Source organism: Streptomyces sp. NPDC015661 (genome assembly GCF_043077765.1).
Classification (GTDB): Bacteria; Actinomycetota; Actinomycetes; order Streptomycetales; family Streptomycetaceae; genus Streptomyces.
The window spans coordinates 340,623-398,293 of sequence record NZ_JBIBST010000004.1; the positions used below are offsets into that span (position 1 = coordinate 340,623).

A 57,671-nucleotide genomic window follows, 5' to 3' on the forward strand; every position below is an offset into this window, starting at 1 on the left:
GAGAGGCGAGCGCGAACTCGGGCGGAAGCCCGTCGGGCCGGGGCAGCCACGGGTCGGTTCCGGTGACCCGCTTGACCGTGCGGACGCCGTGGACGGTCTGCTCCGGGTCGGTCAGGATCGGCGCCGGGAACAGGGACCGCACCGCGTCGCGCTTTCCCTGGAGGACGGCGGGGGTCAGTCCGGCACCTCGCTCGGACACGGGGATCGGGTAGGTCAGTTCGAGGACGGAGCTGCGGGGTGCGGCGGTCCGGATGTCGTGCCGCAGACCCTCCGTCTCGTACCGGTCGACGGCGCGCGGCAGCGCCGCCGCCAGGTACGCGGTGACCAGGACGAGTAGGGCGAGGGCGGCGGCGGCCCAGGGCGCGGTCCGCAGCCGGGTCCGCACCCAGGGCGCCACCGCGCGGGCGGGCTTGTCGGACCGGGACCGGGGCATGTCGGGGGCCTTCCTGCGTACGGCGTGCGGGTCGGTTCCGCCGTCGTGGCTGTCGCTGTACGGGGCCGTCGGCGGCATCAGTTGTCCCCCTGGTGGCGCAGGGTCACGGCCGGGTCGGCGCGGCGCAGGGCGATCGCGGCGACGATGGCGAGCGGCAGGGCGGCGACGCCGGCGAGCAGCAGCGCCACCTGGCCGAGGGGCAGTTCGACGAGGACCGGCGGGACGGGCCGGGCGGCCTGGCCGGTGAGGACGACGAGCGGGACGACGGCCCGGGCCAGGACGGTGCCGAGGCCGATGCCGACGAGCAGGCCGATGCCGATGAGCAGCCCCTGTTCGGCGGCGACGAGCCGGGCGAGCTTGCGGCGCGGCGCGCCGAGCGCCCGCAGCACGCCGAACTCGGCGGACCGTTCCCGCATGGCGCCGGCCGAGCCGACCGCGAAGCCGACGGCGGCGAGCGCGGCGGCGGCCGCGGCGACCGCCATCAGGGCGGCGTTGGGGCCGGCGCCGAGCGGGTCGCCGAGGAGTTCGGCGGCGACCTCGTCCCGTACGAGGACCTGGGCCGGGTCGGTGTCGGCGCGGGAGCGCAGGGCCGCGGCGACCTCGTCCGCCTTCCCGGGGGCGGTGGTCAGCCACCACTCGCTGGGCGGCAGGGTCGCGAGCCCGTCGGAGTCGGCGGCCAGGAACCTGTTGACCGAGGCCAGGTCGAGGAGGATCGTGCCGCCGTTCTCGGGGGTGGCGACGGCGGAGGCGAGGGAGGCGGTCCCCGCGCCCGATCCGGTGGTCGGCAGCTCCTTGACCACCTGGTCGACGGTGACGTCGATCTGCCGGCCGGCGATGCCGACCTGGATCAGGTCGCCGGCCTTGGCGCCCGCCGCCGTCATGAAGGTCTCGGTGGCCACGGCCGTGAGCTGCTTGGGGGCCTTCGGGGCGGGGGAGTTCATCCGCAGCGTGAACTCCGGAGTCTCCGAGAAGCCGCCGATCCTCGCGCCGATGACGGGGAAGGAGAGGGAGTACGGGGCCGGGCGGCCGCCGGGACCGGCGGCCCCGGCGCGGGCGATCGCGCTGCCGTCGGTCGTGCCGCCCCCGGGCATGGTCTGCTCGAACGCGGAGGCCCAGCGGCCGAGGACCTGCGCGGGGGAGTGCGTCTTGGTGCCGCTCGTTCCGGCGGTCGTGAAGGCCTCGACGTGGAGGGTCTGCGTGCCCTTCGCGCCGTCGACGATCGAGCCGGTGAGCTCCAGGCCGGTGAGGGTGAGGAGACCGCCGGTGCCGGCGCCCTCGGCACCGGGCACGGTGGCCTCGGCGCCCAGGTCGAGGCTCAGCCGGTGCGTGCGGCCGTCGGAGGGCAGCCGTCCCAGGTCCCGGCGGTACGGGACGCCGTCCGGGTCCTCCAGGACGGCGCCGACCCGGGTCTCGGGCGTGCCGGGGGGCGTGGAGGTCCGCAGGTCGACCGTGAGCGTGCGGGTTCCGCCGGGCAGCGGGAGACCCGGCCGGGTGGCGCCCGTGGGGGTCAGCGGGGCGAGCAGGGCCGGGGCCGGGACGTCGGCGAGGTCGGAGCGGAGGAGGAGCCCGCCCGCGTTGCGGGTGTCCACCGCGAGGACGGTGGCGTTCTTCCCGGCCACGTCCAGGGAGGTGCGGTGCACCGGGGTCACGGTCCTGACGCCCGGCACGGTGGCGAGGCGCTGGGTCTGCGTCGGCTCGCCGGGGCCGGCGCCGAGGACACGGACGTCCGTGCCGACCCGGAAGTCGGCCTGGTCGCGCTGCGAGCGCTCCCAGGAGCCGCTCTGCCCGATGGCCAGCATGCCCATCGCCACGGCGAGGACGAGGAGGAGGACGGGACCCGCGCCGCGCAGCGGACGGCGGCTGAACTGCCAGCCCGCGAGGGCGGCGGAGAGCCCGCGCCCGCCGGCCGCGCGCCGCTCGGCCAGCTTGGCGGCGGGCGGCAGCAGACGCAGCGTCAGGACGGTGCCGGCGAGCAGGGCGAGGGCCGGCGCGGCGACGAGCACCGGGTCGACGGAGCCGCCGCCGGCCTCGTCCGCGCCGAGGGTGCCGCCCGCGGCGGCCGGCCGCTGGAGCTGCCAGTACGCGACGGCGGCGATCGCGAGGAGGCCGAGGTCGGCCCCGGCCCGTACCGGAGCGGGCAGCGCCGCCGAGCGGGCCTTGCGCAGCGAGACGACGGAGCCGTCCCCGGCGGCGAGCGCGGGGGCCACGACGGCCGCCGCGCAGCACAGCGCGACCGCGGCGGCGACCAGCCACACCTGCGGCGAGGGCGAGGTGTCGAGGTGCACCCCGAGCTCGGAGAGCGCGGACCGCTCGGCGAAGAGCCGGGTCAGCGGGCCGGAGAGCAGCGGGGCGACGAGCGCGGCGGGCAGGGCGAGCAGCAGGGCCTCGGCGGCGGCGAGCCCCGCGATCCGGCGCCGCGAACCGCCGCGGGCCCGCAGCAGGGCGGTCTCGCCGGACCGCTCGGTGCTGAGCAGCCGGGCGACGAGCAGCAGGGCGTACGCGGCGAGCAGCACCAGCTGGACGGCGACGATCAGCAGGGTGGAGCGGGAGACGAGCAGGGCCCGCTCGGTCTGGTCCAGGGCGGTGGGGAGCGCGGTCGACACGGAGACCGTCGTCCCGAAGGCGTCCGTGGACGCGGCCAGCTTCTTGGGGCCCTCGGTCGCCGTGGCGTGCAGGGCGTCCATCCGGTCCGTGGTGAAGCCGGTGAAGTCGGCGGTGCCGAGCCAGGAGACGTCGCCGGTGCTCAGCGCCCCGGAGCCGAGGACGGCCGGGTCGACGAGCAGCGGCCCGTACGTCGTGAACGCGACGGTCCGCACGCCGCGCCCGCCCGCCGGGTCCAGCTGCCAGTACAGGTCGGCGGTGTCGACGGGCTTGTAGACGCCGGTGATCCGGGCCTTCACCTTGCGGTTCACGAGCCGGTCGGTGAGGTCGAGCACGGTGCCGGGGCCGACCTTGAGCCGCCGGGCGGCCTCCTCGGGCAGTGCCGTCTCCACCACGCCCCCGGCCCGGGCGGGCGAGGGCCAGGAGCCCTTGACGAGCGAGAGCCGCGAGCGGTCGAGGGCGGCGAACTGTGTCAGGTCGGGGTCGCCCTTGCGGGCGGCGGGCGGCTGGAGGCTCCGGGGCAGCGCGTACGGCCCCGAGCGTTCGAGCCGCCGTACGGTCACCGGCAGCCCGTCGTAGGTCCTCCGCATGCCGTCCTCGACGGCGGCCTCGGCACTGGCCCGCTTCCCGGCCGGTACCTGGCCGCTGACGAGCAGCGAGGCGGCGGCCGCGGACCGGCCCCGCAGCCCCGCCTGGAGCGCGGCGTCGCCGATCGCGCTCGAGAAGGCGGAGAGGGTGGCGAGCACCGAGGTCGTCAGGAGCACGGCGAGCAGTGCCGCGGCGAGCAGCAGCCGGTGTGCCCTGACGCGCAGAAATACGAACCCCGTCACCCATCCCCCTGGATCCGCTGAAGTTTCCTCGGATGCTTTCAGAGGGCACACGTCGCTGGTAACCGCTTGCACACGGACCTTGATGCGATCGTGACCGTTATTCGGCGTTCCGTGTCCGGAACGTTTCAATCCGTGGAGGTGGGGCCTTCGCTAGCCGGCGCTGTTCACCATCGAGGCCGCCGCGTAGGTCAGATAGCGCCACAGCTCCTTCTCGTGCTCCTCGGCGAGACCGAGGGAGTCGAGGGCGTCGCGCATGTGACGGAGCCAGGCGTCGTGGGCCGCCTGGTCCACGGTGAACGGGGCGTGGCGCATCCGGAGGCGGGGGTGGCCACGGTGGTCGCTGTACGTGCGGGGGCCGCCCCAGTACTGCATCAGGAAGAGGGCGAGGCGCTCCTCGGCCGGGCCGAGGTCCTCCTCGGGGTACATCGGGCGCAGCAGCGGGTCCGCCGCGACGCCCTCGTAGAAGCGGTGGACCAGGCGGCGGAACGTCTCCTCGCCGCCGACCTGCTCGTAGAAGGTCTGCTCCTGCACTGTTTCCCCGGGAATCTCGTTCACCGTTCCATCGTCTCAGATGCCCCGACGGAGGACCGGAGGCTTAGGACCACCCGCCAACCACCCGCCAAGCACCTGCGGACCACCCGCGGACCACCCGCACGGGCGGTCGCCCGCGGCCCGGCGGGGCGGGAGAGTGGGGGCATGGGTGCGCTGCGGGACGAGTTCGCCGAGGCCGGGGCGTGGCACCGGCACGCGCTCGTGCGGGAGCTGGAGGCGGACGGCCTGCTGACCGACCCCGCCTGGCGGGCCGCCTTCGCCGAGGTGCCGCGCCATCTCTTCGTCCCCTACTACTTCGTCTCCGGACGCGGCGGTTACGAGCGGCTCTGGGCCGGCGACCCCGAGCCGGAGCGGCGGGACCGGTGGCTGCGCGGGGCCTACGCCGACACGGCGATCGCCACCCGGGTACGGGACGGGGACCTGGTCTCCTCCGCCAGCCAGCCCTCCCTGATGGCGCTGATGCTCGACGCCCTGGACGTCCGCGACGGGAACGACGTCCTGGAGATCGGCGCGGGCAGCGGCTACCACGCGGCCCTGCTCTGCCACCGGCTCGGCGAGGAGCACGTCACCACCGTCGACCTCGACGAGGAGATCGCCGAGTCCGCCCGCACCCATCTCGCCACCGCCGGATACCGGCCCGCGGTGCTCGCCGCCGACGGCGCCCGGGGCTGCCCCGAGCACGCCCCGTACGACCGGATCGTGGCGACCTGCGAGGTGCCCGCCGTCCCGTATCCGTGGCTCGCCCAGTGCCGGCCCGGCGCGCTCGTCCTCGCCCCGCTCTCCACCGGGCTGATCCTGCTGCGGGTGCGCGACGCCACGCACGCCGAGGGACGCTTCCTCGAGACCTCCGCGTACTTCGTGGCGCTGCGGGGCGTCGCCGCCGAGGCCGCGGCGCCGGCCGTCCCGCGCCACGGACCCGCCGGGGACGAGCGTTTCCTCTTCCTGTGGGGTCTGGTCGGCGGAAGGCTCGACAGACGCGAAGCGCTCTCGCTCTGGCTGCGCGAGCGGCGGCCGGAGCGGGAGCGCTTCGGGGTGACGGTCAGCGGCGACCGGCAGTGGGCCTGGCTGGACGACCCGGCGGGGCCGTACGCCTGGCCCCTGCGCTGAGGCCTCCGGTCAGACGCAGCGGATGGTGATCGTGGTCCAGGCGCCGACGTGCACCCGGTCGCCGTCCTGGAGCTGGACGGGGACGTAGGGCTGGATCGGCTCCTCGCCGCCGTTGACCGTGGTGCCGTTGGTGGAGTTCTGGTCCACCACCGCCCACGAGCCGTCCGGCTGCTGCACCAGCACGGCGTGCTGGTGCGAGACGCCCGGGTCCTCCGGCGGCACCGACAGGTCGATGTCGGGGGACTCCCCGGTGGAGTGCCGGCGGCGGCCGATGGACACCTGGTTGCCCTGGAGCGGCAGGTGCTTGTCCGGCGAGTACGCGGGCAGGTTCAGACCCGTGGCCTCCGGGCCGCTGCGCTGCATCATCGCCATGAAGTACTCGCGGTCGGGACCGATGACCGCGGTCCAGACGAGCGGCTGCTGCGGCGGCTGGGGCGGCTGGGGCTGCTGGGGCTGGAACTTCTGCGGAGGAGGCCCCTGGTGCTGCGGAGGCTGCGGGGCCTGGTACTGCTGCGGGGGCGGCGGGGGCGCCTGATGCGGCGGTCCCTGCGGTGCCTGGTGCTGCTGCGGGGCCTGCGGGGGCTGGTGCTGCGACGGTCCCTGCGGCGGCTGGTGCTGCGGCGGGGCCTGCGGCGGCTGGTGCTGCGGCGGGGCCTGCGGGGGCTGGTGCTGCGACGGCGGCGACAGGACCCAGTCGTCGTCCGCGCGCGGCTGCGGCGGCGCGGGCGGGGCCGGGGCCTGGAGGTACGCGGGCGGGGCCGGCGGCTGCTGCTGCACCGGCGGGCGCTGCGGCGGGGCCTGGTGGTGCGTGGGCTCGGCGCCCAGCGGCTCGGCCGGCCGGTTCACCTGCGAGGGCCGCGAGCCCTGGTAGCCGAACGGGTCCGGCTGCTGCGGGGGCTGCTGCTGCGGCGGCGCGGGCGGCGGGGACTGGAAGCCCGGCGGCAGGTTGAGGCCGGGCGGCGGCCCGGGCTGCTGCGGCGGGGGGCCCGGCGGAGCGCTTCGCGGGGCACCCTGCGGGGCGTTGTGGGGGGCCAGCGGCGTGTACGAGGTCGCCGTGTTCGTGAGGAAGTTCCAGCGGCACTCCTCGCAGAACGGCGCCATGTGCTCGCGCGGCGTACGGCACTGCGGGCACAGCTCCGCCTGGGCCGTCGCGTTCGGGTCGCCGCCGGGGCCGAAGCCGCCGGGAGCGGCGGGGGCACCGTGTCCGCCCGGGCCGAAGCCGCCCTGAGCACCGGGAGCACCCTGAGGAGCACCCGGGCCGCCCGGGCCACCGGGGGCGCCCGGTGGCGGGCCCATCGGGGCCTGGCCGGGGCCGGCGGGGCCGGGGTATCCGTACGCGGGGGGCGGCGGCGGGGGAGGCGGCGGTACGGCACCCGTCGGCGCACCCGCCCCGGCCATGCGATGGCCGCAGACCTCGCACCAGTCGTCGGAGACCGACTGGTGTCCGTTCGGGCAGGTCGGCATGTCGGTGCTTCCCCCTCTCGTCGTCCGGCCCGGTGGCCGGGCTACCTCTTGACGCGAACGGTCTTGGTGGAGCGGGTCTCGAGTGTCATCTCGTCCGCTTCCGCGACCTTCGCCTTCAAACGCACAGTACCTGTCGCCGCGTCGACGACGTCGACCACCTTCGAAAGCAGTTTCGCCGTATCCGCGTTGCCGGAGGCCGCCGCGAGCTGCACGGCACGGCCCAGTTTGGCCGTCGCACCGTCGTGATCGCCCGATTTGCGGGCATCGAGACCCTGCTGGATGGCGTCCGCGAGCTCGGCCTGGCCCGTGTAGTGCGCGACCTGCGGGTTGATCGACGTCGACATCGCGAGGTCGTCCGTCCACACCGCCCGTACCAGTCCTTGAGACAGCGGGCGCGGATCGCCGCCCGCCGGGTCCGGGGCGAGCAGGGAGACCCGGGCGGCGAGCATCTCCTGGCCGACCGCCGCGAGGGGGACCCGCACGCTCACGTGGTAGTCGCGGGACTCGTCGCCCCACGAGCCCGTCGGGTAGTCGCCGGCGCGCGGTCCGGCCTCGGTGCGCCGCCCGGTCAGGTCCTCGACGGCGGGCGCCACCTGCTTCACGAACATGATCTCGACCCCGACCGGGGTCCACAGGCGCAGGGCGACGTCCGCGACGCCCTTGCCCATCGCGTGCCCCATCATCGCCGTGAAGTCGGCGGCGAGCCCGGCCGGGTCGGCGACGATGTCGGCGGTGCCGAGGAGCGCCGAGGCGATCCCGGTGACCTCCTTGACCTCCCAGTCCGTTCCGACCCCGCGCGCGTCGCAGGTGAACCGGCCCGCGCAGGCGTCGAGCGCGGCCCGCAGCTCCTCCGGCGACTCGTGCTCGTTGCGGCCGTCGGTGAGCAGGATGCCGTGCCGGATGGTGAGCTCGGCGGAGGAGAGCAGCCGGTCCGCGAGGCGCAGCCAGGTGCCGATCGCCGTGCCGCCGCCGGCGGAGAGCCCGCGCAGCGCCTGCTTGGCCTCGGCGCGGGTCCGGGCGTCGGCGACGGCGAGGCCGCCGTTCCCCGGGTAGACCTCCTTGGCCACGTGCGTCCCGGCGACGAGCGCGAAGTGCGTGCCGTCGCGCAGGGTGTCGACGGCGGCGGCGGTCGCCTCGCGGGCGCCGCGCATCTTGGTGGCGGGGTAGTCCATGGAGCCGGAGCAGTCGACCATGATCACGACGCCGGCCGCGGCCGGGCCGCCGCTCGCGAAGCCTCCGGTGGTGCCGCCGCCGGTCGAGGTGACGGTGACGATCGCGCTGACGTCCCGGCCGCCCTCGGGCAGGAACTCGTTCTGGTAGACGTCCACCGAGAACTGGGGCGCGGTCGGCTTGGAGAAGTTCGCCATCTGTTTCGGCTCCTCGGGCAACAACGGTGAAGGGGACGGGGATCGGCGACCGCTCTCAGGCGGATCCTGCCCCTTGGGGTGCGACGGTGAACGGGACGAGCGCGACCGTGATGTTGTCGTGGCCTCCGCCGTCCAGGGCGTGGCCGACGAGGACCTGGGCGCCGTGCAGCAGCCGGTCCGCCGCGTCCGCGGGGACGATCCGGGCCATCTCCTCGGCGGCCTCCGCGTAGTTCCACAGGCCGTCCGTGCAGACCACCACCACGCCGGAACGATCCGGCTTGAACGCGGCCGTGTGCGGGTCGAGTTCGTACGAGTCGGCGCCGAGCCAGCCGGTGATCGCGTGGGCGCGCTCGTCCGCGTACGCCTCGGCCTCGTTCATCAGGCCCGCCGCGACCATCTGCGCGGCCCACGAGTCGTCCTCGGTGAGCCGGGCGGGCGGGGCGCTGCGGTCGTCCGGCACCCAGTAGGCGCGGCTGTCGCCGACCCAGCCCACGACGAGCAGGCCCGCGGCGACGACGGAGCCGACGATGGTGCAGGCCGGGGCGTTGCGGTGGCGGTGCGGATCGTGTTCCGAGCCGCCCTGACCGGGCTCCTCCGCAAGGGAGTTGACGGCCTCGGCTGCGGCCACGATCGCCTCGTGCATCGCCTGCTGCGGGTGCGTGCCCCGGGGGAGCGCGGCGAGCAGCGAGGCGCCGGCCGCCTCCGCGGCGGCGGCGGAGGCCTCGTCGGGGCGGGTCGCCGAGGAGACGCCGTCGCAGACGATCGCGAGGGTGGCGGGGGAGCCGTCGGGAAGGGTGGTCGCCGAGACGGCGAACGCGTCCTCGTTGCGGTGGTGGCGCAGCCCGCGGTCGCTGACGGCGGCGACGCCGGCGAGCTCCCGCTCCATGTGGTCGCGCTCGCGCGGCTGGGCGTGCCCGCAGTTCTCGCAGTACCCGTCGGTGTCCACCCGCCCGGCCCGGCAGGCCACGCAGAGGCCGGCGGCGGGCGCGGCGGCGGGCGCCGGATTCACCTGTACGGCCGTACGGGGGTCGGGCGCGGCCAGCTCGAAGTCACCGTCGGACGTGGGGGATCCGACGGTACGGGACGCGGACGCCGAGGCCCCGCCGGGTGCCGGCGCACCGCCGTGCGCGGCGGCGGGCGCGGGGGCACCGGGGACCGCCGCACCGGGCACGGGGGCACCGGGTGTGGCGGTACCGGGCGCGGCGGCACCGGCCGCGGGGGGTCCCGCCGGCGGTCCGTCCGTGCGGACCTCCATCGTCGGGAGGTCACGGCCGCCGGAGTCGGTGCCCGGGAGGTCGCCCGGGTGCTGGGTCGCGGTCGAGAGTGAACCGGGGTCGCGCGGCGGGGCGTCCGGCCAGGTCACGGGGGTGCCGATCGCCACGGTCGGGCGGTCCGGCTCGGCCTCGGCGGCCGGCGCGGCCGACAGGTCGTAGCCGCACGCCCCGCAGAACCGGTCACCCGAGTCCAGCGGCTCCGCGCAGCCCAGGCAGGCGGCGAGTCCGTGCGACGGCTTCGGCTTCTGGGACATCTTCACACCCACGTCCGGGGGCGGAAGCGGTTGGCCCGCTCCACCAGTTCGATCCTCTCCTCGCCCCGCTGGGCGAGCCGGGCCAGCACCCGGTACGAGCGTTCGAGGCCGAAGCGCAGTCCGCGCTCGTCCAGTTCACTGCCGAGCAGCAGCGCGCCGCCGCCCGGTGCCGCACCGGGACTCCCGGAGAGTACCCAGTCGAGGGCCGTCCCGAGGACCTCCGTCGACAGGCGCTCGCGGCGCACCGCGTCCAGACCGAAGCCCTGGAGCGCGGAGACCTGCGCCGCGGCCGCCGTCAGATCGGCGCCGAGCGGCTCGTGCGCCGGGCGTCGCCGCAGCCGCGCCCGCACGGCCGCGACCCGCGCCGCCGTGTAGTGGATCGACGCCTCCGGTACGGACTCCAGGGCCTGTACGGCTCCGGTGCGGTCGCCCGCCGCGAGCCGCACCCGGGCGAGCCCGAAGGCCGCGCTGACGAAGCTCGGGTCCGTGACCCACACCAGGCGGTAGTACTCGGCGGCGTTGTCCAGCTGGCCGAGGACCTCGGCGCAGATCGCCAGGGCCAGCTTCGGCGCGGGCTCGCCGGGGAAGGCGTCGTACACCGCGTCGAAGGCCAGCGCCGCGTGCTCGTGGTCCCCGGTCACCAGGGAGGCGACGCCCCGGTACCAGACGACCTGCCAGTCGTCCGGGTCCCGCTCCTCCAGGCCGGCGAGGGTCCGCGCGGCGGCGGGCAGGTCGCCCAGCTCCAGCTGGGCCCGCAGGGTGCGGAGCCGCAGCTCGGCGGAGGGCGCGGGCGCGCCCTGGAGCGCCCCGAGGAGCTCGGCCGGCGCGGCGGCCGCGAGACCGGCGAGGAATCCGGCGTTGGGATCGCTCGTGTCGACGCGCGGCACGGGCAGCGCGAGCGCGGTGGCGGGCGCGTCGAGCGCCGCGAGCAGCCCGGCGAGCCCGGGGCCCGCGCCGGAGCCGGGAAGCCCGGGCCCGCCGAGTCCGGGCCCGCCGATTCCGGGCCCGCCGACGGGCGGCGTCTGGCCCGGAACCGGTACCGGCGCCTGACCCGGCACCGCACCGGGCGGCAGCGCGCGCTGCTTGCGGCCCCGGCGGGCCCCGAGCAGCGACACGTCCTCCGTGAGCTCGGCGAACAGCGCCGTGTCCGTGACCCGCACCTCCGTGCCGAACAGCGTCGAGAGCGCCGGCCGCGGCCGTCCCGACTGGAGCGCCACGACCTCGCGCAGCACGCCCGTCAGCTGCTCCGCCATCTCCTGCGCGGAGGCGAACCGGCGGGCCGGGTCCGGGTCGGTGGCGCGGACCAGGAAGCGGTAGTACGACTCGTACGTCCGGAAGACCTCGATGTGCTCCGGGTCGGGCAGCGAGTCCACGAAGACGTTCGTGTAGCCCTGGAAGTCGAAGGTCATCACGGCGAGCGTGCGCGCCACCGTGTAGAGGTCGCTGGCCACCGAGGGGCCGACCTCGGCCACCTCCGGCGCCTGGTAGCCGACCGTGCCGTAGATCGCGGACTCGTCGTCGTCCATCCGCCGGACCGCGCCCATGTCGATGAGCTTCAGCTGGTCCTCGGTCTGGATGGCGTTGTCGACCTTGAAGTCGCAGTACAGCAGGTTGCGGCTGTGCAGGTGCCCGAGCGCCTCCAGCGCCTCGATGCCGTACGCGCAGGCCTGCTCCACCGGCAGCGGGTCCCGCCGGCCGTCGGGGGTGCGGCGGTCGTTGGCGATCTCCTTGAGCGACTTGCCGCCGACGTACTCCATGACGATGTAGCCGTCCATGGAGCCGGTGCGCGGGTCGAGGTGCTCGACGAAGTTGTAGATGCGGACGATGTTGGAGTGCTCGATCTCGGCGAGGAAGCGGCGCTCGGAGATCGCGGCGGCCATGGCGTCCTGGTCGCCGGTGTCGAGGAGGCCCTTGAGGACCACCCACCGGTCGGAGACGGCCCGGTCGACGGCGAGGTAGATCCAGCCGAGCCCGCCGTGCGCGAGGCAGCCCGCGACCTCGTACTGGCCGTGGACGATGTCCCCGGCGCGCAGCTTCGGCACGAAGGAGTACGGGTGCCCGCACTTGGTGCAGAAGCCCTCGGTGCGGCCCGGCCGGTCGCCGCGCGCGCGGCCCACCGGAGCCCCGCAGTCCGAACGGGAGCAGAAACGCTTCCGCTCCGGAACCTCGGCGTTCTCCATCACCGCGGCCCGCGGGTCAGGACGCGGCACCTCGGGGATCGTCACCAGGCCCGCGCCCAGCCGGTTCCGGGCGGACTGCCCGGTCGACGAGCCCGAGCTGCGCACCGACACCGAGCGGCCCGTCGAGGCGCCGGAGTCCCCGGAGAGCGAGCGGGAGAGCCGGCCGGAGACCGAGCGGCGCGAGGTCGAGGAGCGGGACGAGGCGCGCGAACTGCTCCGCGAGGAGCTCGAATCCGGCCCGCCGACCCCGCTCGTCCCCTTCCCGGGCACGGCCATGCCGGTCGGCGTCGACCCGATCAGACCCCCGGGCGCGACGACCGGCGCGAGCCCGCAGGTGCCGCAGTACAGCTCGCCGCCCCCCATGTCCTCGTACGAACCCTCGCACGAGGGACGCTGACAGCTCCCCACGCCCGTCTCCCCGCTCACCACTGTCGTCCTCCGGCGTCCCTCGTGTCCCGCGGACCGGACAGCACGTCCGCCACCGCCTGCTGATAGCGCAGCACCGCCTGCTCCGCGACCCGGAGGTCGCAGGGCGCGCTCCACAGCATCCGGCGCGCCGCGTCGTACCGCTCGATGAGCAGCGGGTCCTCCGCCGCGCCGAGCCGCGCCACCTTCGCCTTGTACGCGTCGAGCCGGCCGCGCAGCTCGGCCCGTACCGCCAGCGGCGCGGTGACCGCCGTCAACGACTCGCGGGCCCGCAGCAGTTCGTCCTCCGCCTCCCGCTCCAGGGACTCCAGGAGCGGGGAGAGCCGGTGCCACTGGGCGTGTCTGCGGTACTCGGCGGCCGCCGCGAGCCGCTCCTGCAGCACGATCGGCGGCCCGCTGACCGCCGGCACCTCGGAGGCGGCGATCTTCGCGAGGACCTCGCCGCGCGCCGACCGCGCCTCGGCGAGCGTCCGGTCCGCCCGCGAGAGGACGTCCCGCAGCCGAAGCAGCCGGTCCTCGGAGTCCTGCCGGACCGCGAGGACCGCCTCGATCTCCCGCCGCACGTCCTCCAGGGCCAGGGCCGCCCGGTCGTACCGCTCGGTGTCGGGACGGCCACCGCCCGGCGCCGAACTCCCCGCCGCCGGCCGCCAGAACGTCAGCGGGTCGGTCACCACCTGGGAGCGCAGCGCGGTCAGCTCGGCCGTGATCGCCTCCAGCTCGTCCCCCGCCGGGTGCTCCCCGGGCCGCACGCCGACCGAGTGCGCCAGCGAACGCGTCCGGCCCAGCTCGGCCGCGAGCAGGTCTATCCGGGCGGGCAGCGCCGACCAGACCGCGTCGGCGGTGACCACCAGGTCGAGCGAGGAGGCGTACAGCTCGTTCATCCGCCGGACCAGCCCCTCCAGGCTGAACCGCTCGGTGAGCAGGGCGCCCTCGGCGGCCCCGCCCGGGACGACGACGGTGTCGCCGCGCAGCCGGTCGGTCAGCTCCACGAGCTCCTCCCGGCCGGGCCAGCGGCGCCGCGCCCGCAGCTCACGGACCTCCCGCAGGGCGCCGGTGTACACGTCGAAGCAGGTCCAGAGCAGGGTGATGGTCCGCTCGGCGGCCGTCCACCGCTCCCGGGTCGTGCCGGTCAGCTCGGCCCCTTCGAGCAGCCTGCGGCCCGCGTGGTCCTGGAGCGCGAGGAGCGAGTCCTCGATCGCCTTGTGCTCGGCGCCGAGACGCGCCAGCGCACGGTCCACCTCGTCCCGGTCCATCACCGGCCCGGGGGGTCCCGTGACGCCCATCGGTCACCTCTTCCGCTTCGTGTACAGGGTTACTCCTTCGGGGGGGCGCACCGGGCTACTTGTACAGGGGGGCGGGCGGCCCCGATATCCCCGGCAGGTCCTTCGCCAGCCACTCCTGGTACGCCTGCTGCCAGGGGCCCTGCCGGTAGCCCACCAGGACCTGGTTGACCCGGCGCACCAGGTCGTCGTTGCCCAGCCTGGCCGCCACCCCGTAGTACTCCTTGGTGAACGGGCGGCCCTTGAGCTCGACGGCCGGGTCCTGCGCGGCCTGGCCGGCCGCCAGGGCGTTGTCCGTGACGACGGCGTCGACCTCGCCCATCTGGAGCCGGGCCAGGCAGTCCAGCTGGTTGGGGACGGTCAGCAGGTCCTTGTCGTCCTTGGTGCCGTCGGCCTCGTCCTTGAAGACCGCGCCGAAGGAGTTCTCCTCCAGGGCGTCGTAGGCCGTGGAGCCCTCGGCGGTGCAGACCCGCTTGCCGCGCAGCGAGGAGTCGTAGCCGGTGATGCCCTTGTCGAGCTTGGGCGCCAGGACCTGCTGTCCGGCCTGGAAGTAGGCGGTGGAGAAGGCGACCTGCCCGATCCGCTTGCAGTTGATCGTCATGGTGCGCACGACGAGGTCGACCTTGCCGCTGTTCAGCGCGGCGATCCGCTGGTTGGTCGGGATCGTCCGGAAGATGATCGCCTGCGGGTCGCCGAGGATGTCCTTGGCGACGGCCTTGGCGAGGTCGATGTCGAAGCCCTCCAGGACGCCCTTCTCCGGGTTCCGGTAGCCCCAGCGGTAGCTGGACTGGTCGACGCCGACGATCAGCTTCCCGCGGTCCTTGATCGCCCGGATCGACGGTCCGTCCGCCGTGGAGGGCGTGAGGGAGGCCTCGGGGTGCTCGCAGGTGTCGGCCTTGATCTGGACGCCGGTGCCCACGCCGGGGCCCGTCGTCAGGGGTGCGGCCGCCGCGCCGCTCCCGTCCTGCGCCGCCGGCAGCAGGGTGAGGAGGGAGCCGGTGAGCCCGCAGGCCACGGCCATGGCGGCCACTCCGCCCCAGCCGCGCAGCCGCTTCGCCGTCCGCCGCACCAGCGGGTCCGTGCCGTTCGGCATCCCGCCCCCTCTCACCGGTACTCCGACAGTCTGCGGTTGATGCCGAGCACGGCGCCCGCCGCACCCAGGATCCCGAGGGCCGCCGCGCCGAGGGGAAGCGCCGTCAGCGCGTCCCTGGCGTCCCCGGCGGAGCGGGTGAACTCGGTCTGCTCGTGCGCGAGGGCCCGCTCCAGGGCCGCGTCGACCTGGTCGAAGGACTGGCCCGTGGACCCCTTGGCGCCGACGACCCGGTCGAGGGCGCCCTCGTAGTCGCCGGCCTCGTCCTTGGCGCGGGCCTCCTTGTGGCGCTCGCGCCACTCGGCCGCGCGGCCGGCGGAATCGGCGACCGGGTCGCGCCCGGCGTCGTCGTCGGCGAGCTCCCGCGCCTGGGCGAGCGCCGTCGTCAGGGCGCTCATGCTCGCCGTGTAGTCCGCCTCGTACTTGTCGTGCTTGCCGTCCTCGGTGAGGACGGCGCCCCGGGCGACCAGGGTGAGGTTCTCGTTGGCGCGGGCCGTGAGCGAGCTGATCCGGGCCGTGTTGAGGACCTGGAGGGACTCCTGTCCGTGCGCCCGCGCGCTGTTCAGCTCGGTCCGGGTGAGGGTGTGCGCGGCGAGCAGCCAGAGCAGGACGGCCACGGTGGCGGCGGTGGCGGCGAGCAGCCCGTGGTTGAAGACCCGGTTGGTCCGGGCGTAGTTGCGGCGCTGGGCCCAGAGGAGGACGCCGAGGGCGAGCAGGCCGAGCGCGAGCGACAGGTAGGGCCAGGCGCGGGCCGAGTCGTCGTCCTGGTGCAGCCGCTCCGTCTCCGCCGCGTACAGCCGCTCGGCGGCCGGCAGCAGCGCGGTGGACATCTGCTGGTTGGCGTACCGCAGATAGGCGCCGCCGAGCGGCAGGCCCTGCCGGTTGGCGGCCCGGGCGCGCTCGATCAGGCCCGTGTAGCGCGGGAGCTGTTCGTTGAGGGTGGCGATCTCGCGGGCCGAGGCCGGCGAACCGTTCGTGTTCGCCGCGGCCTTGACGAGCAGTCGGGAGGCGGTGGTGATGTCCCGGGTGTACCGCGCGCGGGACTCCGCCGGCTCCAGGGTGCCCGCCAGGAACCCGCTCGCGGCGGTGGTGTCGGCGTCCGCGAGGGAGCGGTAGATGGCGGCGGCGTCGGCGCTCAGCGGCTGGCTGCGGCTGACGACGTCGTCGGCGGCGGAGGACCGGTCGGTGACCTCCAGGGCGGTGACGGCCCCGAACGCGACGACGAGCAGCGCCAGTACGGCCCCGAGGATCTGGAGCCGGCCGGGCTCGGTGGTCGCGGCCTCGCGCAGCCGCTCCTTGCCCACGGCCCAGGCGCCGCGCCCCGCGGGCGGACCGGCGGCGGGCACGGGCGACGGCTGCGCGGGTACGGTGCCCGGGCGCGCGGGCGCCTGAGCCGTACCCCGCGCCGCCGAGGCGGCGGGCGCGTTCGGCGGGTGTGTCACTTGACCTCCCCCTCGGTCGCTGACGTCGGCCCGTCCGGCCGGGTCCCGGTGGTACCGGTTCCGGTGGCGGACCACCCGGCCAGCAGTATGGCCTCAGGGGGCCCTCCGCACACCGGGATTGACTGGATCTTGTGCCTATCGTGCCCCATGCCTCCCACGCGTCCGCAGGTGAACCCCCTCACCTTGAATACGCCGCTCGGCCGGAATCGGTTCCGTATCGGCCATCGCTCGAACAGGTGAACATGCGTGCGGGGCGCCCCGTCGTCACGACGGGACGCCCCGCGTCCACCCCCCTCAGGCCTCGTACCGCTCCCGCAGCCGGGCCGCGGCCTGCGGACCCGCGGCCACCGCGTCCAGGGCGAGCAGCCCCGCCCCGAGGACCGGCGGCGCGGTCACGAAGCCGATCACGGCCTTCGGCGCCCGCGCGGCCAGGAGTTCACGGATCCGCGCCTCAAGGCGCGGGTGGCGGGCGGCGAGCACGCTGCCGCCCAGCATCACCGGGGCCTCCTCGCGGTGGAGGCCGAGGCGCCGGAGCGCGACCGCCGCCATGGCGACGACCTCGTCGGCGAGCCGGTCCACGAGCGACTCCGCCATCGGGTCCCCCTGGGACGCGACGCGGAAGAGCACCGGCGTCAGTTCGAGCCGCCGCCCCATCGGGATCCGGCCCAGGTGCAGCGCCTCGATCAGCGCGGACATCGAGTCCAGGCCGAAGTGCGCGGGCAGCGCGTCGGCGAGGGCGGTGGGCAGGCCCCGCCCGTCCTCGGCGCGCGCCGCGAACCACAGCGCCTCGTCGGCGAGCCCGCCGCCCCCGCCCCAGTCCCCGGAGATCTTCCCGATCGCAGGGAAGCGCGCGGTCCGCCCGTCCGGGGTCATCCCGACGCAGTTGATCCCCGCCCCGCACACCACGGCCACGCCCCGCGGCTCGTCGACCCCGGCCCGCAGGATCGCGAAGGTGTCGTTGTGGACCCGTACGGACGGGCTCCAGCCCCGGCCGAGCAGCTCGGCCCAGAGGGCCTCCTCCTCCACCGGCAGGTCGGCATTGGCGAGACAGGCCGTGACATGCGCGAACTCGACCGGGACACCGGCCTCGGCGCACGCCCGCCCCACGATCTCCGCGAGCCCGTCGACCGCCGTCTCCACCCCCACCACCGGCGGCTGGAACCCGCCGCCGCGCGCCGACCCGAGGACGGTCCCGTCCGGGGAGAGCACCGCGACGTCGGTCTTGCTGTTCCCCGCGTCGATCGCGAGGAGCCCCCCACTCAGCTTCACGCCCACGCGAGGTGCTCCCGGTTGTGCGCGATCAGCCGGTCGGTGAGCCCGTCGGCGTAGGCGTACTGCCCGACCAGCGGGTGCGCGAGCAGGGCCTTGAACACCCGGTCGCGGCCGCCGCGCAGCGCCGCCTCCAGGGCCAGGTCCTCGTAGGCCGTGACGTTCGCGATCAGTCCGGCGTACAGCGGGTCCACCGGCGCGACCGGCAGCGGCGTGGCGCCGTGGGCGCCGACCGCCGCCTGCGTCTCGATGACGGCGTCGTCCGGCAGGAACGGCAGCGTGCCGTTGTTGTACGTGTTCACCACCTGGTACGGCGACCCCCCGCCGCCCAGGAGGGAGGCCGCCAGGTCCACGGCCGCCTCCGAGTAGAAGGCGCCGCCCCGCTTGGCGAGAAGCTCCGGCTTCTCGTCGAGCGCCGGGTCCCCGTACATCTCCAGGAGCTCCCGCTCCATCGCCGCGACCTCGGCGGCCCGCGAGGGCTTCGTGCCGAGCTCCCGCACCACCTCGTCGTGCGCGTAGAAGTACCGCAGGTAGTACGAGGGGACGACGCCGAGCCGGTCCAGGACCGGGCGCGGCAGCCGGAGGTCGCCGGCGATCGCGTCGCCGTGCTCGGCGAGCAGCCGGGGCAGCACGTCCTCGCCCTCGGGGCCCCCGATCCGTACGGCCCGCTCCCAGGTCAGGTGGTTGAGGCCGACGTGGTCGAGGTGCACCTCGGACGGGGTCACGTCGAGGAGCTTCGCGAACTTCCGCTGGAAGCCGATGGCGACGTTGCAGAGGCCGACGGCCTTGTGCCCGGCCTGCAGCAGCGCGCGCGTGACGATGCCGACGGGGTTGGTGAAGTCGATGATCCAGGCGTCCGGGTTGGTGCGCCGGACCCGCTCGGCGATGTCCAGGACGACCGGGACCGTGCGCAGCGCCTTGGCGAGGCCGCCGGCGCCGGTGGTCTCCTGGCCGACGCAGCCGCACTCCAGCGGCCAGGTCTCGTCCTGCTCGCGGGCGGCCTGCCCGCCGACCCGCAGCTGGAGCAGGACGGCGTCGGCGCCCTCGACCCCGGCGTCGAGGTCGGTGGTGGTGACGACCTTCCCGTCGTGGTCCTGCTTGGCGAAGATCCGCCGGGCCAGACCGCCGACGAGCTCCAGGCGCTCGGCGGCCGGGTCGACGAGGACGAGTTCGGTGATGGGCAGGGTGTCGCGCAGCCGCGCGAATCCGTCGATCAGTTCGGGGGTGTAGGTGGACCCGCCCCCCACGACAGCGAGTTTCATCTCTCTCAGCCCTTCACTCCGGTCAGTGTGACTCCCTCGACGAACGCCTTCTGCGCGAAGAAGAACACGAGGATCACGGGGGCCATGACCAGCACGGTCGCGGCCATGGTCAGATTCCAGTCGGTGTGGTGCGCGCCCTTGAAGGACTCCAGGCCGTAACTGAGCGTCCAGGCGGCCGGGTTCTCCGAGGCGTAGATCTGCGGCCCGAAGTAGTCGTTCCAGCAGTAGAAGAACTGGAAGAGGGCCACGGCGGCGATGCCGGGCTTCGCCATCGGGAGCACGACCCGGATCAGGGTGCGGAATTCGCCGCAGCCGTCGATCCGCGCGGCCTCGACGTACTCGTTCGGGATGGTCAGCAGGAACTGGCGCAGCAGGAAGACGGCGAAGGCGTCGCCGAACGCCATCGGGATGATCAGCGGCCACAGCGAGCCGGAGAGGTCCATCTGCTTGGCCCAGAACAGGTACATGGGGATGATCACGACCTGCGGCGGCAGCATCATCATCGAGATGACGAGCAGCAGCGACAGATGCCGGCCGCGGAAGCGGAACTTCGCGAGCGCGTACGCCACGGGGATCGAGGACACCACGACGAGGACGGTGCCGAGCCCCGCGTACAGCAGGGAGTTCTTCCACCAGGTGAGGAAGCCGTCCGTCTGCAGGACCTTGAGGTAGTTGTCCCAGTGCCAGGAGTTCGGCGTCAGGTCCCGGGTGAGCGCCTGCTCGTCGCTCATCAGGGAGGTGAGGAAGACGAAGACGAACGGGAGGACGAAGAACAGGGCGGCGGCGACGCCGAGCGAGTGCACGGCGATCCAGTGCAGCAGCGCCTTGCGGCGGGCCCGCTTCGCGGCGGGGCTCGCCACGGTCCGGGCGGGAGAGGGAGCGGGGGCGGTTGCGGTCGTCATGTGTCAGTCACCCGAGCCGATCAGGCCGCCGCGCCTGCGCATGAGCAGGGCGGTGAAGGCCATGGAGAGTGCGAAGAGCACCAGCGCCACGACACAGGCGGCGCCGTAGTTGAACTGGCTGAAGCCGAGGCTGTAGACGAGCTGCGGCAGGGTGAGCGTGGAGTCGTCCGGGTAGCCGGGGACGAAGGTGACGCCGGAGCCGCCCATCACGCCCGAGGCGACCTTGGAGGCCACGATCGGCTGCGTGTAGTACTGCATCGCGCCGATGATCCCGGTGACGACCGCGAAGAGCACGATCGGCGAGATGTTCGGCAGGGTGATGTAGCGGAAGCGCTGCCACGGGGAGGCGCCGTCGAGTTCGGCGGCCTCGTACTGCTCCTTCGGCACGTCGAGCAGGGCGGCCATGAAGATGACCATGAGGTCGCCGACGCCCCACACGGCGAGGACCGTCAGGGCCGGCTTGGACCAGTCCGCGTCGTTGAACCAGGAGGGGCCGGGGACGCCGACCGCCTCCAGGAGCGAGTTGACCGGCCCGGTGCCCGGGTTGAGCAGGAAGACGAAGGCGAGCGTGGCCGCCACCGGCGGGGCCAGGTACGGCAGGTAGAAGAGGGTGCGGAAGAGGCCGGCCCCCGTCTTGATCCTGGTGATGAGCATCCCGATGCCGAGGCCGAAGAGCACCCGGCAGGAGACCATCACGACGGCCAGCCAGAGGGTGTTCTGCAGGGCCGGCCAGAACTGCGGGAACTCCGAGAAGACGTACGACCAGTTGTCCAGGCCCCGCCAGGTCGGCGGGTTGAGGCCGTCGTACCGCATGAAGGAGAAGTACAGGGTGGAGACGAGCGGGTAGGCGAAGAAGACGCCGAAGCCGATCAGCCAGGGCGACATGAACGCCAGGGTGCGCAGCGCGTTGCGCCTGCGCTTGTGCCGCAGGGTGTTGCGTCCTCCGGGAGAGGAGGCGGCCGGGGCGGCCGCCTCCTTCGCGGGCAGGGTGTCCGTGCTCATGGGCGGGTTCCGGCCGTCACTTCGCCGCGGCGATGTCGCGGTCGATCTGGGCCGCGGTGTCCGCGAGGCCCTTCTTCAGGTCGGTGACCTGGCCCTTCTCGTACTGCTGGGCGAACTTCTGGAGGGTGTCCTGGTAGGCGGAGCCGTTGACCGCGCCGTCCGAGGTGGTGGAGGCGGGGTGGCGGGCGATGTCCAGGAAGGTCTTGAAGCGGTCGTCGAACTTCAGGTTCGGGGACTTCAGGGCCTCGAAGGTGGACGGGACGTTCCCGATGGCGTTCGCGAAGTTCACCACGGCCTCGGTGTCCGTGGTCATGTACTTGACCAGCTCCCAGGCCGCGTTCTGCTTCTTGCTCTGCGGGGCGATGCCCATGATCGTGCCGGAGAGGTAGCCCTTGCCGTACTCGCCGATCTCGTCGTCGGCGACGGGCAGCGGCGCGACGCCGACCTCGAAGCCGACCTTGGCGTCCTTGATGAAGTTCAGCCGCCACTCGCCGTCCAGCTGCATGGCGACCTGACCGGTCTGGAAGGGGTGCTTGGCGCCCCACTCGTCACCGAAGGTGGTGCGGTACTTGTCGAGCTTCTCGAAGCCGCCGAGGGCGTCCACCAGGGACTTCTGGTACGTCATCATCTCGGCGAACGCCGGGTCCTTCGCGACCGTCGACTTCCCGTCCGCGCCGAAGTACCCGCCGTGCTTCCACTGCGACATGTAGTGCGAGACGACGGTCTCGTAGCCGAGGTAGTTCGGCATGAAGCCGACCCGCTCGTACGAGTCGCCCTTGGCCTTCGTCAGCTTCTTGGCGGCCTCGGTGAACTGGGACCAGGTCTTCGGCGGGGCCTCGGGGTCGAGGCCGGCCTTCCTGAACGCGTCCTTGTTGTAGTAGAGCCCGTACGCGTCGGAGAGCAGCGGCAGGGAGCAGCGCTTTCCCTCGAACCGGGTGTACTCCTGGAGGACCTTCGGGAAGGTCTTGTCCAGGTCCAGCTTGTCCTTCTCGATGAAGGGCTTGAGGTCCGCGAGCGCGCCCGAGGCGCAGAACTTGCCGACGTTGGCCGTCGTGAACGAGGAGACGACGTCCGGGCCGTTCGACCCGCCCGCGCGCAGCGCCTGGCCCAGCTTGTCGTCGTTGATGTTGCCGACGACCTTCACCTTGATGTTCGGGTGGGCCTTCTCGAAGCGGGCGACGTTGTCCTCGATCGCCTTGACCTCGGCGGGCGCCGACCAGCCGTGCCAGAAGGTGATGGTGGTCTCGGCCTTGGGGTCGTCGGTGGCCGTGTTGTTCGCGGAGCCGGTACAGGCGGAGGCGAAGAGGGCTATCGAGGCGGTGGCGGCGAGCGCGGCGGCGGTTCTGCGCGGACGTACGGGCATGGCGGGGTCTCCCTGGGGCGGGTTCGGGGGCTGGCGAGGGGTGGGGACGGTCAGCGCGAGGTGTCGAAGACCTCGTCGCGCGTGGTGGCGAGGGCGCTTTCGAGGGCCCCGCGCAGGACGGGGCTGCGGCGCACGGCGGAGAGGACGAGCCGTGGCCTGGAGGGGGCGAGGTCGGCGAGTTCGGACTGCACGCGCGCGCGGAGGGGTTCGCCGCCGGTGACGAGGGCGTCTCCGGAGAGCACGATCAGTTCGGGGTCGAGGACGGTCACGAGGGAGGCGAGTCCGACGGCGAGGCGCTCGGCGTACCGGTCGAGCAGCTCCGCGTACCGGGGGTCGTCGGCGTGCGCCTCGGCGGCGTGCGCGAGAAGGCCGCTCACCACCGGGACGTACGGGTGGTCGGGGGTGTCGATCCCGGCCTCGCGGGCGATCCGGGGCACGGCCTGGATGCCCGCGAGCTCCTGGAAGCCGCCGGAGTTGGCCTTGGTGACCTGCCGTACGAGCGGGGTGCCGGGCACCGGCAGGAAACCGAGCTCGCCGGCGCCGCCGGTGAAGCCGCGGTGCAGCCGCCCGCCGAGGACGAGGGCGGCGCCGAGGCCCCCCTCGTTCCACAGGAGGGCGAAGTCGGAGTGGCCCCGCGCGGCGCCCAGGCGCTGTTCGGCGACGGCGACGAGGTTGACGTCGTTCTCGTACTCGAACGGCATGGGCAGGGCGGCGGCCAGCTCCTCCAGGAGGGTGGGGGAGTGCCAGCCGGGCAGGTGGGAGGCGTACCGCAGGCGTCCGGTGGCCGGGTCGAAGGCGCCGGGCGTGCCGATGACCAGGCGCCGCACCTCCTCGTGGGTGATGCCGGCCGCCTTGACGGCCCCGTCGAGGGCGTCGGTGACCTGGCGGACGACGCCGGAGGCGGAGCGGCCGGGGGTGCGGAGCTCGAACTCGCCGATGATCTCGCCCGTGATGTCGGCGACGGCGGCGTGGATGCGGTGCTGGTCGACGTCGAGTCCGGCGGCGTACGCGGCCCGGGCGTTGACCGCGTACAGCTGGGCGTTCGGTCCGGGCAGGCCCGCGGTGGTGCCGGTGGCGACGACGAGCCCGGCCGCTTCGAGGCGGGCGAGCAGCTGGGAGGCGGTCGGCTTGGACAGGCCGGTGAGGTTGCCGATCCGGGTCCGCGAGAGGGGGCCGTGCTCCAGGAGCAGGTCCAGGGCGGCGCGGTCGTTCATGGCCCGCAGGACACGCGGGGTGCCGGGGGTTCCCGGAGTCGTACCGGCCATGGAACTCGCACCTGCCCTCGTACGGTGGCTGCAGTACCGCCCACGGCACTGTTAGGAAAGTTTCCTATTTGGTTGGGAGGAAGGTAAGGCGGCCGTCACCGGGGCGTCAATACCCGGGAACGCGACACACCCCCGAAGGCAACCAAAGAGTTACCCGCGGGGGCGTGCGGACGTGAAGAGCTACTTGGAGAGGTCCGGCCTCGGCAGCGGGGTCGCCGCCGCCGACTGCGGCGAGGTCGTCGACGCGAACGCCGACGGGGCCGCCATGCCGGCCGTGGGGTCGGCCGCCGCCGCCTCCTCCGCCTGCGGCGGAATCCCGCCCACGATCCGGATCCCGGCCTCGTCCAGACCCCGCTTGATGCGCCAGCGCAGCTCGCGCTCCACGCCCAGCTTCTTGCCCGGCATCGTCTTCACCGAGACCCGGACCGTCATCGAGTCCAGCAGCACCTCGCTCAGACCGAGCACCTCCACCGGCCCCCAGAGGCGCTCGTTCCAGGGCTCCTCCTTCGCCATGGCGTCGCCCGCCTCGACGATCACGGCCCGCACCGTCTCCAGGTCCTCCGTCGGCCGGACGGTGACGTCCACCCCGGCCGTCGCCCAGCCCTGGCTGAGGTTCCCTATCCGCTTGATCTCGCCGTTGCGCACGTACCAGATCTCGCCGTCCACCCCGCGCAGCTTGGTCACCCGCAGACCCACCTCGACGACCTCGCCGGAGGCCACGCCCGCGTCGACCGAGTCGCCCACGCCGTACTGGTCCTCCAGGATCATGAAGACCCCGGAGAGGAAGTCCGTCACCAGGTTCCGCGCGCCGAAACCGATCGCCACACCGGCCACACCGGCCGAGGCGAGCAGCGGCGCCAGGTCGATCTTGAAGGCGCCGAGGATCATCAGCCCGGCCGTGCCCAGGATCAGGAAGGACGCCACCGAGCGGAGCACCGACCCGATCGCCTCCGAGCGCTGCCGCCGCCGCTCGGTGTTCACCAGGAGACCGCCGAGCGCCGTCCCCTCCACCGCCTGCGCCGAGCGGTTCATCCGCTCGATCAGCTTCGTCAGGGCCCGGCGCACGGCCATCCGGAGCAGCAGCGCGACGACCAGGATGAGCAGGATCCGCAGGCCGGTGTTCAGCCAGGTGGACCAGTTCTCCTCCACCCAGCTCGCCGCGTTCGTGGCCTTCTCCGCGGCCTCGTCCAGAGTCACCGGCATCGGTTCGGGTTCGGTGGCAGCCGCCAGGGCGGACCAGGACACGGGACAACCTCCAGGCATCGCGTACGCAGGCCATCCACACTAACGGGGCGTCGGACATGCTTCCGCAGCCCTGTTCGAGGGAGAGACGGACCTCACCTGGGCACATACCGAGGAGAGATGCCGATGTGGTCGAGAACACCTCGGGCCTGTCACCCCGATCCCGATACGTGGTGGCGCCGCGACCAGGCATGAGGAGAGACTGAGAGCAGTTCGTCCCGGCGCGAGCCACGCGCCGCCGGCGTCATAGGAGGCATCCGTGCCGCATGTCCTGGTCCTCAACGCGTCGTACGAGCCGCTCGGCGTCGTACCGCTCCGCCGCGCACTCGTCCTCGTACTGGAGAACAAGGCTCTCTGCCTCGAGGAATCCGGCGCCTTCCTGCACAGCGAGACCCAAGTCCTCCCCGCTCCCAGTGTGGTGCGACTGAAGCGCTTCGTGCGGGTCCCCTACCGGGGGCCCGTTCCCTTGACCCGCAGGGCGCTCTTCGCGCGCGACGGCGGGCGCTGCGCGTACTGCGGGGCCGTCGCGACCAGCGTCGACCACGTCATCCCGCGCAGCCGCGGGGGAACCCACGCCTGGGAGAACGTGGTGGCGGCCTGCCGCCGCTGCAACCACGTCAAGGCCGACCGGCACCTGCGCGAGCTGGGCTGGCGGCTGCGGCACCAACCCGCCCCGCCGACCGGCCTGGCCTGGCGGATCATCGGGACCGGACATCGGGACCCCCGCTGGCTGCCGTACTTGGAGCCGTACGGCGCCGAGGACGCCATGGCCCGGATCGACTCCGTCGCAGACACCCCCGTGAGGGCGCTGACGACGGGTTGAGCCGGGCCTTTCGCGTACGCGGAGGCTTCCGGCACGGAGCGGTTCAGCCCTCGGGGGCGGGCCGCTCCGTCGGCGTGCCCTCGGGGGCCTTCGCCGGATCCTGCGCCACCGCGTAGGTCTCCACGGACCAGAGCGAGTAGCCGAAGCGGGTCGCCCGCGTCTCCCCCTGGACCCGCAGGAAACGGGTGTCCGCCGCGTCCATCCGGACCGACTCCCGGCCGCCCCTGCCGTCCGCGACGGTCGCCGCCGTCCGCCAGACCCGCCCGTCGGCGGAGACCTGCACCCGGTAGCGGGAGGCGTACGCGTCCTGCCAGTGCAGCACCACCTGCCCTATCCGGGCCGGCTCGGGCAGCTCGACCTGCAGCCAGGCGCCGTCCTCCGCCGGGGAGGACCAGCGGGTCGCCGGATCGCCGTCCACCGCCGAGGCGGCCGGGAAGTCCGGCGTCTCGTCGCCCGAGGAGGAGGCCGTCGCCGTCCGCGCCAGGTCCGGGCCCGCCGTCCGGGGGAAGGCCCGCACCGTCAGGACCCGCTCCTCGCCCGCGAAGGACACCGGCACCCGGTACGAACCGGCCGGCACGCCCGCCGCCACCGACACCTCCAGCGGGACACGGGTCCGCGCACCGCGCTCCACCACGGCCTGCTCCGGCAGCCGCACGGTGATGCCCTTCGGGGCCTTCGCCGTCAGCGCCCCGCGCACCCCGCCCGCGCGCCGGCCCGTCAACTCCACGTCCACCCGCTGCGCCGGGCCGCCGATCTCCGCGTCCGTCTCGGTCCGGGCGAGGTCGAGACCGGCGCGCGGACCGTCCGCGAACCACGGCACGAGCGAACGCACCTCGGGCGCCGGACCGTCGCCGCTCCACACGACCCGCAGCGCGTCGGCCCTCAGCCCCTTCAGCTCCGTCTGCGTCCACCCGGACGCCGACAGCGGGCCGAGCGGCCGCCAGCCCTCGCCGGGGACGTACGCCTCCACGCGCGCGCGGGGGTCCTGCGCGCCCGGCTCGGCGAGCACGGTCAGCGCCTCCACGGGCCGCGCCCGGTCGAGCCGCACGGTGTACGAGCCGGGGGCGCGGTCCGCCCGCGCCGCCGGGGTCCGGTCGGCGCCCGTCCAGGCCGACGACTCCGTCACCGCGCGCGTGAGGAACGGATCGAGGACCCCCGAGCCGACCGTCACCCGGCTCGCCTCCAGGGTCTGCCGCTGCCGTTCCAGGTCCAGCTGGGCCCGCCAGGCCCCAGCGCCGTCGCCGCGCGCCTGGGCGAGGAGCATGTCGACCGCCGTCTCGCCCGCCCGCCCGTACTGGGAGAGCTGCTCCAGCCAGGGGCCCGTCTCGTCGTCGAAGGTGCCGTCGGCGGTGGCCGTGAGCCGCTCGGGGGCCCGGCGCATCACGGTGAACGCGGCCCGCAGCTCGCGCGCCGCCTTCTCCCGCGCCGCCGCGCCGGTGCCCGTGCGGGACGCCCAGAACGCCGTCAGGAGCGGCTTCAGATAGGCCGATTCGGCCGCCGGGTCCAGGATCGACGAGGAGCCGTTCCCGGCGAGCGCCCGCAGCGCCTCGCGGGCGGCGGGGTCCGGGCCCGCGAGGTCGTCCACGGCCGCCTGCCAGGACTCGCGCGGCCGGTAGCCCCTCGGGTTCCAGGCGTAGTCGGCGGTGGTGAAGAGCGGGACCCGGGAGGCCGCGGGCTGCTCCATGGCGTGCGCGAGGAAGGCGGCGGAACCGGCGGCCACGGCCGGCTCACGGCCGGTGGCGGGGCCGAGGAACAGCCGGTCCTGCGCGTAGTCGTTGACCGGGTAGTTGTCCATGGTGACCAGCGGGTGGCCGCCCAGCGCCCGGCGCGCCCCCGCCAGTTCGCCGCCGGTGATCGTGCGCGGCACGACGCCGACGCCCGTCCACGCCACCCGCACGTCCGTGTCGAGTTCCGCGGCGAGCTTCGTGCGGTACGCCGTCGCACCGTCCTGGTAGTACTCCGTCGGCATCACCGTCAGCGGCTCGGCGTCCGGGTGCCGCTCGGCGAGGTGCCCGGCGACGGCGTTCGCCACGCGCGCGTGGGCGGTGGCCGCGGCCTCGGGGCCGCGCCCGAAGGCGTCGGCGTCCTTGTCGCAGTGCCACTCGTCGTAGGACGAGTCCTGGAACTGGAGCTGGAAGGAGCGCACCCCCAGCTCCCACATCGCGTCCAGCTTCCGCGTCAGCGCCGTCACGTCGCCGGCCGAGGCCAGGCACATGGACTGGGCGGGCGCCACGGCCCAGCCGAGCGTCACGTGGTTGGCGCGGGCCCGCCCGGCGAGCGCCCGGAACTCGTCCTGCTGCGCGGCCGGGTAGGGCTCGCGCCACTGCGCCCGGCGGTACGGATCGTCCCCGGGCGCGTACAGATAGCGGTTCTGCTTGGTCCGGCCCAGGAAGTCCAGCTGGGCGAGCCGCTGCTCCAGGGTCCAGGGGCGGCCGTAGAAGCCCTCCGTGATGCCGCGCTCGGCCGTGCCGGGCCAGTCGCGGACGACGACGCCGGGGATCTCCCGGCCTGCGCCGAGGAGCTGACGCAGCGTCTGGACCGCGTGGAACAGGCCGTCCTCGCCGACCCCGTCCAGGACGACGGTGTCCCGCCCCTGGAAGCGGCCCGTCGCGAGCCGGTAGCCGCCGCGCGGCAGATCGAGGCGCTCCGGCACCCGCAGGGCGGCCAGCGCCTCCTCGGAGCCGGAGCCGGAGCCGGAGCCGTCGCCCTCGCCGGAGGGCCCGGCGACCCGCAGGACCGGGCCCCGGCCCGGCAGGCCGGTGTGGACGGTCCGTACCCCGGCGGCCCGCAGCAGCTCGCGCAGGGCGGCGAGGGCGTACGGATCGGCGTCGGCGTCCGCGAGCAGGGTGACCTCGTCCCCGAGGCGCACGGCGGAGCCGGTGGCGGTCAGCGACTGGGGGCGCGGCCAGACGGCGGGCACGCGCGCGGTGGAGGACTTCGTGGTCGCGGCGCCCGTGGTGTCCGCCGGCGGCGCGGCGGGGGCCGTGGGGGAGGGCGGGAGCGGGGTCACCGGTGCCGTCGGGGACGGGGAGAGCGGCGTCGGGGCCGCCTGTGCCGAGCCCGGCACCGCGCCGCCGAGGAGGCCGCCGATGACGGCGGCGGCGACGGCCGTCGCGGTGCGCTTCCTGCGCCCGAGGTGCACGCGGGTCTCCCTTCGGCATGCCCCGGCGGCTCTGCCGGTTGGTCACGAGTGGGTCACGAGCCCACCACCCGTCGCACGGGGGTGTCAATGCGCGTGGCCGATGTGTCGGCTTTGCCCGGCGAGCCGTCGGCGAGGTGACGTCACTTCGCCACGATCCGCCGGTAAAACGAGGTGCGGTGGGTAGGGCTCTGTCGTTGCCCAGGTCCCACCTGTCGAGACGAATCGGGAGACCCCCGTGACCACGACCGCCCGCCACCTCGGACGGATACACATCCCACAGCAGTCGGCACCGGCCGGCGAACCGCTGACCAGCGAGCCGCCGCTGCCCGACGCGTCACCCCTCACCAGTGAGCCGCCGCTGGCCGTGGCGGCCCCCCTGACCAGCGAACCCACCGCCCCCGGCAGCGCGGGCGGCCCGGAGTCCCCCGGAGTGTGAAGTGACCCTGGCCCGTCTCGCCGCCCGTCACGGCGTCGCCACCGCCCACAGCCCCTCGGAAGGCGTCACCGTGCCCGTGCCGGACGCCACCGTGGTGGCCGTCCTCGCCGCCCTGGGGGTCGACGCGGCCACCCCGGAGGCCGCCGCCGCCGCCCTCGACGCGGCCGAACGGGCCGACCGGGAGCGCCTGCTGCACCCGACCCTGGTCCACCACCACGGCGACGGACCGGCCCGCCCGCCGGAGGACCTCCCGCCCGGCACCCGCCTGCGGGTCACCACCGAGGACGGTGCCGTCGTCACCGGCCGGGACTGGTCCGGACTTCCGCTCGGCGTCCACACGGTCGAGGCGCAGGCCCCCGACGGGCGCGCCGCCACCGGCACCCTGATCGTGAGCCCCGCGCGCGTGCCCGGCCCCGGGCGGCGCGCGTACGGACTTCTCGTCCAGCTGTACTCGCTGCTCTCCACCCGCTCCTGGGGCATGGGCGACCTCGGCGACCTGCGGGAACTCGCCACCTGGGCCGGCCGCACGCACGGCGCAGGGTTCGTCCAGGTCAACCCGCTCCACGCGGGCGTGCCCGGGGCCCCCAGCGACCCCTCCCCGTATCGCCCGTCCTCGCGCCGCTTCCCGGACCCCGTCCATCTGCGGATCGAGGAGATCCCCGAGTACGCCCTGGTGGGCCCGGAGCGCCGCGAGGAGCTCGACCGGATCCTCGCCGACGCCGCCGAGCTGCGCGAGCAGGTCCTCGGCAAGGGCGCCCTGATCGACCGGGACGCCGTCTGGGAGCTCAAGCGGCGGGCCCTGGAGCTGGTGCTCGGCTCCGTGGAGCCCGGCCCGGGCCGCGCCGCCGACTTCCACGACTTCCTCGCCGAGCGGGGCCGGGCCCTGGAGGACCACGCCACCTACCAGGCCCTCGCCGAGCGCCACGGCCACCACTGGCGGAGCTGGCCCGAGGAGCTGCGGACCCCGCGCGCGGCGGAGACCGCCGTGCGCGCCGATCCCGCCCTGGCCGCCCGGGTCGACTTCCACTGCCGGCTCGCCTGGCTGACGGACCGGCAGCTCGCCGGCGCCGCCGCGGCCGCCCGCGAGGCCGGCATGGGGATCGGGATCGTCCACGACCTGGCGGTCGGCGTCCACCCCGAGGGCTCGGACGCCTGGGCCCAGCAGGAGGCCTTCGCGGCCGGGATGTCGGTCGGCGCGCCGCCCGACGCCTTCAACTCCCGGGGCCAGGACTGGGGTCTGCCGCCCTGGCGGCCCGACGCCCTCGCCGCCGCGGGCTACGCCCCGTACCGCGGACTCCTGCGCGAACTCCTCCGCCACGCGGGCGCGCTGCGCATCGACCATGTGATGGGCCTGTTCCGGCTGTGGTGGGTGCCGGAGGGCCGCGAGCCCACCGAGGGCACCTACGTCCGGTACGACGCCGAGGCGATGCTCGCGGTCCTCGTCCTGGAGGCCCACCGCGCGGGCGCCCTCGTCATCGGCGAGGACCTCGGCACGGTCGAGCCGGGCGTACGGGAGGAGCTGGCCCGGCGCGGGGTGTTCGGGACCTCCGTGCTCTGGTTCGAGCGGGACTGGGAGGGGACCGGCCGCCCGCTGCCGGCGGGGGAGTGGCGCGCGGAGTGCGTCGCCACCGCCACCACCCACGACCTGCCCTCCACCGCGGCCCGGCTCTCCGGGGAGCACGTCGGCCTGCGGCACCGGCTCGGGTTGCTCTCCGGCGACCTGGAGCGCGAGCGGGCGGCGGACGCGGCGGAGACCGCCGAGTGGCTGGACGTGTTCGAGCGGACGGGGCTGCTCCCGGAGGGTCCCGGCGACGAGGAGGCCGAGATCAGGGCCGTCCACCGGTTCCTGCTCGCCACCCCGGCCCGGATGGTGGGCGTGTGGCTGCCGGACACGGTGGGGGACCGCAGACCGCAGAACCTGCCGGGCACCTGGGACGAGTACCCGAACTGGCGGCTGCCGCTCGCCGGTCCCGACGGGCGGCCGCTCACCCTGGAGGAGCTCGCCGGCTCGCCCCGGGCGCACGCCCTGCTGCGCGAGCTGCACGCCCGTACCGCAGGGGAGAACGCCCGTACCGCAGGGGAGAACGCCCGTACGGCACCCCCGGGCGCGCGGCCCGTTTAGGTGTTCGCTACTTTTGGGCTGTGGACAAGAAGAACGCTCTGCGCGCCGGCTCGCTCGCGGCCGGTACGACGCTGATGATGCTGCTCATGTCGTCCCCCGCGCTCGCGCTCACCCGCGACGACGGTGACGACCCGGCCCCCAAGCTGAGTGTCGCCGAGACCCTCGGCCTGTACGTGGCGGCGCCGCTGGTGCTGTTCCTGGTGATCGCCGGCCTGGTGATGGTGCTCGACAAGTCCAAGAAGGCGTAACCCCCCCAGAGGTCTTCGCCGAGGGCGCCGCACGGTACGAGGTACCGCGCGGCGCCCTCGCGCGTCTTCACACGGTCGTGGCGAGCAGCTTCCTGAGCAGCCCGGCCAGCTGGTCCGCCTCCTCCGCGGTGAGCGCGGACCGCAGGGCGGCCCGCTGCTCCCCGAGACCGGCCCCGACGGCCTGGTCCACCAGTTCCTTGCCGCGCTCGCTGAGGGTGACCCGCAGTCCGCGCCGGTCGTTCGGGTCGGGGCTGCGGGTGAGCAGCCCGGCCTTCTCCAGCTTGTCCAGCCGGCCGGTCATGCCGCCGGTGGTGATCATCAGCGTGGCGGTCAGCTCGCGCGGCGAGAGCGTGTACGGCGCTCCTGACCTGCGCAGGGTCGCGAGCACGTCGAACTCCCCGAGCGCCATGCCGTAGGGCGCGTACGCCTTGTCCACCTTGCCCCGCATGGCGTTGGCCAGCCGGTAGATGCGGCCGAAGACGGCCATCGGCACCGTGTCCAGGTCGGGGCGGACGGCCGCCCACTGGTCGGTGATGGCGTCGACGGCGTCGTGGGCGGGGCCGGGGTTCTTCGTCTCCATGGCGCCAGTCTCCTCTTCCACATGACTCGATCGCAAGAAAGCCTCTTGCAAGTAAGTAGCTTAGTGGTAAGTTAATTACCGCCAAGCCAGTCCGGCACTCCACCGCAGGACTCCACAGCAGGGGGAACCGTCATGTCCCGCAAGGCCGCCGTCGTCGCACTGACCGCCCTCGCCCCGATCTCCTGGGGCTCCACCTACTTCGTCACCACCGAGTTCCTGCCGCCCGACCGGCCGCTCCTCACCGGCCTCCTGCGGGCCCTGCCCGCCGGCCTCCTGCTCCTCGCGATCACCCGCAAGCTCCCGCAGGGCGCCTGGTGGTGGAAGTCCGCGGTCCTCGGAGCGCTCAACATCGGCGCCTTCTTCCCGCTGCTCTTCCTCGCGGCCTACCGGCTGCCCGGCGGCGTCGCCGCGGTCGTCGGCTCCGTCGGCCCGCTCTTCGTCGTCGGCCTCGCCGCCCTCTTCCTCGGCGAGAAGCCCACGGTGAAGACCCTCCTCACCGCCGTCGCCGCCGCCTTCGGCGTCAGCCTCGTGGTCCTCAAGGCCGGAGCCGCGTTCGACCTGGTCGGCATCCTTGCCGGACTGCTCTCCTCGCTCTCGATGTCCGCCGGCATCGTCTTCACCAAGCGCTGGGGCCGCCCCGAGGGCGTCGGCGCCCTCGCGCTCACCGGCTGGCAGCTCACCGCGGGCGGCCTGGTCATCGCGCCCATCGCCTTCCTGATCGAGGGCGCCCCGCCGGCCCTGACCGGCGCCAACCTGGCCGGCTACGCCTACCTCGCCTTCGGCAACACCGCGATCTCGTACTTCCTCTGGTTCCGCGGCATCGAGCGGCTGAGCGCCTCCTCGGCCACCCTCCTCGGCCCGCTCTCGCCGATCACCGCCGCCGTCATCGGCTGGGTGGCGCTCGGTCAGGCCCTCGGCCCGGTGCAGGTGCTCGGCATGCTGATCGCCTTCGGCGCCACCCTGGCCGGCCAGCTCGGCCCCCGTACCGCGAAGGCCGCCAAGAAGGCACCCGAGGCCGCCGAGGCCCCCGAGGCCCCCAAGGCCCTCAGGACCCCCGAGGTTGAATCGTTCAGTGCAGCTGAAAAGAACGGTCAGGAAGTTTCGATGGACCTGGAGGGTTCGGGGGTGCGACGGTAACGGGCATGAGCCTGATCACCGCCCGTAACCCGACCGCCGCCACCTCCACCGCCACCTCCACCTCCACCGACAGCACCACCGCAGCCACCGAGAGGCCGACGCCCGCCAAGGGCGCCGGCCTCGGCGTGCTCCTCGCCCTCCTCGCCACCGTCGTCTGGTCCGGCAGCTTCGTCGTCGCCCGCGCCCTCCACGACACCGTCCCCCCGGTGCAGGCCGCCTTCTGGCGCTGGATCGTCGCCCTCGTCGCCGTCGCCCCGCTCGCCGCCCGCGAGACCTGGCGGCAGCGGCACCTGATCCGCCGCCACCTCCGCTTCCTCGCCCTCGCCTCGCTGCTCGGCATCACCGTCTACAACACCCTGGTCAACCAGGCCGGCACCGCCACCTCCGCCGGCAACATGGGCATGATCATGGCCGCCTCCCCGGTCCTCATGGCCGTCTTCGCCCGGCTCGGCGGCAACCGCCTCGGCCCGCGCCGCACCACCGGCATGCTGATCGCCTGCGCCGGCGTCCTCCTGCTCGTCAGCAAGGGCTCGCTCGCCCCGGACTTCGCCACCGGAGACCTCTGGGTCATGGCCGCCGCCGTCTGCTTCGCCTCCTACAGCGCCCTGCTCAAGCGCCGCCCCGCCGAACTCGGCGGCCTCGCCTTCCTCTTCACCACCTTCGCCCTCGGTGCCCTCATGCTCCTCCCGGCGTACGGGATCAGCCTCGCCGTCCAGGGCGGCTTCGAGCCCACCACCGGCACCGTCGGCCCCCTCGTCTACGTCGGCGTGCTCTCCTCCGCCGTCGCCTTCTTCGCCTGGAACAAGGCCGTCACCCTGATCGGCGCCGCCCGCTCCGGGATCGTCTACTACCTCCAGCCCGTCTGCGTCGCCCTCCTCTCGTACGCCCTGCTCGGCGAACGGCTCGGCCTCCTCGGCGGCGCCAGCATGGTCCTCATCCTCGGCGGGGTCGCCATGAGCTCCGCCTCCTAGCACTCGGCTTCCCTCGAACAGGGGGACCGCCGGATAAGTTGCCCCCCATGACCGAGTGGGACATCAAGAAGCTCCAGATCCTCCGCACCCTCCGCGACCGCGGCACCGTCACCGCGACCGCGGAGGCGCTGCTCATGACCCCCTCGGCCGTCTCGCAGCAGCTCACCAACCTCGCCAAACAGGTCGGGGTGCGCCTCCTGGAGGCCCAGGGCCGCCGGGTCCGCCTCACCGACGCCGCCCATCTGGTGCTCCGCCACGCCGAGGTGGTCTTCGCCCAGCTCGAGCGCGCCGACGCCGAACTCGACGGGTATCTGCGGGGCGAGGCCGGACAGGTGCGGGTGGCGGCCTTCTCGACCTCCGTGCCCGCGCTCGTCGTGCCCGCCGTACGACAGCTGCGGACCGCCCACCCCGGGCTCGACGTCCGGATCCGGGAGGCCGAGGCGGCGGAGGCGTACGAGCTGCTCACCGCCGGCGAGGTCGACCTCGCGCTCTCGCTCGCCGCCCACGCGCCCTCCGCGCGCGACCCCAAGTACAGCCGGGTCCCGCTGCTCGCCGACCCCCTCGACGTCGCCCTGCCCGCTGGCCATCCGCTCGCCGACGCGCCCGGGCTGCGGCTCGCCGACCTCGCCGCCGAGCCCTGGATCTTCGGCGGCTCGGGGCCCTGGTCCGAGATCACCACCGCCGCCTGCGAGGCCGCCGGCTTCGTGCCCGAGCAGGCCCACAGCGCCTCCGGCTGGACCGCGATCCTCGCCATGGTCGAGGCCGGCATGGGGATCGCGCTGGTGCCCCGGATGGCCTTCGCGGACCGCCGGGGCGGCACCGGGGTCGTCATGCGCGTCCTCTCCGCCGACCAGCCGCGCCGCCACGTCGTCGCGGCCGTGCGGAGCGGGGCGGAGGAGGGCCCGGCGGTGGCCCGGGTGCTCGCCGCGCTCCGGCAGGCGGCGGCGGCCCGCGAGACCGTTCAGCAGAACTGACCCCGCGACCGTTCAGCGGAACCACTCCCGCGATTGTTCAGCTGAACTGAATGGCATCGTCGAAAACATTCGATGGACCGGGGTGCTCGGGCGGAGGGAAGCTCGTCCCATGAGCAGCCTCGACGCGCACCAGGACCCGCACGCCAACGACGCCGCCCCCTACTCCGGCGGGGACCCCTACGCCGACTACCGCACCGGTGACTTCCCCTTCACCGAGCTCGTCGACCTCGCCGACCGCCGCCTCGGCGCCGGCGTCGTCGCCGCCAACGACGAGTTCTTCGCCGAGCGCGAGAACCTCCTCGTCCGCGAGCGCGCCGTCTTCGACCCGGAGCACTTCGGCCACAAGGGCAAGATCATGGACGGCTGGGAGACCCGCCGCCGCCGTGGCGCCGACGCCGAGAACGTCTTCCCCGCCCCCGAGGACCACGACTGGGCGATCGTCCGCCTCGGCGCCCCCGGCGTGATCCGCGGCATCATCGTCGACACCGCCCACTTCCGCGGCAACTACCCGCAGAAGGTCAGCATCCAGGCCGCCGCCGTCGAGGTCCCCCTGCCTGGCGGCGGGGGTGCCCCCACGCCCAGCCCCGCCGAGCTGCTCGAAGCGAAGTGGGAGGAGCTCGTCCCGCCGACCCCCGTCCGCGGCCACGCCGCCAACGGCTTCGAGATCACCGCCGAGCGCCGCTTCACCCACGTACGGCTCTGCCAGCACCCCGACGGCGGCGTCGCCCGGCTCCGCGTCCACGGCGAGGTCGTGCCCGACCCCGAATGGCTGGAGCTCCTCGGCACCCTCGACCTGATCGCCGTGCTCAACGGCGGCTCGTACGAGGACGCCTCGGACAAGTTCTACTCCTCGCCGACTCAGATCATCCTGCCCGGCACCTCCCGCAAGATGGACGACGGCTGGGAGAACCGCCGCCGCCGGGTCCGCGACACCAACGACTGGGTCCGCTTCAAGCTCGTCGCCCAGGGCGCCGTCCGCGCCGTCGAGATCGACACCGCCTACCTCAAGGGCAACTCGGCCGGCTGGATCGCCCTCCAGGGCCGCAACGGCGACAGCGGCGAATGGTTCGAGATCATCCCGCGCACCCGCCTCCAGCCCGACACCCTGCACCGCTTCAAGCTCCCCGCGCAGGCCGTCGTCACCCACGTCCGGCTCGACGCCTTCCCCGACGGCGGCGTCGCCCGGATGCGGCTCCACGGGACGCTGACGGAGCAGGGCGCGGCCGACCTGCGCGCCCGCTACGCGGCGCTCGGCGGCTAGGGCCTGTCTGACCCTTCCCGTCGGGTACGGCCCGCCCGGCACGCACGCTCGACGCACGGCCGGAACACCCAAGTAGCTCCGCTACGAGGGCGCCCCGGCCGCACGCCGATCGCACGCACCGGACGACCCGGCCTGATCCGACGCGAATGGTCAGACAGGCCCTAGGGCCGGGAAAGACTTCCGCCCGGCGGCGCGGCCGCGCGCCGACGCCCGCCCGCCGGGCGGACTCCAAGCACCGCCCCGCGGGCGGACTCCAAGCACGGAAAAGGGGCGCCCCCACGGGGGAGGGCGCCCCTTTTCCGGGATTCAGCCCCGGGTCACTTCGCGGCCGCGTCCGCCGCCCGCGCCTTCAGGGCACGCTCCACGCCCGCACGGGACTCCGTCACCATGCGCCGCAGCGCCGGGACCGGGTTGTGCTCGGCGATCCACGCGTCCGTCGCGTCCAGCGTCTCCTGCGAGACCTGGTACGTCGGGTACAGACCGACCACGATCTGCTGGACGATCTCGTGGCTGCGGGTCTCCGCGATGCCCTTGATCGACGCGAAGTACTTCGCCGTGTACGGGGCGAGCAGCTCGCGCTGGTCGGCCTGCACGAAGCCGCCGATGACCGCTTCCTGCACGGCGTTCGTCAGCTTGTCGTCCTCGAGGACCGAGGCCCAGGCCTCCGCCTTCGCCGCCTCCGTCGGACGCGCCGCGCGCGCGGTGGCCGCGTGCCGCTCGCCCGCCGCCGTACGGTCGCGCTCCAGCTCGGCGGCGATCTCCGCCTCCTCGAAGCGGCCGGTGGCCGCGAGGCGCTGCACGAACGCCCAGCGCAGCTCGGTGTCGACGGCCAGGCCCTCGATGACCTCGGAGCCGTCGAGCAGCGCCGCGAGCACGTCGAGCTCCGCGTCCTCGCGGGCCGTCGCCGCGAAGGCCCGCGCCCACGCCAGCTGGTGGTCGCTGCCGCCCTCGGCCGCGCGCAGCTGCTCCTGGGCGAAGGCGCCCCAGCGGGCCAGGCCCGTCGCGCGCCACTCGGGCGCCGCGTACAGGTCGATGGCCGCCTTCACCTGGCCCTGGAGGGACTGCACCACACCGATGTCGGACTCCTTGGCGATGCCCGAGAGCACCAGGTCCAGGTAGTCGCGGGTGGCCAGCTCGCCGTCGCGGGTCATGTCCCAGGCCGAGGCCCAGCACAGGGCGCGCGGCAGGGACTCGGCGAAGTCGCCGAGGTGCGCGGTGACGTTCTTCAGGGACACCTCGTCGAGGCGGACCTTCGCGTACGACAGGTCGTCGTCGTTGAGGAGGACGACCGTCGGGCGGGCCTTGCCGGCCAGCTCCGCGACCGGGGTCAGCTCGGCCGCCGCGATGTCCAGCTCCAGGCGGTCGGTGCGGACCAGCTTGCCGCTCTCGTCCAGGTCGTAGAAGCCGATCGCGATGCGGTGCGGGCGCAGCACGGCCTCGCCCTTGGCACCGGCGGGCAGCGCCGGGGCCTCCTGGCGGACGGCGAAGGCGGTGATGACACCGTTCTCGTCGGTCTCGATCTCCGGGCGGAGGATGTTGATGCCCGCGGTCTCCAGCCACGCCTTCGACCAGGTCTTCAGGTCACGGCCGGAGGTCTCCTCCAGGGCGCCGAGGAGGTCGGAGAGGCGGGTGTTACCGAAGGCGTGCGCCCGGAAGTACGCCTGGACGCCCTTGAAGAACTCGTCCTGGCCGACGTACGCCACGAGCTGCTTCAGGACCGAGGCGCCCTTGGCGTACGTGATGCCGTCGAAGTTGACCAGCACGTCCTCCAGGTCGTTGATCTCGGCCATGATCGGGTGCGTCGACGGCAGCTGGTCCTGGCGGTAGGCCCAGGTCTTCTCCGCGTTGGCGAAGGTGGTCCAGGCGTTCGGCCAGCGGGTGCCGGGCACCGAGGCCTGGCAGGCGACCGAGGTGAAGGTGGCGAACGACTCGTTCAGCCACAGGTCGTTCCACCACTCCATGGTGACGAGGTCGCCGAACCACATGTGGGCGAGCTCGTGCAGGATCGTCTCGGCCCGGCGCTCGTACGCCGCGTCCGTCACCTTCGAGCGGAAGACGTACTGGTCGCGGATGGTGACCGCGCCCGCGTTCTCCATCGCGCCCGCGTTGAACTCCGGCACGAACAGCTGGTCGTACTTGCCGAAGGGGTAGTCGTACGCGAACTTCTCCTGGAACCAGTCGAAGCCCTGGCGGGTCACGTCGAAGATGTGGTCCGCGTCGAGGAACTCGGCCAGCGACGGACGGCAGTAGATGCCCAGCGGGACGACCTGCCCGTCCTTCTCGTACGTCGAGTGCACCGAGTGGTACGGGCCGACGATGAGGGCCGTGATGTACGTGGAGATCCGCGGGGTCGGCTCGAAGACCCACACGTCGTTCTCGGGCTTCGGCGTCGGCGAGTTCGAGATCACCGACCAGCCGCTCGGCGCCTTCACGGTGAACTGGAAGGTCGCCTTCAGGTCGGGCTGCTCGAACGAGGCGAAGACCCGCCGCGCGTCCGGCACCTCGAACTGCGTGTACAGATAGGCCTGGTCGTCGACCGGGTCGACGAAGCGGTGCAGACCCTCACCGGTGTTGGTGTACGCGCAGTCGGCGACGACCTTCAGCTCGTTGCGGCCCGCGGCCAGACCGGCCAGCGCGATCCGCGAGTCGCGGAAGACGGCGGCGACGTCGAGCGCGCGGCCGTTGAGCACGACCTCGTGGACGGCGGGGGCGACGAGATCGATGAAGGTCTCGGCGCCGGCCTCGGCGGAATCGAAGCGGACGGTGGTGACGGACCGGTAGGTGCCGCCCTCCTGCGCACCGGTGAGGTCGAGGTCGACCTCGTACGCGTCCACGGTCAGCAGCGCCGCCCGCTGCTGAGCCTCTTCACGGGTCAGGTTTGTCCCAGGCACCCGGTCAACTCCTCGGTTTCGTGACGTTTGGGCCATCCTTCCACGGGCCGGGTCAGCGGCGCACCGAGCATTTCCACGGTCCGTCACCACTGATCCGCAGCAGCCCGGGCCCCGGCACCGGGGCGCTCGCCCGGACCTCCCCGATCTCGTTGACCAGCAGGTCCTGCTCCTCGTCGTCGTAGAGCGGATCCAGCGGCGGGGTGTGCTGATGGACCGTGAAGTTGGACTCCCCGTGGTGCGCGAAGTCCAATACCCCGGCCGGCCCCTCGTAGATCACCAGATCGTGCGCGATCCCCTCGACGTGGCTGTCGAAACGGCGCGCGTGGGACAGTGGAAGCACCCGCAGCGTCCACGGGGTGTCGGCCTCCACCCGCAGCGACAGCGGGCGGGCGCGCGGGACGAGGGCGACGGTACGCGCGCGTACGTCGTCCTCGTACGCCGTGAGGAGGAAGTCCTCGGCCCGCCCGTACGCGTCGCAGGACTCGATCGTCGTGGACAGGGAGTGGTACGACTCGATCTCCAGGAGCACCCAGTGCCCCGCCGGAAGACCCGGGTCGCAGTGCACGGTCTCCTTGCCGCGCCCCTGGTACACACAGGGCCGGAACGCCCCGCCGTACGGATCGGCCACCGGCACGGGCGGGGCGGCGGGGGCCGGGGGTGGCGGCGGGGGCACGTAGCCGGGGCCCGGGATGGGCGGCGGCGGGGACTCCACCACGATGCCGAAGTCCGTCGCGAGCCCGGCGAGCCCCGAGGCGTACCCCTGGCCGACCGCGCGGAACCGCCAGCCGCCGTCCCGCCGGTAGAACTCCCCGAAGACGAAGGCCGTCTCCGTCGTCGCGTCCCCGATCGCGCAGTACGCCACCGGGTTCCCCGCCCCGTCCGTGACCCGCACGTCGAGCCCCGGCACCTGCCCGAAGGCGCCCCCGTCGGCGGAGGCGGCGATCACCAGACGCCCGACATCGGGCTCCACGCGCGCGAGGTCGAGCCACAGCCAGTCCGCGGCCGGACTGCCGGGCGCGCCCGGGGCCGACCTCCCCAGGTGCCGCACGGCCCCCGAGGGGTGCTCGGCATGGTTGTAGAAGACCAGATCGGCGTCGCCCCGCACCCGATCCCCGGCCCCGAGGAGCAGGGCGGAGACGTCCACGTCTGGCACCCCGTGCCCGGTGCGCCAGCTGACCGCGACATGAAGGGCCTGCGGGGGCACGGGGACGTTCGCCCCCTTGGATATCCGGGTCATGGGGGAACTGTGGCACGCGCGGACACGCCGGAGGGGCGGCTCCCCGCAACGGGAAGCCGCCCCTCCGGTAAGGGCTCCGGGCGGGATCAGCCCTTGAGCTCGGCCGCGACGAGCTCCGCGATCTGCACGGCGTTCAGCGCCGCGCCCTTGCGCAGGTTGTCGTTGGAGAGGAACAGCGCGAGGCCGTGCTCGACGGTCTCGTCGACGCGGATGCGGCCCACGTACGAGGCGTCCTTGCCGGCCGCCTGGAGCGGGGTCGGGATCTCGGAGAGCTCGACGCCCTCGGCGTCCTTGAGGAGCTCGTAGGCGCGCTCGACGCTGATCGGACGCTCGAAACGGACGTTGACCTGGAGGGAGTGGCCGGAGAAGACCGGGACGCGCACGCAGGTGCCGGAGACCTTGAGCTCGGGGATCTCCAGGATCTTGCGGGACTCGTTGCGGAGCTTCTGCTCCTCGTCGGTCTCGTGCGTGCCGTCGTCGACGAGGTTGCCGGCCAGCGGGACCACGTTGAAGGCGATGGGGCGGCGGTACACGCCGGGCTCCGGGAAGGCCACGGCCTCCCCGTCGTGGGTCAGCTCGGTGGCGCGCTCGGCGACGGCCTTGACCTGGCCGTCCAGCTCGGCGACACCGGCCACGCCCGAGCCGGAGACGGCCTGGTAGGTGGTGGCGATCAGCGCGGTGAGGCCGGCCTCCTGGTGGAGCGGCTTGAGGACCGGCATGGCGGCCATCGTGGTGCAGTTCGGGTTGGCGATGATGCCCTTGGGGCGGTCCTTGATCGCGTGCGGGTTGACCTCGGAGACCACCAGCGGGACCTCGGGGTCGCGGCGCCAGGCGGAGGAGTTGTCGATCACGACGGCGCCCTGCGAGGCGACCTTCTCGGCGAGGGCCTTGGAGGTGGCGCCACCGGCGGAGAAGAGCACGATGTCCAGGCCGGTGTAGTCGGCGGTGGAGGCGTCCTCGACCGTGACGCCGTCGACGACGGTGCCGGCGGACCGGGCGGAGGCGAAGAGCCGCAGCTCGTCGACCGGGAAGTCGCGCTCCACGAGGATCTTGCGCATGACCGTGCCGACCTGACCGGTGGCTCCGACGATTCCGACCTTCACGGGGACTCCTCCGTACGTATGTGCAGGGTGCTGCCGGTCCATGATGCGTATGTCCCCGGCCACCTTGTCCAATCCATTGTCCAAAGGACGGACGCGTCGCGGACGAAGGCGAGGACGCGAAAGGGGCGGGCACCGGTTTCGGCGCCCGCCCCCTCACTCGCACGGTGCTACGGGGTGACCGCGCCGATCAGGACGCTGCCGGTGCCCGCGACGGTGCCGCGGGCGTTGAGGAGCTGGACCTCGCCGAAGAACTGGCGCCCCTCGGGGGCGGCGGCGTTCACCAGGACCTCGGCGCCGACCTGGGCGGAGGCGCCGTTGGCCAGCTGGACCGGCTTCGACTCGTCGACCTTCACGGAGCCGAGCGCGGACGAGTAGTACACGTCCTTGTAGTCGTAGCTGGTGCCACCGGCGGCCTGCACCGAGTAGCCGTCGATGACGACGGTGTAGGTGCCCGCGGCGGGCTTGATCAGGGTGACGGACTCCTCGGAGTCGCCGTCGGCGGACTGGCCGACCTGCGTGTCGCCGAGCTTGACCGTGAGGTCGAGGTCGGCGGACAGGTCGGAGGTGTTGCCGATGGCGATGTCGAGGCGCTCGACGCCCTCGCCGATGGTAACGGTCTTGATCTGCTGCTCGTGGTGCTGGATGGTCGCCTTCTCGCTCTTCTGCGAGCCGAGCGGGCCACCCTTCAGCCGGCCGTCGAGGGCGGCGAAGCCGTTGGTGACCTTCCACTGGACGGCGGCCGGGGTGCCGACCTTCGCCTCGGGGACGGTCTGCACGGCCGGGTCGAAGTCGGCGCCGAGCACGGACACGTTCAGCGTGAACGGGTTGTCCAGGTCCGGCGACGTGCGGCGGGACTCGACGATGATCTCCCAGACGCCCGGGACCGGGTTCGCGTAGGAGCGCAGGTCCGGGCGGCAGGTGTTCGCCGGGTTGTAGTGCGGGTAGCACTGGTTGGACGCGTTGTCCTCCAGGGCCACACCGTACGGGTGCTGGGTGATGAACCGGGTCTGGCTCTTCTCCTTCAGCCCGCTGATGCCGACCTCGAGGGTCTTGGCGCCCTTCGGCACCGTGACGAAGTACGACTTGTGGCTGTTGCGCTGCGTCGTGCCGGAGACGGAGTAGCCGTAGCCCGGCGCGACCAGGTCGCTGGAGACGACCGAGGTGGCGAGGATCTGCTTGTCGACGCCCTCGGTGAACAGGTCGTCGGCCTCCAGGATGACGCTGTGCACGCCCGAGGTCTTCGGACGGGCCTGGAGCTTGACGGTGACCGGCTTGTTCAGCGGCAGGGCGACGAAGTCGTCACCGAGGATGCTGAAGGTGCCGTCGTTGTACTTCAGGCCGAGCTCGTGCCAGACCGGGCGGTCCGGGCCGTTCGTGCGCGTGATCGTGACGTCGTAGACCTTCTTCTGGCCGACCTTGAGGCCGCCCTCGCGGTCGTACACGCCGGTGCCGGTGTGCGGGGCCGGGAAGATCGCGGTGTCGACCGGGGCCTCGACCTTGTAGTCGTGGGCGGTCGCGCCGAACAGGATCGAGTCCCAGGCGTCCTCGATGTCGATGAGGCCGGCGCCCTGCTCGTGGGCCGCGACACCCGGGATCCGCTGGGCGGTCGAGGTGAGCGCGGTGCGCAGGGTGAGCGGGGAGAGCTTGATGCCCTTCTGCTTCGCGGCCGAGAGCAGCAGCGCGCTCGCGCCCGCCGCCTGCGGCGAGGACATCGAGGTGCCGTTGAGCATGCCGTAGCCGGCGGGCAGCGTGTAGCCGGCCTCGGCGACGCCCGCGCCGGGCAGCCAGGTCGGGATGGTGTTCACGGCCGAGCCGGGGGCGGAGATGGTCGGGGTGAAGCCGCCGTCCTCACGCGGGCCGCGCGAGGAGAAGGGGAACATGGCGTACTTCTTCTCGACGGCGGAGCCGTAGTTGGCGGCCCAGGTCGACTGGGAGATCGCCGCGCCGACGGACAGCACCTTGTCGGCCAGACCGGGGTCGCCGATCGTGTTGATGCCGGGGCCCTCGTTGCCGGCCGAGATGACCAGCTGCACGCCGTACTCGTCGATGAGACGGGTGTAGAGGCGGGCGCGGACGTTGTCGCCGTCGTTCTGCAGCGGCAGGCCGCCGATCGACATGTTGACGATGTCGACGCCGCGGTTGGCCACGAGGTCGATCATGCCCTCGGTGAGCGCGGTGTTGGTGCAGCCGCCCGACCAGGTGCAGGCGCGGGAGGAGACGATCTTCGCGCCGGGGGCGGCGCCGCTCATCCGGCCGCCGAAGAGGCCGTTGGCGGCGGTGATGCCGGCGACGTGCGTGCCGTGCTCGGACTCGACGAGGCCGACGTTGACGAAGTCGGCCTTCTTGCCGACCCAGTCGCCGCCCAGCGGGTCCATCGCGACGTCCTTGCGGATCTGCACGACGAACGGGGTGCGCTCGACGACCTCGGTGGCCGGGTTGTCGGTGCCGAAGTAGCCGATCTGGTAGCCGTCCTTGTACGGCTTCATCGGCTGGTTGTTCGTGAAGTCGCCGTCCTGGTCGGTGTCCACACGGACGGTGCCGGCGGCGGCGTCGTACAGCAGGCCGAAGCGGTCGGTGGTGTCGCCGTCCCGGTTGATGTCGCCCTTGGGGTCGCCACCCGCGGTGACGGACTCGCTGAAGCGGCTGAACTGGTACGAGCCCTCGGGGGCCTTCCAGCTGGAGCCGGCGGCGGTGAAGACGGGGCCCGCGACCGGGGTGATCTGGGCGCGCCAGGTGCCGTCGCCCTCGGTGAGCGGGTCGGTGGCGGTGACCCAGTCGACGATCTTGCGCTCGCCGGTGGTGGTCTTCTGCAGGGCCGGGTGGCCGAGGTCGACACCCGAGTCCAGGATGCCGATGGTCACGCCGCGGCCGTCGGCCTTCGGGTGCTCCTTGACGAAGTCGACCGCGCCCGTCTCGTACGAGGGGTTGTACGGGTTCTTCGCCGGGGTGTCCTTGCCGGGGGCGGGGTAGGTCGTGGTGACCGTGGTGCCCTCGACGGCGCCCGTGACGGTGCCCGCGTCCGGGGTCGGGTCGTCGAGCTCGATCTCCGCCTGGAGGTCGACCGACTGGACCGAGGACAGCTTGGTGGCGGCCTTGATGGCCGCGTCGGCCTTCGCGGTCGGCAGGGTGGCGCGGACGTAGCCGAGCTTGTCGTCCTGCTTGCCGACGGAGGCGCCGGGGACGGCGTCGAGCTGGCCCGCGACCTGCTCGGTGGCGCCGGGAGCGGTGGCCACGAGGACGGTGACGTTCGGCTTGCCGGCGGCCTCGGCCTCGGAGAGGCGCTGGGCGTCGGTGGCGCCGAGCTTGTCGGCCGGGTCCGCGGACTTGACCGGGGAAGCGGCGGCCGGCTCGTCGACGGCGAGTACGGGCGCGGCACCGGTCGCGACGAGCGCGGCGACGAGTCCTGCGGCGGCCGCGATACGGGCCGCCCGTCTGGGCCCGTGCGTCGAGCTTCCGGGTATGGAGCTCTGAGTGTCGGGGGTGGTCATTTACATCCCTGTTTGTGAAAGGACGGTGTCCGGATTTTGATGCCGGATGACCGCTCAGCCTTTCGCAAGCGACAGGGGTTTGGGGAGAGTTGTCAGGGGCCGGATTGCCGCCGCGGCACAAACCCGCCAGCGCGATGGACGCGCCACGCGGGACGAACTCGGTCGAAACAGGGCGAGTTGCCGTGAAGTGCGGCTCAACTCTCCTTGGTGCGGGCGTAGTGACGGGAGGCCTTGGCGCGGTTGCCGCAGACGGCCATCGAGCACCAGCGGCGGGTGCCGTTCCGCGAGGTGTCGAAGAAGTGCAGGATGCAGGCCTCGTGGGCGCAGGCCCGGATCCGGTCGGGCGCGGTGCGCAGCAGGTCGAGGTAGTCGCGGGCGGCGATCCAGCCGGGGCCCCGGGCGGGGTCCGCGAACTCGGCCTCCTCGCCGGGGCCTTCGACGGTGAGCCTGGCCCGGATGCGGCCGTGCCCGAGGACGTCGTCGACGCGCGCGGTGGCGGCGGGGTCGCCGGGGCGGTCGACGAGCGCGGCGAGCGCGTCCCGGGCGGCGAGGGTGTGCCGGAGGGTGGCCGCGTCGGCGGTGAACCGCTGCTCCAGACCGTTGGCGGCGAGCCAGACGGAGAGCCCCTCGACGTCCGTCAGCAGGTCCTGGCGGGCACCTTCGTCGTTCCAGCGGGTGTTCAGCAGGTCCAGGGAGACGGGCTCGCCGACGAGTGGGCGCGGATCGACGACGGTCATGGCGGACACCCTCCTCGGTGAGCTAACCCCTCAAGAGTACGTGAACGGTTGACTGAGCTCGCGACTAACCTCTAAAGTCGAAATGAGGGGTTAGCCCGAAGGGGCTGCCCGTACCCGAGAGGAACCCTCATGTCCGCGATCGGCACGCTCGCCACCCATCACGTCGGCCTCAACGTCACCGACCTGACGCGCTCGCTGGCCTTCTACGGCGACGTCCTCGGCTTCGACGTCCTCGGCGAGGGAGCGGAGCAGGACAGCCGCTACGCCTTCCTCGGCCAGGACGGCCGCCTGGTCCTCACCCTCTGGCAGCAGGCCGACGGCGCCTACGACTCCGGCCGGCCCGGCCTCCACCACCTGGCCTTCGAGGCGGAGTCCATCGAGCACGTCCGCGCCGCCGAGGCCGCGCTCACGGCACGCGGCGCCACCTTCGCGTACGAGGGCGTCGTCGCCCACCGCGAGGGCGCGGCCTCGGGCGGCATCTTCTTCCACGACCCGGACGGCACCCGCCTGGAAATCTCGGTCCCCAAGGGTGCGGAGGACGCGGAGGCCCCCTCGGAAACGGCCCCGACCTGCGGCTTCTTCTAACCGCCGCGTCGAGGACCCTGCCCGCACCACGACGAACCCGCAGCACGACGAACCCGCAGCACGACGAACCCGCACCACGACGAACCCGCACCACGACGAACCCGCACCACGACGACCCGCAGCACGACGACCCGCTCCCCAGTGAGGCCCGCCATGGACCCGTACACCCCCGGCTCCCTCGCCGTGCAGGACCGCGAGGGCGTCCGCGACCTCGCCGACCACGTAGGCCGCTCCATCGGCAACGGCATCCGCCCCGTCGCCGCCGCCTTCCTCGAAGCCCAGCCCATGCTGATGCTCGGCACGGCGGACGCCGAGGCCCGCGTCTGGTCCACCCTGCTCACCGGCACACCCGGCTTCGTCCGGGCCACCGGCCCCCACACGGTCTCGGTGGCCGCCGCCCTCCCCGAGGGCACGCCCGACGGTGCCCCCGTCGGCACCCTCGCCCTCGACCCCCGCACCCGCCGCCGCATGCGCCTCAACGGCACGGCGAGGACCAGTCGCCGCGGCTTCACGATCGAGGCCGAACAGGTCTTCTCGAACTGCCCGAAGTACCTCCAGAAGCGGGAGTGGTACGGCTCCGATCCCACCGGCTCCGAGGCGGGTACGGCGCGGCGCGGCGAGGCGCTCACCCCCGACCAGACGCGCCGGATCAGGGCGGCGGACACCTTCTTCATCGCCACCGCCGCCCCCGACGGCCTCGACACCAGCCACCGCGGCGGCAACCCCGGCTTCGTCCGGGTCGACACGCCCAGGGAGCTGAGCTGGCACGACTACCCGGGCAACTCCATGTTCCTGACCCTGGGCAATCTGGAGGAGGACGGCCGCGCGGGACTGCTCTTCCTCGACTGGGAGACGGGGCAGACCCTCCAGCTCAGCGGCCTCGCGCACACGGAGTACGGCCCCGGGGGACGCGTCACCCGCTTCCGCGTGGACCGCACGATCGACACCCCGGCGGGCAGCCCCCTGCGCTGGTCGCCGCCGGAGTACTCCCCGGCCAACCCGACCCTCTGGAGACCCAGTTGACGACCGCCGCAACCGCCGCCACAACCGCCACCGCCACCGCCACCGCCACCGCCACCGCCGCGGCCGCCGCCGCACCCCGCCCCGCCGCGCCCCCGCGCCCCCGCCCCCGGGTCGTGCTCGCCTCCACCGCCGCCGCCGTGACCGCCCTGCTCCTCCTGGTCGCCCTCGGCGCGGTCCTCCACCAGCCGCTGCTCATCCCGCCCCTCGCCGCGAGCATGGCGCTCGTGGCCGGGGCCCCCGACCTGCCGCTCTCCCAGCCGCGCTCGGTCGTCGGCGGCCAGCTGCTCTCCGCCCTCACCGGCTTCGCCGTCCTCGCCCTGGCCGGACCGGGCCCGTGGGGCGCCGCCGTGGCGGGCGGTCTCGCCCTCGGCGTGATGATGCTCGCCCGTACCCCGCACTCGCCCGCCGCGGCCACGGCCGTCATCGTCGCCCTCCAGGCCCCGCCCTTCTGGTCGTTTCTCGGCCTTCTCGCCCTCGCCTCCCTCCTCCTGGTCGCCGTCGGTCTGGCGGCCGCCCGTGCCACGGGGCGGACGTATCCCGCGTACTGGCTCTAATCTCGGCTCATGCAGCAGGAGTTGAGGGTGGCGGCCTACGCCGTGTGTGTCCGGGGCGAGGAGATACTCCTGGCCCGCTGGGTCGCGAAGGACGGCGTCAAGCGGTGGACCCTGCCGGGCGGCGGCATGGACCACGGCGAGGACCCGGTCCGTACCGTCGTCCGCGAGGTCGAGGAGGAGACCGGCTATCTGACCGAGCCCACCGCTCTCCTCGGCATCGACACCATCCGGCGCTCCCGGCTCCGCCGGCTCGGCGGGCCCGGCGACTGGCAGGGGCTCCGGATCATCTACGAGGCGCAGGTCACGGGGGGTGCCCTGCGCAACGAGACCGACGGCTCCACCGACCTCGCCGCCTGGCACCCGCTGGACTCCGTGCCGTCCCTCGTCCGCGTGGAACTCGTCGACATCGGCCTCGACCTGTGGCGCGAGAGGCCCCCGGTCGGCCGCTCCCGCCTCACCGACCCGGCGAACGGCTGAAAAGCACTCAACCACCAAGAACACGCGCAACCCGCTCCCCGGACCGGCGGTCCCTTCCCGTGACCGATCACGTTCCTGTCCGTACGTCAGGGGAGCCCGTATGTCAGCCGCACGCACCGCCCGCACCGTCCTCGCCGCCACCCTTGTCGCGGGCCTCACGGCCACCGTCCTCGCCACCCCCGCCCTCGCGGCGCAGGCGCCGTCGCACCCGCAGGGCCACGCGGCCACGCAGCAGGCCCTGGACGCGGCCGTCGCCGACGGGGTGCCCGGCGCCGTGGCCCAGGCCCGCGACGGGCGCGACCGCTGGACCGGCACCGCGGGCGAGCGCAAGGGCAACGACCGCTACCGCGTGGGCTCCATCACCAAGACCTTCACCGCCACCGTCCTCCTCCAGCTCCAGGCGGAGGGCCGCATCGACCTCGACGACCCGGTCGAGAAGTGGCTCCCCGGTGTCGTCCGGGGCAACGGCCACGACGGCAGCGGGATCACCGTCCGCCAGCTGCTCAACCACACCAGCGGCATCTACAGCTACACCGAGGACCCCGCCTTCCAGGAGAGGGTCTTCGGCCCCGGCTTCCTGGAGCACCGCTACGACACCTGGACCCCGCGGCAGCTCGTCGACGTCGCCATGGCCCACAAGCCCGACTTCGCCCCCGGCACCTCCTGGAACTACTCCAACACCAACTTCGTCCTCGCCGGCATGGTGATCGAGAAGGTCACCGGACGTCCGTACGGCAAGGCCGTCGAGAACCGGATCATCAAGCCGCTCAAGCTCCGCGCCACCACCGTCCCAGGGACCCGCTCGGCCATGCCCGAGCCCAGCAGCCCGGCGTACTCCAAGCTCTCCCGGGACGAGAACGCCCCCGTCCACGAGGTCTCCGACCTCAACCCGAGCATCGCGGGCGCGGCGGGCGAGATCATCTCCGACTCCCGCGACCTGCAGACCTTCTACTCGGCCCTGCTCAAGGGCCGGCTCCTCACCAAGGACGGTCTGAAGGAGATGACGACCACGGTCCAGATCTCCCCCGAGTACCCGAACGTGGGCTACGGCCTCGGGCTCATGAAGCAGAAGCTGAGCTGCGGCGAGGAGGTCTGGGGGCACGGCGGCGGCATCCACGGCTCCACCTCCCTGGCCCAGGTGACCCGCGACGGCGAGCACTCCCTCGCCGGCAACTTCAACGCCGACTGGGAGGGGGACACCGAGAAGGTCGTCGAGGCCGAGTTCTGCGGCACCGGCCCGAAGAAGTAGGCCGTCACCGCGGCAGGACGACGACGTACGCGGCGGGCTGCCGGTCCGGCGCGGCCATCAGGGCCGTACGGACCACGGTGGCCTGCTGGTCCATCGTCTCGCGCAGCTTGCGCGGGGTGAGGTGGAGGACCGTGATGCCGAGCCGCTCCAGGTGCTCCCGCTTGCGGGTGTACTCGGTCCACAGCTCGTCGTCGTCCTGCCGGGGCGCCCGGGTGTCCAGCTCCACGGCCACCGCCTGGTCCGGCCAGTAGGCGTCCACCCCGCCCAGGTGCGGGCCGCCCGGCAGCCGCAGGTCCACGTTCCACAACGGGTCCGGCAGCGCGAACTCCCGCACCATCTCGTAGAGCCGCTCCTCGGAGAGCGAGCGCCCCTCGACGAGCAGGGCGTCCACCGCGTCCACCACGTGCGGCCGGGACAGCAGTCGGGCCCGGCTCAACTCCCGCACCACCGCGCTCGGTTCGCAGTGCCCTCCGCGCACGGCCTCGGTGAGCAGCCGGCGCACCGTCTCCGCGTCCGTGAGGCCCGACACCGCGTCGGCGACGGCGCGGGCGACCGGGGCGACGGGCAGGCCCGTGAGCTCCACCGGCTCCGGCGACTCGGGGGCGCGCACGACCCGCACCCAGCCGGTCGAGCGCAGGCGCCGGGTGCGCGGCACGAGCACGTCGATCCGGTCCAGGGCGGTGAGCGGGGGAGCGGAGGAGAAGCGGTGCAGGGTCAGCGCGGCGAGCCCGGTGATCATCGCGTCGGGGCCCTGCGTGGGGACGGCGCCGGTCCTGCGGGCGTACAGCAGGGCGGCGCGCAGCCGGTCCTCGCTGGTGGGCGGCCCGGGCTGGAGCAGGAAGACACCGGGCAGCAGCTGCTGCCAGCCGCCGGGCCGGCAGTGCGCGGCGACCTCGGCGGCGGGGATGCCCTGGGTCCTCAACTGGTCGGCGGACGCGAGCCGTTGCGCACAGCCGGTGCGGGAGGAGAGGGGGAGGGGGCGGGGGGTGATGGGGGTGTTGTGGTTCATGCCGGGGGTCTTCCGCTCCCGAAGGCTCCCCTAACCCCTGTTACACGCTCGTCGACATTTAGGGACAACCTCGCCCTAAAGTACGCGCGTTCGAGTGCCGATGGGGGCAGCGCTCCTTCACCGGCGCCGCCCCCACCGCGTCACTGCCTAGACCACCGCGCTTCCATCGCACTTCTGGGCGCGCAGCGCCCGCGCCAGGTCGTCGCGGGCCTCGAGGACCAGTCGCCGCAGCGCCGGCGCCGCCGCCGCGTGCTCCGACAGCCAGGTGTCCGTCGCGGCCAGCGTGGCCTCGTCGTCCTGGAGCCCCGGGAACAGGCCCCGGACCACGTCGATGCCGATCTGGATCGACCGCTCGCCCCACAGCCGCTCGATCGCCGCGAAGTACTTCTCCGCGTACGGCGCGATCAGCTCGCGCTGCGAGGGCTGGACGAAGCCCGCGATGGTCGCCTCGACCAGCGCGTTCGACAGGGTGTCCGACTCGACGACCTGCGCCCAGGCCTGTGCCTTGACCGCGGCCGAGGGCCGCGAGGCGAGCAGGCGGGTCTGGTGGCGCTTGCCCGTCGCCGTGTCGTCGAGGGCCAGCTCCTCGCCGATCCGGGCCTCGTCCGCACGGCCGTGCACGGCCAGCGGGGAGAGCAGCGCCCAGCGCAGCTCCTGGTCGACGTCGAGGCCGTCGATCTTCGCCGTGCCGTCGAGCAGCCCCTCCAGGAGCTGGAAGTCGGCCTCGGCGGAGGCGGTCGCCGCGAAGAACCGCGCCCAGGTCAGCTGGTGCTCGCTGCCCGGCTCGGCCACCCGCAGCTCGCGCAGCCCGCCGTCGGCGAGCAGCCGCCCGCCCTCCTCGCGCCACGCGGGGGCCGCGTACAGCGTGACGGCCGCCTTCGTCCAGCCGTGGACCATCTGGAGGACGCCGATGTCGGTCTCGCGGCCCGCGAAGGCGAGCGCGACGGAGACGAAGTCCCGGGCGGGCATGAGCCCGTCGCGGGTCAGGTTCCACAGCGCCGACCAGCACAGGGCGCGGGCCAGCGGGTCGGTGATGTCGCCGAGGTGCGCCCGCAGGGTCGCCAGCGAGCCCTCGTCGAAGCGGATCTTGCAGTAGGTGAGGTCGTCGTCGTTGACGAGGACCAGGTCGGGCTTCTCCTCGCCCGCGAGCCCGTCGACGACGGTCCGGGCGCCGGTGATGTCGGCCTCGGCCCGCGCGTACCGCACGAGCTCCCCGCCGGAGAGCCGGTAGAGGCCCACGGCGGCGCGGTGCGGGCGCAGCTCGTCGCCCTCCTGGAGGACGGCGAGCTCGGTGATCCGGCCCTCCGCGTCGTAGGTGACGTCCGGGGTCAGGCTGTTGACGCCGGAGGTCTGCAGCCAGGACTTCGCCCAGGTCTTCATGTCGCGCCCGGAGGTCTCCTCCAGGATCGCGAGGAGGTCGGCCAGCCGCGTGTTCCCGTAGGCGTGGCGCTTGAAGTAGCGGCGCGCGCCCTCCAGGAACGCGTCCCGCCCGGCGTACGCCACGAGCTGCTTGAGCACCGAGGCGCCCTTGGCGTACGTGATGCCGTCGAAGTTGAGCTTGGCGTCCTCCAGGTCACGGATGTCGGCCGTGATCGGGTGCGTGGACGGCAGCTGGTCGGCGCGGTACGCCCAGGCCTTGCGGTTGTTGGCGAAGGTCACCCAGCTGTTGGTGAAGCGGGTGGCCTCGGCGTTCGCGAAGGAGCCCATGAAGTCCGCGAAGGACTCCTTCAGCCACAGGTCGTCCCACCACACCATGGTGACCAGGTCGCCGAACCACATGTGCGCCATCTCGTGCAGGATGACGTTGGCCCGGCTCTCGTACGCGGCCTGGGTGACCTTGCCCCGGTAGATGTACTCCTCGCGGAAGGTCACCATGCCCGGGTTCTCCATCGCGCCGAGGTTGTACTCGGGGACGAAGGCCTGGTCGTACTTCCCGAAGGGGTACGGGTAGTCGAAGTTGTCGTGGAAGAAGTCGAAGCCCTGCTTGGTGATCAGGAAGACGTCGTCGGCGTCGAAGTGCTTCGCGAGCGACTTCCGGCACATCGCGCCGAGCGGGATCTCCAGGTCGCCACGGGTGTAGCTGTCGGTCACGTAGTGGTACGGGCCGGCCACGACGCAGGTGATGTACGTGGAGATCGGCGCCGTCTCCGCGAACCGCCACACGCCCTCGGCGTCCTGCTCACCGGCGCCGTTCGACCAGACCGTCCAGCCCTCCGGCGCGGTCACCGCGAAGCGGTACGGGGCCTTGAGGTCGGGCTGCTCGAAGTTGGCGTACACCCGGCGGGCGTCGGCCGGCTCGTACTGCGTGTAGAGGTAGACCTCGCCGTCCTCCGGGTCGACGAAGCGGTGCATGCCCTCGCCGGTCCGGCTGTAGGCGCACTGGGCGTCCACCACGAGCGTGTTCTCGTCGGCGAGGTCGTCGAGCGCGATCCGCGCGCCGTCGAAGACCACCGCCGGGTCGAGCGAGCGGCCGTTGAGCGTGACCGCGTTCACCGACGGGGCGATCAGGTCGGCGAACGTGCTCGTGCCCTCGCCGGTGCGGCGGAAGCGGATCGTCGTCAGCGAGCGGAAGGTGCGCACCGGCTCGTCGGACTCGCCGACGGCCGACCGCAGGTCGAGGACGACCTCGTAGCCGTCGACGGACAGCAGCGCTGCCCGCTCGTGGGCCTCGTCGCGGGACAGGTTCTCACCGGGCACGGTCACTCCTTCGTGGCGCGTTCGAAACAGCACCGATCCTCCCATGTGCAGCTGTCACCCGGGACCCGGGAATGCGTCCGCGCGTCCGCGGGTTCCCTTCTTTCGGCGCACCACCTACTTCTTTCCGCGGCCTCACCGAGGAGTGACATGTCCGAGACCAGGACCACCGCCGACTTCTACTTCGACCCGCTGTGCCCGTGGGCCTGGATGACCTCCCGCTGGATGCTGGAGGTGGAGCAGGTCCGCCCGGTCGACGTGCGGTGGAAGGTCATGAGCCTGGCGGTGCTCAACGAGAACAAGCTGGACGAGGTGCCGGAGGAGTACCGCGAGCTGCTCGCCACCACGGCCTGGGGCCCGGTCCGCGTCGTGACGGCCGCCAAGGAGCTGCACGGCGAGGAGTACGTCGGCAAGCTCTACACCGCGCTCGGCACCCGCTTCCACAACAACGGCGAGGCCCCCACGAAGGAGGCGATCGCCGCCGCGCTGAAGGAGGTCGGCCTTCCGGAGGACCTCGTCGAGTACGCCGACAAGGACACGTACGACACCGAGCTGCGCGCCTCCCACACGGAGGGCATAGGGAAGGTCGGCCAGGACGTCGGCACCCCGGTCATCGCGGTCCCGGGCCCGACGGGCGACGAGGTCGCCTTCTTCGGCCCGGTCGTCACCCCGACCCCGCGCGGCGACGACGCCGCCCGGCTGTGGGACGGCACGCTGCTCGTGGCGTCGACGCCGGGCTTCTACGAGATCAAGCGCACCCGGACGGCGGCGCCCAGCTTCGAGTAGTCCCCCCCCGGCCCAGCGGACGGCCCCCGCGATGCACGTCATCGCGGGGGCCGTCCTCTTTTCCGCCTGCCCGGTGAAGGTTGAGAAGACGATCACGAGCAGGAGTGCGGGGTCAGAACGAGATCAGCGGTACGGAGGCCTTGGCCGACCGGTAGCGCTTGTGCACGTCCTGCCAGTCGACGACCTGCCACATGGCCTCGATGAAGTCGACCTTCTGGTTCTTGTACTGCAGGTAGAAGGCGTGCTCCCAGGCGTCGAAGACCAGGATCGGGACGGAGCCCTGCCCGACGTTGCCCTGGTGGTCGTAGACCTGCTCGACGATGAGCCGGCCGCTGATCGGCTCGTACGCGAGGACGCCCCAGCCGGAGCCCTGGGTGGTCGCGGAGGCCTTGGTCAGCTGGGCCTTGAACTTGGCGAAGGAGCCGAAGGACTCGGTGATCGCGTCCGCGAGCTCACCGACGCCGTCGGCGGCCAGCGGCTCGCCGCCGCCCCCGTCCTTCGGGCTGTTCATGTTGTTCCAGTAGATGGAGTGCAGGATGTGGCCGGAGAGGTGGAACGCGAGGTTCTTCTCCAGGCCGTTGATCGCACCCCACTGGTCCTTCTCGCGCGCCTCTTCCAGCTGCTCCAGGGTGTCGTTCGCGCCCTTGACGTAAGCGGCGTGGTGTTTGTCGTGGTGCAGCTCGATGATCTGCGGATTGATCACCGGCTCCAGCGCCGCGTAGTCGTACGGCAGCTCCGGAAGTGTGTAGATCGCCATGTGCCCGAGCCCTTCGACGGCTTATTGCAACCTTTATGCAAGTGCAGGCTAACAGCAAGTGCTGGAGAAGTTGATCAGCCCTTCGTCCTAGGTCCCGGACATGGCGAGACCCCCGGACCGAGCGGTGGTCCGGGGGTCTCGCGACGAGGGGAGCGGGGAGCGGTCAGGAAGCCCGGCCCGCCGCCCTCTTCTGGCGGACGAGGCCGATCGCGGCCAGCACCAGGGTCATCGCCCCCGTCGCGAACAGCTGCACGCGGGTGCCCTCGTCACGGGCCATCAGGAAGAAGATTCCCGCCATGCCGGCCAGCGCCACCCAGGTCAGGTACGGGAAGCCCCACATCCGCACCACCAGCTTCTCGGGCGCCTCGCGCTCCAGGCGGCGGCGCAGCGCCAGCTGCGAGACCGCGATGAAGATCCAGACGACCAGGATCACGCCGCCGATCATGTTGAGCAGCCACGGGAAGATCGTGTCGGGGGACCAGTAGTTCAGACCCACGCAGACGAAGCCGAAGAAGCAGGAGGCGAGCACCGCCAGGCGCGGCACCCCGCCGGAGACCGTGCCCAGCGCCTTCGGGCCGAGGCCGCGGTGGACGAGCGAGAAGGCGATGCGCGAGGAGCCGTAGATGTTGGCGTTCATCGCGGACAGCAGGGCGATGAGCACGACCACGTTCATGATCTGACCGGCGCCCGGGATGCCCAGGTGGTCGAGCGCGGCGACGTACGGGCCCTTCTCGGTGACGGCCTTGTCGTCCCACGGCACGAGCGTGACGATGACGGCCATCGAGCCGATGTAGAAGAGCGAGATGCGCCACATCGCGGTGCGCACGGCGCTCGCGACGCCCTTGACGGGGTTCTCGGACTCGGCGGCGGCGATGGTGACGGTCTCCATGCCGCCGTACGAGAACACCGAGGCCAGCAGGCCGACGATCAGGCCCTCGCTGCCGTTGGGCAGGAAGCCGCCCTGGCCGAGGAGGTTGCCGGTGCCGGGCGAGTCCGTGCCGGGCAGGACGCCCAGGATCGCGAGTACGCCGAGGCCCAGGAAGAGCGTGATGGCGCCGACCTTGAGTGCGGCGAACCAGAACTCGAACTCGCCGAAGTTCTTCACGGCCGCCAGGTTGGTGCCGCAGAAGACCAGCATGAAGAGCGCGACCCAGGCCCACTCGGGGGTGCCGGGCAGCCAGCCGGTGACGATCTTCGCGGCGCCGATGCCCTCCAGGCCGACGGCGACGCTGAGCAGCACCCAGAACGCCCAGCCGGAGGTGAAGCCGGCCCAGGAGCCGAACGCCCGCTCGGCGTGCGAGGAGAACGAGCCGGAAGAGGGGTGCGCGGCCGACATCTCGCCCAGCATGCGCATCACCAGCATGACGAGCAGGCCGGAGATCGCGTACGCGAGGACGATGCCGGGTCCGGCGGCGGCGATGCCGGCGCCGGAGCCGACGAACAGGCCGGCTCCGATGACGCCACCGAGGGCGATCATCGACAGATGGCGCTGCTTCAGGCCATGGGTCAGGCCCCCGGTGGGGGTCGTCGCGCCGTCCTTGCGGTCGGCCGGCGCGGGCGCGGTGGTCCGAGACATGGGCGAACTCTGTTCACTAGGTGAGACGGGGAGGGTGGTCCACAGTCTGTGGGCCATCCCCGCCCAGAGGGAACAGCTGTCCGCTATCCGGTCACAGGGTTCACACAAGGTGAAGATTCAGGTGCGCCCGGTGCGTAGCTCCCGCACCCACGCCACGAGCAGTACGGCCCCGGTCGCCCCCGCCGACCACAGCACCTGCGGCCGCGCCCCGTCGTCGTTCAGCATCAGGACCAGCACCGCGCCCATCGCGGCGAGCGCCACCCAGGTCAGCCACGGGAAGCCCCACATCTTCAGCGTCAGCGTCTCGGGCGCCTCCCGCTCGATCCGGCGCCGCAGCCGCAGCTGGGAGACCGCGATCAGCGCCCAGACGAAGAGGAGCACCGCCCCGACCGCGTTCAGCATGTAGAGGAAGACGGAATCCGGCCACTTCAGATTGAGCAGGACGGAGACGAAGCCGAAGGCCACCGAGGCGAGCACCGCCCGGCGCGGCACCCCTCCGCCGGTGATCCTGAGCAGCCCCTTCGGCGCCTCCCCGCGCTCGGCGAGCGAGAACACCATCCGGGACGAGCCGTACAGGTTCGCGTTGAGCGCCGAGAGCAGCGCCACGAACACCACCACGTTCATGATCTGGCCCGCCGCCGGCACCCCGATCGCGTCCAGGACCGCCACGTACGGCGACTCGCCCGGCTTCATCGAGGTCCACGGCAGGAGGGTCACGATGACGAGCATCGAGCCCACGTAGAAGAGGAGGATCCGCCAGACCGCGCTGCGCACCGCCCGCGCCACGTTCCGCGCCGGGTCGTCGGACTCGGCCGCCGCGATCGTGACGACCTCCAGACCGCCGAAGGCGAAGACGACCGCGAGCACGCCGGAGACCACCCCGGACCAGCCGTTGGGCAGGAACCCGCCCTGCCCGGTCAGGTTGGCCATGCCCACCGGGTCCGTCCCGGGCAGCCACCCGACGATCGCGAGCACGCCCAGGACGAGGAAGAGGACGATCGCGCCGACCTTGAGCGCCGCGAACCAGAACTCGAACTCGCCGAAGTTCTTCACCGCCGCGAGGTTGGCCAGGGTGAACACGATCATGAAGATCAGCACCCAGCCCCACTGCGGCACCCCCGGCACCCAGCCGTGCGCGATCCGCGCCGCGCCCGTCGCCTCCACGGCGAGGACCACGACGAGCAGGAACCAGTACAGCCAGCCCAC

44 protein-coding genes (2 of these 44 cut by a window edge) are annotated in these 57,671 nt (G+C 73.2%); 15 read left to right on the plus strand and 29 right to left on the minus strand.

Translation table 11 applies throughout. The features are described from left to right. The 3 genes from ACF07V_RS13445 to ACF07V_RS13455 form a co-directional block, all read right to left on the minus strand. Positions 1-433 carry the start of an FtsX-like permease family protein gene (locus ACF07V_RS13445; protein ID WP_392154195.1) on the minus strand. Its footprint begins 2,354 nt before the window's first position, so the window shows 433 of its 2,787 coding nt (coding positions 1-433); its start codon is at positions 431-433; the stop codon falls past the left edge of the window. Positions 434-510: 77 nt separating this feature from the next. Then, complete coding sequence (locus ACF07V_RS13450) at positions 511-3,864, minus strand: FtsX-like permease family protein (RefSeq protein WP_392153862.1); 3,354 nt, start codon at positions 3,862-3,864, stop codon at positions 511-513. A gap of 150 nt (positions 3,865-4,014) precedes the next feature. Beyond that, a complete protein-coding gene (locus tag ACF07V_RS13455; RefSeq protein WP_392153863.1) occupies positions 4,015-4,419 on the minus strand; it encodes a globin in 405 nt (134 codons plus the stop codon). Positions 4,420-4,560: 141 nt separating this feature from the next. On the opposite strand from ACF07V_RS13455, the gene ACF07V_RS13460 reads away from it, so the two are divergent. Further along, the gene (locus ACF07V_RS13460; RefSeq protein ID WP_392153864.1) at positions 4,561-5,523 is read left to right on the plus strand and encodes a methyltransferase domain-containing protein; all 963 of its coding nucleotides are present in this window, start codon (positions 4,561-4,563) and stop codon (positions 5,521-5,523) included. Positions 5,524-5,532: 9 nt separating this feature from the next. Here ACF07V_RS13460 and ACF07V_RS13465 read toward each other — a convergent pair whose 3' ends face one another. The 14 genes from ACF07V_RS13465 to ACF07V_RS13530 all read right to left on the minus strand — a co-directional run bounded on the left by ACF07V_RS13465 (position 5,533) and on the right by ACF07V_RS13530 (position 24,626). Continuing rightward, positions 5,533-6,987, minus strand: coding sequence for an FHA domain-containing protein (locus tag ACF07V_RS13465; RefSeq protein WP_392153865.1), 1,455 nt, complete (start codon positions 6,985-6,987; stop codon positions 5,533-5,535). Between the two features lie 41 nt (positions 6,988-7,028). Then, entirely contained in the window at positions 7,029-8,354 is a 1,326-nt protein-coding gene (locus tag ACF07V_RS13470) for a VWA domain-containing protein (protein ID WP_392153867.1), read from the minus strand. A gap of 55 nt (positions 8,355-8,409) precedes the next feature. Beyond that, a complete protein-coding gene (locus tag ACF07V_RS13475; protein ID WP_392153868.1) occupies positions 8,410-9,882 on the minus strand; it encodes a PP2C family protein-serine/threonine phosphatase in 1,473 nt (490 codons plus the stop codon). 2 nt (positions 9,883-9,884) lie between these two features. Then, positions 9,885-12,425 carry a tetratricopeptide repeat protein gene (locus ACF07V_RS13480; protein WP_392154197.1) on the minus strand — a complete coding sequence of 847 codons (2,541 nt, stop codon included), beginning with the start codon at positions 12,423-12,425 and terminating at the stop codon, positions 9,885-9,887. A gap of 59 nt (positions 12,426-12,484) precedes the next feature. After that, the gene (locus tag ACF07V_RS13485; protein WP_392153870.1) at positions 12,485-13,771 is read right to left on the minus strand and encodes a hypothetical protein; all 1,287 of its coding nucleotides are present in this window, start codon (positions 13,769-13,771) and stop codon (positions 12,485-12,487) included. A 55-nt stretch (positions 13,772-13,826) separates the two neighbouring features. Then, positions 13,827-14,861: a glutamate ABC transporter substrate-binding protein gene (locus ACF07V_RS13490; protein WP_392153872.1), complete on the minus strand. Its 1,035-nt coding sequence runs from the start codon at positions 14,859-14,861 to the stop codon at positions 13,827-13,829. A gap of 11 nt (positions 14,862-14,872) precedes the next feature. Then, positions 14,873-16,300, minus strand: a complete 1,428-nt coding sequence (locus ACF07V_RS13495; protein WP_392153874.1) for a hypothetical protein — start codon at positions 16,298-16,300, stop codon at positions 14,873-14,875. Between the two features lie 294 nt (positions 16,301-16,594). Beyond that, on the minus strand, positions 16,595-17,575 hold the full coding sequence (locus tag ACF07V_RS13500) for an N-acetylglucosamine kinase (RefSeq protein WP_392153876.1): 981 nt from the start codon (positions 17,573-17,575) through the stop codon (positions 16,595-16,597). Further along, positions 17,566-18,831 (minus strand): 6-phospho-beta-glucosidase, encoded by a 1,266-nt coding sequence (locus ACF07V_RS13505; RefSeq protein WP_392153877.1) that lies wholly within the window; start codon positions 18,829-18,831, stop codon positions 17,566-17,568. The genes ACF07V_RS13500 and ACF07V_RS13505 overlap by 10 nt, the downstream gene beginning before the upstream one ends. A gap of 5 nt (positions 18,832-18,836) precedes the next feature. Then, on the minus strand, positions 18,837-19,733 hold the full coding sequence (locus ACF07V_RS13510) for a carbohydrate ABC transporter permease (RefSeq protein ID WP_392153879.1): 897 nt from the start codon (positions 19,731-19,733) through the stop codon (positions 18,837-18,839). A gap of 3 nt (positions 19,734-19,736) precedes the next feature. Continuing rightward, positions 19,737-20,735, minus strand: a complete 999-nt coding sequence (locus ACF07V_RS13515; RefSeq protein WP_392153881.1) for a carbohydrate ABC transporter permease — start codon at positions 20,733-20,735, stop codon at positions 19,737-19,739. Between the two features lie 16 nt (positions 20,736-20,751). Continuing rightward, the gene (locus ACF07V_RS13520) at positions 20,752-22,098 is read right to left on the minus strand and encodes an ABC transporter substrate-binding protein (protein ID WP_392153883.1); all 1,347 of its coding nucleotides are present in this window, start codon (positions 22,096-22,098) and stop codon (positions 20,752-20,754) included. Between the two features lie 50 nt (positions 22,099-22,148). After that, positions 22,149-23,363 (minus strand): ROK family protein, encoded by a 1,215-nt coding sequence (locus tag ACF07V_RS13525; RefSeq protein ID WP_392153885.1) that lies wholly within the window; start codon positions 23,361-23,363, stop codon positions 22,149-22,151. Between the two features lie 180 nt (positions 23,364-23,543). After that, positions 23,544-24,626, minus strand: a complete 1,083-nt coding sequence (locus tag ACF07V_RS13530) for a mechanosensitive ion channel family protein (protein ID WP_392153887.1) — start codon at positions 24,624-24,626, stop codon at positions 23,544-23,546. Between the two features lie 238 nt (positions 24,627-24,864). Between ACF07V_RS13530 and ACF07V_RS13535 the strand changes: the two genes are divergently transcribed. Further along, positions 24,865-25,428, plus strand: a complete 564-nt coding sequence (locus tag ACF07V_RS13535) for an HNH endonuclease (protein WP_392153889.1) — start codon at positions 24,865-24,867, stop codon at positions 25,426-25,428. Positions 25,429-25,471: 43 nt separating this feature from the next. On the opposite strand, the gene ACF07V_RS13540 is transcribed toward ACF07V_RS13535, so the two are convergent. Further along, positions 25,472-28,570, minus strand: coding sequence for a beta-N-acetylglucosaminidase domain-containing protein (locus ACF07V_RS13540; protein WP_392153891.1), 3,099 nt, complete (start codon positions 28,568-28,570; stop codon positions 25,472-25,474). A gap of 235 nt (positions 28,571-28,805) precedes the next feature. On the opposite strand from ACF07V_RS13540, the gene ACF07V_RS13545 reads away from it, so the two are divergent. From ACF07V_RS13545 to ACF07V_RS13555, 3 genes are read left to right on the plus strand one after another with little or no spacing between them, the layout of a single operon-like run. Next, on the plus strand, positions 28,806-29,006 hold the full coding sequence (locus ACF07V_RS13545; RefSeq protein ID WP_392153892.1) for a hypothetical protein: 201 nt from the start codon (positions 28,806-28,808) through the stop codon (positions 29,004-29,006). A gap of 1 nt (position 29,007) precedes the next feature. After that, a complete protein-coding gene (gene malQ / locus ACF07V_RS13550; RefSeq protein ID WP_392153894.1) occupies positions 29,008-31,128 on the plus strand; it encodes a 4-alpha-glucanotransferase in 2,121 nt (706 codons plus the stop codon). A 20-nt stretch (positions 31,129-31,148) separates the two neighbouring features. Continuing rightward, positions 31,149-31,376, plus strand: a complete 228-nt coding sequence (locus ACF07V_RS13555; protein WP_392153896.1) for a hypothetical protein — start codon at positions 31,149-31,151, stop codon at positions 31,374-31,376. 67 nt (positions 31,377-31,443) lie between these two features. On the opposite strand, the gene ACF07V_RS13560 is transcribed toward ACF07V_RS13555, so the two are convergent. After that, positions 31,444-31,956, minus strand: coding sequence for a MarR family winged helix-turn-helix transcriptional regulator (locus tag ACF07V_RS13560; protein ID WP_392153897.1), 513 nt, complete (start codon positions 31,954-31,956; stop codon positions 31,444-31,446). A 132-nt stretch (positions 31,957-32,088) separates the two neighbouring features. On the opposite strand from ACF07V_RS13560, the gene ACF07V_RS13565 reads away from it, so the two are divergent. The 4 genes from ACF07V_RS13565 to alc all read left to right on the plus strand — a co-directional run bounded on the left by ACF07V_RS13565 (position 32,089) and on the right by alc (position 36,299). Then, on the plus strand, positions 32,089-33,093 hold the full coding sequence (locus tag ACF07V_RS13565) for an EamA family transporter (protein WP_392153899.1): 1,005 nt from the start codon (positions 32,089-32,091) through the stop codon (positions 33,091-33,093). Positions 33,094-33,098: 5 nt separating this feature from the next. Next, positions 33,099-34,064, plus strand: a complete 966-nt coding sequence (locus ACF07V_RS13570; protein WP_392153901.1) for a DMT family transporter — start codon at positions 33,099-33,101, stop codon at positions 34,062-34,064. Between the two features lie 47 nt (positions 34,065-34,111). Further along, a complete protein-coding gene (locus ACF07V_RS13575) occupies positions 34,112-35,038 on the plus strand; it encodes a LysR family transcriptional regulator (protein WP_392153902.1) in 927 nt (308 codons plus the stop codon). A gap of 109 nt (positions 35,039-35,147) precedes the next feature. After that, positions 35,148-36,299, plus strand: coding sequence for an allantoicase (alc, locus tag ACF07V_RS13580; protein WP_392153904.1), 1,152 nt, complete (start codon positions 35,148-35,150; stop codon positions 36,297-36,299). 317 nt (positions 36,300-36,616) lie between these two features. Here the strand turns inward: alc and pepN (ACF07V_RS13585) are convergent, their stop codons facing one another. From pepN (ACF07V_RS13585) to ACF07V_RS13605, 5 genes are all read right to left on the minus strand, one after another. After that, positions 36,617-39,190 (minus strand): aminopeptidase N, encoded by a 2,574-nt coding sequence (pepN, locus tag ACF07V_RS13585; RefSeq protein WP_392153906.1) that lies wholly within the window; start codon positions 39,188-39,190, stop codon positions 36,617-36,619. A gap of 52 nt (positions 39,191-39,242) precedes the next feature. Further along, entirely contained in the window at positions 39,243-40,427 is a 1,185-nt protein-coding gene (locus ACF07V_RS13590; protein WP_392153908.1) for a TerD family protein, read from the minus strand. An 86-nt stretch (positions 40,428-40,513) separates the two neighbouring features. After that, positions 40,514-41,530, minus strand: a complete 1,017-nt coding sequence (locus ACF07V_RS13595) for an aspartate-semialdehyde dehydrogenase (RefSeq protein ID WP_392153910.1) — start codon at positions 41,528-41,530, stop codon at positions 40,514-40,516. A 167-nt stretch (positions 41,531-41,697) separates the two neighbouring features. Next, on the minus strand, positions 41,698-45,018 hold the full coding sequence (locus tag ACF07V_RS13600; protein WP_392153912.1) for a S8 family serine peptidase: 3,321 nt from the start codon (positions 45,016-45,018) through the stop codon (positions 41,698-41,700). A 194-nt stretch (positions 45,019-45,212) separates the two neighbouring features. Beyond that, entirely contained in the window at positions 45,213-45,755 is a 543-nt protein-coding gene (locus tag ACF07V_RS13605; protein ID WP_392153914.1) for a CGNR zinc finger domain-containing protein, read from the minus strand. 129 nt (positions 45,756-45,884) lie between these two features. Between ACF07V_RS13605 and ACF07V_RS13610 the strand changes: the two genes are divergently transcribed. From ACF07V_RS13610 to ACF07V_RS13630, 5 genes are all read left to right on the plus strand, one after another. Continuing rightward, positions 45,885-46,340: a VOC family protein gene (locus tag ACF07V_RS13610; protein WP_392153916.1), complete on the plus strand. Its 456-nt coding sequence runs from the start codon at positions 45,885-45,887 to the stop codon at positions 46,338-46,340. Positions 46,341-46,493: 153 nt separating this feature from the next. Continuing rightward, entirely contained in the window at positions 46,494-47,363 is an 870-nt protein-coding gene (locus ACF07V_RS13615) for a pyridoxamine 5'-phosphate oxidase family protein (protein WP_392153917.1), read from the plus strand. Next, entirely contained in the window at positions 47,360-47,917 is a 558-nt protein-coding gene (locus tag ACF07V_RS13620) for an HPP family protein (protein ID WP_392153919.1), read from the plus strand. Before ACF07V_RS13615 ends, ACF07V_RS13620 begins: the two co-directional genes overlap by 4 nt. A gap of 9 nt (positions 47,918-47,926) precedes the next feature. Next, positions 47,927-48,394, plus strand: a complete 468-nt coding sequence (locus ACF07V_RS13625) for an NUDIX hydrolase (protein WP_392153920.1) — start codon at positions 47,927-47,929, stop codon at positions 48,392-48,394. A gap of 100 nt (positions 48,395-48,494) precedes the next feature. Beyond that, positions 48,495-49,643, plus strand: coding sequence for a serine hydrolase domain-containing protein (locus ACF07V_RS13630; RefSeq protein ID WP_392153922.1), 1,149 nt, complete (start codon positions 48,495-48,497; stop codon positions 49,641-49,643). A gap of 4 nt (positions 49,644-49,647) precedes the next feature. Here the strand turns inward: ACF07V_RS13630 and ACF07V_RS13635 are convergent, their stop codons facing one another. Together ACF07V_RS13635 and pepN (ACF07V_RS13640) are read right to left on the minus strand one after the other, a co-directional pair. Then, on the minus strand, positions 49,648-50,652 hold the full coding sequence (locus ACF07V_RS13635) for a hypothetical protein (protein ID WP_392153924.1): 1,005 nt from the start codon (positions 50,650-50,652) through the stop codon (positions 49,648-49,650). Positions 50,653-50,799: 147 nt separating this feature from the next. Further along, positions 50,800-53,349, minus strand: a complete 2,550-nt coding sequence (gene pepN, locus ACF07V_RS13640) for an aminopeptidase N (RefSeq protein WP_392153926.1) — start codon at positions 53,347-53,349, stop codon at positions 50,800-50,802. A gap of 147 nt (positions 53,350-53,496) precedes the next feature. Here pepN (ACF07V_RS13640) and ACF07V_RS13645 point away from each other — a divergent pair, with 147 nt between their 5' ends. Continuing rightward, positions 53,497-54,132: a DsbA family protein gene (locus ACF07V_RS13645; RefSeq protein ID WP_392153927.1), complete on the plus strand. Its 636-nt coding sequence runs from the start codon at positions 53,497-53,499 to the stop codon at positions 54,130-54,132. A gap of 112 nt (positions 54,133-54,244) precedes the next feature. On the opposite strand, the gene ACF07V_RS13650 is transcribed toward ACF07V_RS13645, so the two are convergent. The 3 genes from ACF07V_RS13650 to ACF07V_RS13660 form a co-directional block, all read right to left on the minus strand. Next, positions 54,245-54,889 (minus strand): superoxide dismutase, encoded by a 645-nt coding sequence (locus tag ACF07V_RS13650; protein WP_392153929.1) that lies wholly within the window; start codon positions 54,887-54,889, stop codon positions 54,245-54,247. A gap of 163 nt (positions 54,890-55,052) precedes the next feature. Beyond that, a complete protein-coding gene (locus tag ACF07V_RS13655; RefSeq protein WP_392153931.1) occupies positions 55,053-56,465 on the minus strand; it encodes an amino acid permease in 1,413 nt (470 codons plus the stop codon). 117 nt (positions 56,466-56,582) lie between these two features. Then, a protein-coding gene (locus ACF07V_RS13660; RefSeq protein ID WP_392153933.1) for an amino acid permease crosses the window boundary here: on the minus strand, positions 56,583-57,671 show its 3' portion. Its footprint extends 285 nt past the window's final position; only the last 1,089 of its 1,374 coding nucleotides appear in the window; the start codon falls outside the window, past its right edge; its stop codon occupies positions 56,583-56,585.

Bases quoted from the DNA above. Each gene is read 5' to 3' on its own strand.
- ACF07V_RS13460 (WP_392153864.1), top strand. From the start codon at position 4,561: ATGGGTGCGCTGCGGGACGAGTTCGCCGAGGCCGGGGCGTGGCACCGG.
- ACF07V_RS13465 (WP_392153865.1), bottom strand. From the start codon at position 6,987: ATGCCGACCTGCCCGAACGGACACCAGTCGGTCTCCGACGACTGGTGC.
- ACF07V_RS13470 (WP_392153867.1), bottom strand. From the start codon at position 8,354: ATGGCGAACTTCTCCAAGCCGACCGCGCCCCAGTTCTCGGTGGACGTC.
- ACF07V_RS13475 (WP_392153868.1), bottom strand. From the start codon at position 9,882: ATGTCCCAGAAGCCGAAGCCGTCGCACGGACTCGCCGCCTGCCTGGGC.
- ACF07V_RS13480 (WP_392154197.1), bottom strand. From the start codon at position 12,425: ATGGGGGGCGGCGAGCTGTACTGCGGCACCTGCGGGCTCGCGCCGGTC.
- ACF07V_RS13485 (WP_392153870.1), bottom strand. From the start codon at position 13,771: ATGGGCGTCACGGGACCCCCCGGGCCGGTGATGGACCGGGACGAGGTG.
- ACF07V_RS13490 (WP_392153872.1), bottom strand. From the start codon at position 14,861: ATGCCGAACGGCACGGACCCGCTGGTGCGGCGGACGGCGAAGCGGCTG.
- ACF07V_RS13505 (WP_392153877.1), bottom strand. From the start codon at position 18,831: ATGAAACTCGCTGTCGTGGGGGGCGGGTCCACCTACACCCCCGAACTG.
- ACF07V_RS13510 (WP_392153879.1), bottom strand. From the start codon at position 19,733: ATGACGACCGCAACCGCCCCCGCTCCCTCTCCCGCCCGGACCGTGGCG.
- ACF07V_RS13515 (WP_392153881.1), bottom strand. From the start codon at position 20,735: ATGAGCACGGACACCCTGCCCGCGAAGGAGGCGGCCGCCCCGGCCGCC.
- ACF07V_RS13520 (WP_392153883.1), bottom strand. From the start codon at position 22,098: ATGCCCGTACGTCCGCGCAGAACCGCCGCCGCGCTCGCCGCCACCGCC.
- ACF07V_RS13525 (WP_392153885.1), bottom strand. From the start codon at position 23,363: ATGGCCGGTACGACTCCGGGAACCCCCGGCACCCCGCGTGTCCTGCGG.
- ACF07V_RS13530 (WP_392153887.1), bottom strand. From the start codon at position 24,626: ATGCCTGGAGGTTGTCCCGTGTCCTGGTCCGCCCTGGCGGCTGCCACC.
- ACF07V_RS13560 (WP_392153897.1), bottom strand. From the start codon at position 31,956: ATGGAGACGAAGAACCCCGGCCCCGCCCACGACGCCGTCGACGCCATC.
- ACF07V_RS13565 (WP_392153899.1), top strand. From the start codon at position 32,089: ATGTCCCGCAAGGCCGCCGTCGTCGCACTGACCGCCCTCGCCCCGATC.
- ACF07V_RS13570 (WP_392153901.1), top strand. From the start codon at position 33,099: ATGAGCCTGATCACCGCCCGTAACCCGACCGCCGCCACCTCCACCGCC.
- ACF07V_RS13575 (WP_392153902.1), top strand. From the start codon at position 34,112: ATGACCGAGTGGGACATCAAGAAGCTCCAGATCCTCCGCACCCTCCGC.
- alc (WP_392153904.1), top strand. From the start codon at position 35,148: ATGAGCAGCCTCGACGCGCACCAGGACCCGCACGCCAACGACGCCGCC.
- ACF07V_RS13590 (WP_392153908.1), bottom strand. From the start codon at position 40,427: ATGACCCGGATATCCAAGGGGGCGAACGTCCCCGTGCCCCCGCAGGCC.
- ACF07V_RS13600 (WP_392153912.1), bottom strand. From the start codon at position 45,018: ATGACCACCCCCGACACTCAGAGCTCCATACCCGGAAGCTCGACGCAC.
- ACF07V_RS13605 (WP_392153914.1), bottom strand. From the start codon at position 45,755: ATGACCGTCGTCGATCCGCGCCCACTCGTCGGCGAGCCCGTCTCCCTG.
- ACF07V_RS13610 (WP_392153916.1), top strand. From the start codon at position 45,885: ATGTCCGCGATCGGCACGCTCGCCACCCATCACGTCGGCCTCAACGTC.
- ACF07V_RS13615 (WP_392153917.1), top strand. From the start codon at position 46,494: ATGGACCCGTACACCCCCGGCTCCCTCGCCGTGCAGGACCGCGAGGGC.
- ACF07V_RS13625 (WP_392153920.1), top strand. From the start codon at position 47,927: ATGCAGCAGGAGTTGAGGGTGGCGGCCTACGCCGTGTGTGTCCGGGGC.
- ACF07V_RS13630 (WP_392153922.1), top strand. From the start codon at position 48,495: ATGTCAGCCGCACGCACCGCCCGCACCGTCCTCGCCGCCACCCTTGTC.
- ACF07V_RS13635 (WP_392153924.1), bottom strand. From the start codon at position 50,652: ATGAACCACAACACCCCCATCACCCCCCGCCCCCTCCCCCTCTCCTCC.
- ACF07V_RS13645 (WP_392153927.1), top strand. From the start codon at position 53,497: ATGTCCGAGACCAGGACCACCGCCGACTTCTACTTCGACCCGCTGTGC.
- ACF07V_RS13650 (WP_392153929.1), bottom strand. From the start codon at position 54,889: ATGGCGATCTACACACTTCCGGAGCTGCCGTACGACTACGCGGCGCTG.
- ACF07V_RS13655 (WP_392153931.1), bottom strand. From the start codon at position 56,465: ATGTCTCGGACCACCGCGCCCGCGCCGGCCGACCGCAAGGACGGCGCG.